Source organism: Duganella sp. 3397 (assembly GCF_031456625.1).
In the GTDB taxonomy this organism is placed as follows: Bacteria; Pseudomonadota; Gammaproteobacteria; order Burkholderiales; family Burkholderiaceae_D; genus Rugamonas; species Rugamonas phyllosphaerae.
The window spans coordinates 169,881-227,551 of sequence record NZ_JAVDVB010000003.1 but is presented as its reverse complement, the minus strand read 5'-3'; the positions used below and the strand labels follow the sequence as shown (position 1 = coordinate 227,551).

Genomic DNA, 57,671 nt, shown 5'->3' with positions numbered 1-57,671 from the left:
GCAACTGGCGCGCCTGGAATCCGAGGCAAAGGGACGGCTCGGCGTGGCCGCCATCAACACCGCCGATGGCCGCATCCTGTCCCATCGCGGCGACGAGCGCTTCCCGCTGTGCAGCAGCTTCAAGGCCATGCTGGCGGCGGCGATCCTGCAGCAAGAGCCGTCGCTGCTCGACAGGCGCATCCGCTACACGGCGGCCGACCTGGTGAGCCACTCCCCGGTCACGCAGCAAAACCTGGCCGACGGCATGACCGTGGCCGAACTGTGCGCGGCCACCATCCAGACCAGCGACAACGCCGCCGCCAACCTGCTGATGAAGCAGATCAGGGGGCCGGCCGGCGTCACCGCTTATGCGCGCAGCATCGGCGACAAGGTGTTTCGGCTCGACCGCTGGGAGACCGAGCTAAATAGCGCCATTCCCGGCGACCCGCGCGACACCACCACGCCGCTGGCGATGATGAAGTCGCTGCAAAGCGTTACGCTGGGCCCCGCGCTCACGGTGGACAAGCGCAAGCTGATGACGCAGTGGCTGGTTGGCACCACCACCGGCGACACCCGCATCCGCGCCGGGGTCCCGTACGACTGGCAGGTAGGCGACAAGACCGGCACCGGCGCTTACGGCACCACCATCGATATCGGCGTGGTGTGGCCGACCGGGAAGGCACCGGTGGTCATGGCGCTCTACTTTACCCAGCCGGGCCAGGGCGACAAGGCCAATTCCGAGATAATCGCTGCGGCCGCGCGGGTGGTGGTGGAGGCGTTCAAGCTGGCGTAGCTACGCCGCGCCGTCCATGTACACGAGTGTGCCCACCAGCCGTTCGGGCAAATCGAGCGTCACCGTTGTCCCCGACGACTGGCTGTGCGCCGGCCATTCGTCGAGCCCCACGCCGAGCCACTTCAGGTGCGCCTCGCGCGCGGTCCAGGCGCGTGCAAACACGGCCGCGCGTTCTGCCCGCGCCGTTGCCGCGATGCGCGCCGTCGCTTCCGGGCCCAGATAGTCGCGCGCTACCGCCTCCCAGCCCGCCACCTCTTCCGACAGCATCAGGTCCACGCCCACCGGGCCGCTGAAGCACACGGCCGCCAGCGACATGCCGCCGTCGTGCGCGAACGAGCAATGCAGGCGCTGGCCGTCGGGCAGCAGCACCACCGGCGCGGCGCCGGGCGAGGCCTCGATCTCGATTTCGCGCGGTGGCACGTCGAGTACGGCGCCCAGCGCCTCGGCCACGGCCTGGCGCAGCTGCTGGCGCGCTTCCTCGCGCTGTTCGCCGGTGGGCAGGCCGATCACGAACACGCCATCGGCGATGGTGGGCGCGGGGCCGGGCCAGACGTGGACAGCGAGTTTTTGCATACTATTCATGTTGTTCATGCCTTTGCTGGCGCGGCGGGACAGCCGGCCCAGTTGCCGTTGGCGGGAATGTGCTCGCCCTTCATCACCAGCGTGAGGGCGCCCAGGCGCGCATTGCGCCCGACTACTGCACTGTATAGTACCGCGCTGCGCGGTCCCAGGTACACCCGTTCGCCGATGGTCACCTGGTCGATCTTCATGACCCGGTCCTCGAACAAATGGGTCTGCGGGCAGGTGAGGGCATTGAGTTCGCTATGGTCGCCGATGCGCACGCAGTCGAATTCGGTGATGTCGGTGGTGTCCAGGTACACGCCCTTGCCGATTTTTGCCCCCATCAGGTTGAAGGCCAGCGGCAGCCACGGCGTGCCGCGCAGGTAGCGCATGAAGTTGGGCACGGCGATGCCCTCGTACAGGTTGGTCACGCCCTCCGAGAGCCACACGAACGGCGTCCACATCGGCTCCGACTGCTTGCGGTAGCGGCCGATCAGCAGCCACTTGAGCAGCACCACGAATACGTAGTTGCCCACCCCGTACACCAGTCCCGCCAGCGTCAGGTCCCAGATCACTTCGCCCCAGCGGCCCGCGCCGGCGGCCGGCATCACCTCCAGCACCACCGTGTAGCCCACCGCGATCACCAGCGCGTGCGGCGCGACGATGCGGAACGCCTCGATCAGGCCACGCCCAAGGCGCCGCATGGGCGACGGGTGGAACGTGAGCGACTCGGGATAGCCGCTGGTCTGCTCGCGCGCGGGCAGGTTCAGCGGCGGGGAGCCGAGCCAGGTGTCGCCGCTGTTCATGCGGGCGTTGCCCGGCGCGCGCGAGTGCACGCCGATCAGCACCTGCTCGGGCAGCACGGTGCCGTCCGGGATGTAGGCGCCGTTGCCAACAAAACTGCGGTTGGAAATCACGGTCGGCTGCATGGTCATCCAGCCGCCGTCGATCTCTTCGTCACCGAGCATCACGGCGTCGGCGATGAAGGTTTCGTCGCCGAGGGTAAGCATGTCGGGCACCACGCCCAGCGCGGTGGAGATCTCCGCATCCTTGCCCACCTTGGCGCCAAGCAGCCGGTACCAGTACGGTGCGAACACGGTGGCGTAAATGCCGTGCAGGACGTTCAGGCTCGATTCCTGGATCTGGCTCACCAGCCACTTGGCGCAGTAGGTGTTGCTGTGCACCGCCGACCGGCCGGGCTTCAGGCGCGGCAGCACGGTCCAGCGGATGCCGGCCGACAGCAGCGCGGTGAGCACGATCAGCACTGCGCTGGCAGGGAAGGCCAGCACGAAGTAGCGCAGCAGGCGGATGCCCATGCCTTCGCCCTGTAGCCACGGCATCCAGCCCGCCTCGTCGAACCAGTCGATCAGCACGAAACTGGGGAATACCGGCATGAAGAACAGCGTGACGATGAGCAGGATGCCGAACACGAAAAACACGCCTTCCGTTACGCTGCGCGCGGTGGAGACGACGGGGCGTGGCGGCAGGCGCGCCGGATCGAACGCGCCCACGTCGGCGGCCGGCGAACCGGCCCAAATGCGGCCGGCCGGCACGTGCGCGCCGTCACCGAGCGCCGACTGGCCTTCCAGGTGGCCTTGCGCTTCGATGCGGGTATTGCCTTCCATCACCGCGAAGGAGCTGACGCAGGCGTCACGTTCGAGCGTGATGCGCCCCAGTTTGAGCACGCCGCGCTCCACCCGCGCGTTCTCGAAATTGACCGCGTTGCCGATGCTGGCGTAGTCGCCCACGGTGAGCAGGTCGGGCGCGCGCAGCGTCATCGAGCCGATGATGACGTCCTTGCCGATCTTCGCACCCAGCGCGCGCAGCCACCAGTTGTTGAGCGACGACCCGGCCAGCAGGTAGACCGGGGCGGCTTCCACCAGCCGGTCGGCCAGCCACCAGCGGTAGTAGGCCAGGCTCCAGAGCGGGTACTCGCCCGCCTGCAGGCGCCCGGCAATCAGCCATTTGCCGGCAATCGCAATGGCAAACTCCAGCACCGTGGCGATCAGGAACACGCCCACCGAGGCGGCAATCGCGCGCGGCACCGAGTCGCCGGGATCGCCGGTGAAGAAGTGGTACGTGAAGAACGGCGCCAGCCACTGCGCCATGCGCAGGGCGACCAGTCCCGGCATGGCGGCCGCCTGCGCCAGTCCGCAGGTCCAGCGCTTGATGCTGGACGGCGGCGTCCATTCGGTTTCGGCCTTGGCGGCGCTGGCGTCGTTGGCGCCGTCGGCCAGCGCCTGGGCGATCTTGCCGACCTGGCGCTGCTGGTAGATGTCGCGCACCGTCATGTGGGCAAAGCGCGGATCGGCGCGCAGGGTTGACGCCAGCCGCGCGGCAAAGAACGAATGGCCACCCAGGTCGGAGAAGAAGTCGGCCTGGCGCACGATGGCCTGGCCGGGGAACAGCGTGGCCAGCGCCGCAAACAGCGCCGCTTCTGCCGGGGTTTCGGGCAGATCCGATTCGGCGGCGCTGCCGGCGGCCGGCGCCGACAACGGCAGCGCCTTCAAGGCCTTGCGGTCGATCTTGCCGGACGTGAGGCGCGGCATCGCCGCCTGCATCTCGTAACGGCCCGGCACCATGTACGGTGGCAGGGTGGCAGCGAGCGCGCTGCGTAACGTTTTCGGGTCGAGGGTCACGCCGGCTTCGGGCACCAGGTAGGCCACCAGCTGGTCGATGCCGTCATCCTTGCGCAGCAACACCGCCACCGTGCCCACGCCCGGCTGCTGCGCCAGCAGCGCTTCGATCTCGCCCAGTTCCACGCGAAAACCGCGAATCTTGACCTGGTCGTCGGCGCGGCCCAGGCACGTCACCTCGCCGTCCGGGCCGATGCGCGCCAGGTCGCCGGTGCGGTACAGGCGGCTGTCATGGGCGCCGCTGGTCCAGGGATTGGGCAGGAATTTTTCGGCCGTGAGGTCGGGGCGGCCCAGGTAGCCGGCGGCGAGGCCCGGTCCGGTGATACACAGTTCGCCGACTTCGCCGATGGGGAGCAGGCGCAGGTTATTGATCTCGACGTTGGCGTCCGGGTTGGGGTCAATCACGAACAGGCCGTAGTTCGGCAGCGGCGTGCCGATGGTGACCGGGTGGCCGGGGCGCAGGCGCGCCAGGCTGGCCGATACCGTCGCTTCGGTAGGGCCGTAGGTGTTGAACATCTGCCGGCCCGGCCGCGACCAGCGCTCGACCAGCGATTCCGGGCAGGCCTCGCCGCCGAGGTTAATCAGGCGCAGCGATGGCACTTCCTGGTTGAACAACGCCAGCAGGGTGGGTACCGCGTGCAGCACCGTCACCTGGTTGGCATCGAGCATGCGCGGCAGCGTTTCGGGGTCGCCGCTGATTTCCTTGGGGCCGATCCACAGCGTGGCGCCGGCCAGGTACGAAATCCAGATCTCCTCGAACGACATGTCGAAGGCGACCGAGAAGCCCTGGTATACCTTGTCGGCCGCAGTCACTTGCAATACCGCGTTCTCGCTGCGCAGGAAGTGGCAGATGCTGCGCTGGGTGATCAGGATGCCTTTCGGCTTGCCGGTGGAGCCGGAGGTGTAAATAACGTAGGCCGGCATGTCGGGCGAGACCGGGCCGCGCGCGGCGAGGATCTCGCCGGGCTGCGGCGCGGCCAGCAGCGCTTCGATGGTCCAGGCGGTGCGGCCAAGATGCGCCAGGCGCGTCGCCAGCGCCGCACTGGTGACCACGCCGGCGCCGTCGGCATCAATCAGGCACACTTGCAGGCGCTCGACCGGCGTGTCTTCGTCCACCGGCAGCCAGGCCGCGCCGGCCTTGGCGATGCCGGCCTGCGCCACCAGCAAATCGATCCCGCGCGGCAGCCACAGGCCGACGATCTGGCCGGGGCGCACACCGGCGGCTATCAGGCGCGCCGCCACCAGCGCGGCCCGCGCATCGAGTTCGCGGTAGCTGAGGGTGACATCGCCGTAGACCAGGGCCGGGTGGTCGGGCGCGCGGGCAGCGCTAGCTTCGAGCAAATCGGCCAGGATTTCCTCGCGCAGCAGCGCGGCGTCGGACGGCCCGAACAGGATGTCGGGATGCGTATTCGTAAGGCCCTGCGGTGCTGGCTCGGTCATGCTGAAAAAGTGAGGAGAAGAGGCAATCATTGTACGCGACAGGAACGCTTTTTTTGCTTACCTGTCCTAGCGGTAAGGAGAAATCTGCAACTTCCGCCGCCAGCCCTTACAATGGGCTCCAGAGCTTTCTTTTAAGGAGTCGTATGTCACCGAATCGTCCTTCGAATAGACCGTTTATCGCCCCCGTGCAATTCGACGACCCGGAAGCCGCCTTCGACCAGGTGCTGGCCATTTACGACGCCAACATCGCCCACCTGCGCGACGCCATGAAGCGCTTCGTGGCCGGCGAAGACGTGGGCGAGCATGTGCGCGCCTGCTACCCGTTCGTGCGGGTCCATACCGACACCGTGGCCCGCGCCGACTCGCGCCTGGCCTTCGGCTTCGTCGCCGGCCCCGGCACCTACGAAACCACGGTTACCCGGCCCGACCTGTTCAAGCGCTATTACATCCAGCAGTTCAAGCTGCTGCTGCAAAATCACGGTCACCGCCAGCAGGTGCGCATCGAGGTGGGCACCAGCGCCCAGCCAATCCCGATCCACTTCTCGTTTGCCGAGCACGAACATATCGAGGGCAGCCTCACCCCCGACCGCCGCATGCTGATGCGCGACGTCTTCGACCTGCCCAACCTGGCCGCCATGGACGACGGCATCGCCAACGGCACCCACGAACCGGCGATGGGCGAGGCCCAGCCGCTGGCGCTGTTTACCGCGCCGCGCGTGGACTATTCGCTGCAACGGCTGCGTCACTACACCGGCACCTCGTGCGAGCACTTCCAGAAGTTCGTCCTGTTTACCAATTACCAGTTCTATATCGACGAATTCATCAAGCTCGGTCACGAGTTGATGAACCAAGCGATGGGGGAGGGCGACAACGAGTACATCGCCTTTGTCGAACCGGGCAACCTGGTCACGCGCCGCGTGGGCCAGGCGGCCGAGCCGGGCGACGCCTACGGCACCCAGCCGCCACGGCTGCCGCAAATGCCGGGCTATCACCTGATCCGCGCCGACGGCTCGGGCATTTCGATGGTCAATATCGGCGTCGGCCCCGCCAACGCCAAGACCATCACCGACCATATCGCCGTGCTGCGCCCGCACTGCTGGCTGATGCTGGGCCACTGCGCGGGCCTGCGCAACACCCAGGAACTGGGCGACTACGTGCTGGCCCACGGCTACGTGCGCGAAGACCATGTGCTCGACGAAGACCTGCCGCTGTGGGTGCCGATTCCACCGCTGGCCGAGGTACAGGTGGCGATCGAAGCGGCGGTGGCCGAAGTGACGCAGCTGACCGGCCATGACCTGAAACGCGTGATGCGTACCGGCACCGTGGCCAGCACCGACAACCGCAATTGGGAGCTGCTGCCGCAGCGCACGCCGGAGCGTCGCTTCAGCCAGAGCCGCGCGATTGCGCTGGACATGGAAAGCGCGACGATTGCCGCCAACGGTTTTCGCTTCCGGGTCCCGTACGGCACGCTGTTGTGCGTGAGCGACAAACCGATGCACGGCGAAATCAAGCTGCCCGGCATGGCCAACCAGTTCTACCGCGACCGCGTCGATCAGCACCTGCGCATCGGCATGAAGGCGCTGGAGATGCTGCGCAATCTCGGCGTGGATAAGCTTCATAGTCGCAAGTTACGCAGTTTTACGGAAGTTGCGTTCCAGTAAAGGTTGCCTCACTGTGCTCAAAAGCCCGCCTTGTGCGGGTTTTTTTACGTTCCGAATGCCCTCCTGATGTCGGTTTCGGTATCAAAACTGCCAAAAAATTGATTGGTTTGTTTTCCTGCTCACAAATATGATCGTTTTTAACGGCCGAGACAGGCCTGGGTAGAGCCACATAACAATGAGCACTGGAGACACATGAACACCACGATTACCGGGACCACTTCGTCCCGCGCGCAGCATCGCCTCGTCCTCAAAGCGGGCGTCGCCGTTTTGGCAGCGGCCGGGCTGCTGTCTGCTTTCCCTGTCATGGCGCAAGAGGCATCGGCCCCAGCCCCAGCCCCAGCCCCAGCCCCCGCTGCGGCACAAGCACCTGTCGCCGATCCCAACGTTTCCGTCGTCACCGTGACCGGCATGCGCCGTGCCGCCGAATCGGCGCAAAAGATCAAGCAGGATGCCGACAACGTGATGGATTCCATCGTCGCGGACGATATCGGCAAATTCCCCGACACGAACGTGGCGCAAACCCTGGCCCGGGTGACCGGTGTGCAGGTCAGCCGCAATGCCGGTGAAGCGGACACTGTCCTGATCCGTGGCCTGCCCGGCATCGCCACGCTGCTCAACGGCCGCGAGATGTTTACGACCACCGGCCGCTATATCCAGTTGGCCGACATTCCGTCGACCATGCTCCAGCGCGTGGATGTGTACAAGTCGCAGAGCGCGGACCTGGTCGAAGGCGGCATCGCCGGCGTGATCGACGTGCGCACCAACCGTCCGTTCGACTTCAAGGAATTTACCGCCAGCGCCCAGGTGGGCGGCAAGAACAAGGACAAGGTCAACGCCACCGATCCCGAACTGTCGGGCATGGTCTCGAACCGCTGGAACACCGGCATCGGCGAAGTGGGCGCACTGTTCGGCGTGTCTTCGGTGAAGGACCGCTTTGCCGAAGAGCGGGTGTTCCAGACCTTCCCGATTTTCAAGGGCGGCGCTGCCGATCCGACCCTGACCGGTCCCGACTTGGTAGGCCTGCAAAATATCCACGGCCAGCGCAAGCGCCAGGCCGCCAATTACGCGTTCCAGTGGAAGCCGAACGCGGACCTGGAGGTGTATGCGGAAGGCCTGTATTCGACGCTCAAGCGGACCACCGATACCGATTTCTTCGTTGGCCTGCCCTGGAATACACCGGACGCGGTGCGCGTCACGCGCATCCCCGGCACCAATCAGACCGAGACCATCAACTCGACCAACACGTTCACCATCCTGTCCACCCAGGTGCTTGGTTCGAAGACGACGTCGTCGCAGCATGCGGTAGGCGCCAAGTGGCGCGTTACGCCGGGCCTGCGGGTTAGCTCGGAGCTGGCCGTCACAGACAGCAAATACGATTGGAGCAATCCGATCCTCGACACCAGCACCACCGCCGATAGCGCATACATCAAGACCAATGCCGGCAAAAGCCCGTTTGCACAGTACACCGGTTCCGGTTTGACCGATCCAAGCAAGATCACGCTGCTGCAGTTCTTCGACCGCTACGGCTACGACAGAGGCAAGTCCACCGACTGGCGCGCGGACGGTACCTGGACGCCGGAAGCCGACGGCTTGTTCAAGGACGTCAGTTTCGGCGTGCGCGCCAATGAACGCAAGGCCAATTCGATCAAGTCCGAGGAGGGCAGCGTGCCAGCGACCGCTGGCGTGACGATGGCCAGTGTTCCGGGCCTGGCATGCACCACGCCTGGCATGTCTGAGAACTACGGCACCGCCGGTTGGTCCACGCCCTGCGGCAGCTATTTGATCAACAACACCGCGTCGGTGCGCCAAATTGCTACCGGCTCGTCGGCGCCCAAGAACATCGATCCTGCATCGTTCTTCAGCAATACCGAGAAGAACTACGCGGCATACGTGAAAACCCGCGTAGGCTTCGACCTGGGCCAGTACCCGGTTGAAGGCGTGATTGGCGTACGCGTTTCCAAAACCGATGCGACCATCGATGCGAATAACACGACCTTCGACACCGACGGCAAGCCCGTCTACACGGCGACCACCAGCAAGTCTTCGGGCACCGAAGTGCTGCCAAGCGCAAACTTCAAGCTGGAGATCCGCAAGGACCTGCTGGCCCGCTTCGCTTACAACAAGACGCTGACCCGTCCGAATTTTTCGGACCTCAATCCGGCCACCGCCTACATCAGGCCTAACGGCACCACCAACGTTGCCAGCGCCACCGGCGGTAATCCGGGCCTGAAACCATTCACCGGGCAAAACTTCGACACCACCCTGGAATGGTACTTCGCCCGCACCGGCTCCTTGAGCGGCACGGTGTTCCGCCATAACTTCGACGGCTACATCGTCAACCGCGTGGTGTCGGAAACCTTCCAGGGCGTACCGTACAACGTCACCCGCCCGACCAACTCGGACAAGGGGCACCTGCAGGGCGTCGAAGTGGCGTACCAGCAGTTCTACGATGGTTTGCCCGGGTGGTTGAGCGGCTTCGGTTTGCAGGCCAACGTCACATATACCGAAGGTGGCGTGACTTCGGCCACCAATCCAGCCCAGTCGGACAAGCCGTTCCAGGGCATGTCGCGCCTGTCATATAACATCGTGGGCCTGTATGAAAAGGACGAGTGGTCGGCACGCCTGGCTTACAACTGGCGTTCGAAATACGTGCTCACCTATGGCGATACGCCCGATGCGGCCAACCTGGCAGGCAAGGACCTGACCGTAGCACCGGTATCCTCGCTCGACGGGTCGCTCAGCTACAAGGTGAACAAGCACGTCACCGTCAACCTGACCGGTACCAACCTGCTCAACTTCAAGTACCGCGATTACTGGGATAACGAGAACGACTTCCCGCGCGATACCCGCCGCTATGACCGCACGGTGGGGTTGTCGATGAACCTGAAGTACTAAGCAGTTTTGCAGAGGTAGCTAGCAGATGTCGAATCAAAAATTATCACTGTTGGAAAAAGTGGGCTTCGGCGCCGGCGACATGGCGCTGAACGTGGTGATCTCGTCGATGATGTTGATCATCACGTTCTTCTACACCGACATCTACGGCCTCAAGACCTCCGACCTGGCGCTGCTGTTCTTCGTCGTCAAGGTGGCGGGCGCCATCGGCGACCTGATTGTCGGCCAGCTCACCGACCGCTACACCAGTCTGCGCATGGGCCGCTACCGCCCCTGGCTGCTGGCGCTGGCCATCCCTTACGGCATCAGCGTGTTCTTCGTGTTTACCACGCCGGACTGGGAATACAGCGCCAAGCTGGTGTGGGCCTACTCCACCTACATCATCATGACCCTGATGACGTCGGGCGTGGGCGTGGCCTACATCTCGCTGCCCAGCAGCCTGACCGACGATCCGCAGGACCGCCTGTCGGCCAACGGCTACCGCCTGTTCTTCGCCAAGATCGGCGCCTTCATGGTGACGGTGGTGGTGCCGGTGCTCTCCGAGCGCTGGGGCCACGGCAACGCGGCCGTGGGCTACCAGGCCGCGATGGCGGTCATGGCGGTGATCGGCGTGGTGCTGTTCCTGTTCTGCGTATTTACCACCACCGAGCGCGTGCGCCACGTGGTGCAGCGCCAGTCGCTGTCGGACCAGATGAAGCTGCTGCTCAAGAACGACCAGTGGCTGATCCTGTGCGGCGTGTGCGTGGTGGGCACCATCGGCTACGTGGTGCGCGCCTCGGCTGCCATCTACTACGCCAAGTATTACCTGGGCGGGAACACCGCCACCGTCTCCACGTTTTTGTCGATCGGCGTGGTCGCGGCCATCCTGTCGATGATCGCGTCTACCTGGATCACCAAGTTTTATTGCAAGGTCAAGCTGTTCCGCTGGTCGCAGATCGCGGTTGGCGTGATCAGCGCGCTGATCTATTTTGTCGTCAAGCCGGGCGATGTGATGCTGGCGTTTGTGCTGTACTTCCTGCTGTCGTTCGTGGTGGACCTGCACGCGCCGGTGTTCTGGTCGGCGATTGCCGAGACCATTGACTACGGCCAGGTGAAAACAGGCAAGCGGGTTTCGGGCTTTGCCTACGGCGGTATTTCGGTGTGCCAGAAGGCCGGTATGGGCATCGCCGGCGTGCTGGTAGGCTGGCTGCTGACGTACTTCCAGTATGCACCCAACCACGAGCAGACCGCGTTCGCGCTGCACGGCATCGTGCTGATGGTCACCCTGATTCCGGGCTTTTTCCATACCGTGATGGGCTTGATGATGTTCCGCTACCGCGTAACCGACCAGTACTATGCACAGGTGAAGAAGCAAATGGCTGTACAACCCCCCGTGACCGTTTAAATTGGATACCGAAGCAATGCAAACCCCAGACATCCTGCAACCGCTGATCGAACAGCGCGCCGACCCGTTCATCATCCGCCACACCGACGGCTATTACTACTTTACCGCCTCGGTGCCGCAGTACGACCGCATCGAACTGCGCCGCGCCACAACCATCGCCGGCCTGGCGGACGCGGAAAAAGTCGACGTCTGGCACAAGCCGGATACGGGCGCGTACAGCGAACTGATTTGGGCACCGGAGATCCATTTCAACGACGGCGCCTGGTATGTGTACTTTGCTGCCGCACCGAGCCGCGAGATCAAGTACAAGCTGTTCCAGCACCGCATGTACGCGATCCGTAACACCAACCCCAATCCTTTGATCGGCGAGTGGGAGTTCATGGGCCAGATCGACACCGGCATCGATACCTTCTGCCTCGACGCCACCACCTTTACCCACAAGGGCCAGCTGTACTACCTGTGGGCGCAAAAGGACGTGGCCATCGAGGGCAACTCCAACCTGTACATCGCCCCGATGAAAACACCGTGGCAGCTGGGCGGCCCGCCCGTCATGCTGAGCAAGCCGGAGTTCGACTGGGAGATCCGTGGCTTCTGGGTCAACGAAGGCCCGTCCGTGCTGAAAAAGAACGGCAAGATCTTCATCAGCTACTCGGCCAGCGCCACCGACGAAAACTACGCGATGGGCATCCTGTGGGCGGACGAAAACGCCGACGTGCTCGATCCGGCAGCGTGGACCAAGAGCCCGCAGCCGGTGCTGCAGACGTGTTTCGAGAACAAGGTGTACGGCCCGGGCCACAACAGCTTCACCATCGGCGACGATGGCGAAACCGTCATGTTGGTTTATCATGCAAGAACTTACACCGAGATCATCGGCGACCCGTTGTGGAACCCGGACCGTCATACCTATGTGAAGCCACTGAAGTGGGACGCGCAGGGGATGCCGGTGTTCGGCAAACCTTCGATCGCTTGATGTTTTACATTGGGCCCCCGCCTGCGCGGGGGCGACGGAGCGCCTCGTCATTCCTGCGCAGGCGGGAATCCAATTGAGAGCACGCCACGGCCGGAAAGGATCACTCCTCCCGGCCGCATTCACATGGAGACACTCCTATGCAAACCTCAATCACCGAATCAAGCTTCGGCCACATGCCCGACGGCCGCGCCGTCACCGAATACACGCTCACCAACGCCAACGGCATGATCGTCAAGATCCTCAACCTGGGCGGCGTGATCACCGAAATCCACGTACCGGACCGCGACGGCAAGCTGGCCGATGTCAACTGCAGCTTTGACGACGTCGCGTCTTACCTGGGCGACTCGCAGTATTTCGGCGCCCTGATCGGCCGTTACGGCAACCGCATCGCCAACGCCAGCTTCACTCTCGATGGCCAGCAGTACCAGCTCGACGCGAACAACGGCGCCAACCACCTGCACGGCGGCCTTGAAGGTTTTCACCGGCGCTTGTGGACCGCCGAAACCTTCGTGACGCCCAAGTCGGCCGGCCTGATACTCTCGTACCTGAGCGCGGACGGCGAGCAGGGTTATCCCGGTAACCTGGAAACCACGGTGATTTACGAACTGCGCGCCGATCACGAACTGCGTATCGCCTTCCACGCGATTACCGACCAGGCCACGCCGGTCAATCTCACCAATCACGCCTACTTCAACCTGGCCGCCGGCGGCGACATCCTCGGCCACGAACTGACGATCCATGCCGACCACTACACGCCGATCGACGATGTGCAGATCCCGCTGGGCGACCTGCCGCCGGTCGCTGGCACGCCATTCGACTTCCGCAGCGCCCAGGCCATCGGCGCGCGGATCGATGCCGACGACGAGCAAATTCGCAACGGTTTCGGCTACGACCACAACTTCGTCCTCGCCAAAAAGGCAGAGGGCGCACTGGAACTGGCGGCGCGCGTGCGCGAGCCGGTCTCGGGCCGGGTGCTGGAAGTGTGGACCCAGGAACCCGGCATCCAGTTCTACAGCGGTAACTTCCTCGGCGACTCGGTCAAAGGAAAAGGACGCATCTACGGCCATCGTAGCGCCTTTTGCCTGGAACCTCAGCACTTCCCCGATTCGCCCAATCAGCCCGCTTTTCCCTCGACGATTTTGCGGCCGGGCGAGGAGTACACCACCGTTATGGCCTACAAGTTCACCACCGAATAAATCGCAGAAAGCGATATCCGTTTCGGTATCAAGATCGTTTAATAATTTATTGGAAAGTTATCTCAGTACATTTTAGACTGCTTTTATCGCTGTGCCGGCCTGGTATTTTCCAGCCGGCACACAAGAATAACTGAGGAGATTTGCATGTCCGAGAACGACAACAAGAAGGTTAAGCTGCGCTCTGCCGAATGGTTCGGCTCCAATGACAAGAACGGCTTCATGTACCGCAGCTGGATGAAAAACCAGGGCATTCCAGATCACGAATTCCAGGGCAAACCGATCATCGGCATCTGCAACACCTGGTCCGAACTGACCCCCTGCAACGCCCATTTCCGCAAGCTGGCCGAACACGTCAAGCGAGGCATCCTCGAAGCCGGCGGCTTTCCGGTCGAATTCCCGGTCTTCTCGAACGGCGAATCGAACCTGCGTCCAACCGCCATGCTGACCCGTAACCTGGCGTCGATGGATGTCGAAGAGTCGATCCGTGGCAATCCGATGGATGCTGTCGTGCTGCTGGTTGGCTGCGACAAGACCACCCCGGCGCTGCTGATGGGCGCCGCTTCGGTCGATCTGCCGACCATCGTGGTCACCGGCGGCCCGATGCTCAACGGTAAACTGAACGGCAAGAACATCGGTTCCGGCACTGCCGTCTGGCAGCTGCACGAGCAGGTCAAGGGCGGCGAAATCTCGATGCACGAATTCCTGGCCGCCGAAGCAGGGCACTCGCGCTCGGCCGGTACCTGCAACACCATGGGCACCGCCTCGACCATGGCCTGCATGGCCGAGTCGCTGGGCACCTCGCTGCCGCACAACGCCGCCATTCCGGCGGTGGATGCGCGCCGTTACGTGCTGGCCCACATGTCGGGCATCCGCATCGTGGAAATGGTCCGCGAGGACCTCAAGCTGTCGAAGATCCTGACCAAGGAAAACTTCGAAAACGCCATCCGCGTCAACGCCGCCATCGGTGGTTCGACCAACGCCGTGATCCACCTGAAAGCCATCGCTGGCCGCATCGGCGTGGACCTGGAACTGGAAGACTGGACCCGCGTGGGCCGTGGCATGCCGACCATCGTCGACCTGCTGCCATCGGGCCGCTTCCTGATGGAAGAGTTCTATTACGCCGGCGGCCTGCCAGCAGTGATCCGCCGCATGGGCGACGGCAACCTGCTGCCCAACCCGAATGCGCTCACCGTCAACGGCAAGACCATCTGGGAAAACTGCCAGGATGCGCCGATCTACGACGACGAAGTGGTGCGCCCGCTGGACAAGCCACTGTTGAAAGACGGCGGCATCTGCATCCTGCGCGGCAACCTGGCGCCACGCGGCGCGGTATTGAAGCCATCGGCCGCCACCCCGGCGCTGATGCAGCATCGCGGCCAGGCCGTGGTGTTCGAGGACTTCGAACACTACAAGTCGCGCATCATGGATCCGAACCTGGAAGTCGATGCCAACTCGGTGCTGGTGATGAAAAACTGCGGCCCGAAAGGCTACCCCGGCATGGCCGAAGTAGGCAATATGGGCCTGCCGCCGAAGTTGCTGGCAGCGGGTGTGAAAGACATGGTGCGCATCTCGGACGCGCGCATGAGCGGCACCGCCTACGGTACCGTGGTGCTGCACGTGGCGCCGGAAGCGATGGCTGGCGGCCCGCTGGGCATCGTCCAGGATGGCGACTGGATCACGCTGGACTGCGCCGGCGGCGAACTCAATCTCGAGATCACCGACGAAGAAATGGCTGCGCGCCAGGCGGTCCGTGTGACCGGCAGCGCGCCGGGACCGAAGACCGGCTACCAGCAGCTGTACATCGAACACGTGCTGCAGGCCGACGAAGGCTGCGACTTCGACTTCCTGGTCGGGAACCGTGGTTCGGCTGTGCCGCGTCATTCGCATTAATTGGTATCAATTAAGGTCCGTCGCGCTTGGCGGGCCGAAAGTCGTTAGCCGCCCAGTCGCCAGCCTTTGAGTCGTCATCCCCGCGTGCGCGAGGACGACGGAGCAGCGGTCAACGATTGCCGTGACCGCGGCGGCACGGCAGATAAAATTTCAGGAGACTTCCATGCTACTCATCCAATTCACCAACGAACAAGGTGCGCGCCAGGTCGGCGTGCTGGAACAGGACACCGTCCGCATCATCGACGGCTACAACACCACCTACGCGCTGGCGCAGGACGCCATCCGTAAATCGCTCGGCTTGGCCGCGCTGGCCGACAAGTCGATCGGCACCAACACTGCGTCGTTCGCGGCGATTGCCGCCGACGGCCGCCTGCTGGCGCCACTCGATCACACCGATGATGCCCACACCTACGTTACCGGCACCGGCCTGACCCACCTGGGCAGCGCCGACACCCGCGACGCCATGCACAAGAAAATCGGCGGCGACGTCGAAACCCTGAGCGACTCGATGAAAATGTTCCGCATGGGCGTGGAAGGCGGCAAACCTGCCGCCGGCGAGGCTGGCGTGCAGCCGGAGTGGTTCTACAAGGGCGACGGCTCCATCGTGGCTGCCAGCGGCAAGGACCTGGCCATGCCGGACTTCGCGCTCGACGGCGGCGAAGAGCCGGAAGTGGCGGGCCTGTACGTGATCGGCGACGACGGCCAGCCATACCGCGTCGGTTTCGCCATTGGCAACGAGTTCTCGGACCACGTGACCGAGCGCCGGAACTACCTGTACCTGGCCCACTCCAAGCTGCGCGTGTGCGGCCTGGGCCCGGCGCTGCTGGTCGGCGCAGCGCCGGCGCACATCGAAGGCACGTCGCGCATTATCGATGTCGATGGCAAGGTACGCTGGGAAAAGGCGTTCTTCAGTGGCGAGCAGAATATGTCGCACACCATCGCCAATCTCGAGCACCACCACTTCAAGTACCCGCTGTTCAACCGCGCGGGCGACGTGCACATCCACTTCTTCGGCACCGCTACCCTGAGCGTGGCCGACAACATCGTGGTCAAGGAAGGCGAGACCTTCGAGATCGAGGCGCCGCAATTTGGCCCGGCACTGCGCAACAAGCTGGCCGTGTACAAAACCACCGTGGCGAAAGTGAAAGCACTATGATCGAGACCAGCATCCTCACCGGCGCAGCACTGATCGCAGGCCAGGCCGTCAAAGGCACCGGCGCCGCCCTGCGCGCGTGGGACCCGGCAGCGGGCCAGTTGCTCGAGACCGAGTTTTTCGCAGTCGACAATGACCAGATCGACGCGGCGTGCCGCGCGGCGGAAGCCGCGTTCGACATCTTCCGTTCGATTAGCGACGAGCAGCGCGCCGTGTTCCTGGAAACCGTGGGCGAGCAAATCGTCGCCCTCGGCGACACGCTGGTCGAACGCGTGATGGCCGAAACCGGCCTGCCGCGCGGTCGCGTGGAAGGTGAGCGCGGCCGCACCGTCGGTCAACTGAAACTGTTTGCCAACCTGCTGCGCGAAGGCTCGTGGAACGATGTGCGCATCGACGCCGCGCTGCCCGACCGCGCGCCACCGCGTCCCGACCTGCGCCTGCGCATGATCGGCCTGGGGCCGGTCGCGGTTTTCGCGGCCAGTAATTTCCCGCTGGCGTTCTCGGTGGCCGGTGGCGACACCGCTTCCGCCTTTGCCGCCGGCTGCCCGGTCGTATTGCGCGGCCACTTTGCCCATCCCGGCACGTCCGAGCTGGTGGGCCGCGCGGTGGCCAGGGCGGTGGAGATGTGCGGTTTGCCGGGCGGCGTGTTCTCGCTGCTGACCGGCGCCGGCAACGCCATCGGCCAGGAACTGGTACGCCATCCGTCGATCAAGGCTGTGGGCTTTACCGGTTCGCGCGCTGGCGGCATGGCGCTGATGGCAGTCGCTGCCGCACGTCCCGTACCGATACCCGTGTATGCGGAAATGAGCTCGATCAACCCGGTATTCCTGCTGCCAGCCGCACTGGCCAACCGAGGCGAAGAGATTGCCGCCGGTTTCGCCGGTTCGCTCACGCTGGGCGTGGGCCAGATGTGCACCAATCCCGGCCTGGTGCTGGCCCTGGCCGGTCCCGAGCTCGATCGCTTCACCAGCGCCGCTGCGCAAGCACTGGCTGGCGGCGCGGCCGTGACCATGCTGTCGCCCGGTATCGCCGGTAACTTCCAGCGCGGCGTGGCGCAGCTCAAGGATCAGCCGAACGTTGCCACCGTGGCGCTGGCGCCGCAGGAAGAAGGCAAGGGCGCGCCGGCGCTGTTCGTCACCACCGGAGCGGCGTTCCTGGCGCAGCATGCACTGGGCGAAGAGATCTTCGGACCGGCCTCGCTGGTCGTGGCGTGCCGCGACGTGGCCGAGCTGTTGCAAGTGACGGAAAACCTGGAAGGCCAGCTGACCGCCACCCTGCAACTGGACGACGCCGACATCGACGCCGCCCGCGCGTTGCTGCCGGTGCTGGAACGCAAAGTGGGCCGCATCCTGGCCAACGGTTTCCCGACCGGCGTGGAAGTGGCCAGCGCCATGGTCCATGGCGGCCCGTTCCCGTCCACGTCGGACGGCCGTAGCACGTCGGTCGGTACCGGCGCCATCGTGCGCTTCCTGCGCCCGGTGTCGTACCAGAACCTGCCGCAGACGCTGTTGCCGGCAGTGCTGCGCGATAGCGGTACGGAAGGCTGGCGTCGCCGCGACGGTGAGCTGACCCGCAAATGATGTAGATGCAAACTGCGAGCCCCGCCTAGACGGGGCCGCAGGCGCAGGCGCAAGCCTAAACTTCAGGAGACTGCATGACCCAGTTGGCCAAGTTCCCCAGCTTGCGCGGCAAGCGTGTATTCATTACCGGCGGCGGCACCGGCATCGGCGAGGCGATGGTGATCTCGTTCGCCGAGCAGGGCGCAAGAGTCGCCTTTGTCGACATCGCCCGCGACCCCAGCCTGGCCCTGTGCCGGCGCGTGAAGGAAGCCGGCTACCCCGAGCCGTTGTTCCGCGCGTGCGACATCACCGATATCGCGGCCCTGAAGGCCACCATGGCCGAACTGGCGGGCGCCATCGGCGACTTCGACATCCTCGTCAACAACGCCGCCAACGACCAGCGCCACGAAACCCAAGATGTCACCGTCGAGTACTGGGACCAGCGCATTGCGATCAACCAGCGCCCGATGTTCTTCACCTGCCAGGCCGTTTTCAACGGCATGAGGGAGAAGGGCGCCGGCGCCATCATCAATGTCGGCTCGATCTCGTGGCAGGTCAAGAATGCCGGCTATCCCGTGTATGCCACCGCCAAGGCGGCCACCCATGGCCTGACGCGTGGCCTGGCCCGCGAGTTCGGCGCCCACGGCATCCGCGCCAATACCGTCACGCCGGGCTGGGTGATGACCGAGCGCCAGGTCGAGCTGTGGCTCGATGACGCCGGCGAGCAGGATATCAAGCGCAACCAATGCCTGCCCACCAAGCTGATGCCGCAAAATATCGCGTCGATGGTGCTGTTCCTGGCCGCCGACGACGGCGCCATGTGCACGGCGCAGGAATTCATTGTCGATGGAGGATGGGTTTAACATGGTGAAGAATTTCATTTCCGCGCTCGCGGTTGGCGTGATGGCCGCGCCAGGTGCCATGGCACTCAGCCCCACCAGTGATACGAAGCTGACGGTATTGGCAAGCCCCGATCGACACGTCACGGTCAGCGTCATCGCCAGGACCGGCAAGCCGTTGATGTACACCGTCGCGCGCGATGGCAAGCCGGTACTGCTGCCGTCGGCACTGGGCCTGCAGTTGCAGGGCGCCGACCTGTCCGGCGCACTGACGATCACGAACGCGTCGCAGGACAAAGCGATCACCGACGACTACCGCATGGCGGTCGGCAAAAAGCGCGACATCAGCTACCGCGCCAACGAAAGAACCTGGACCGTGCAGAATGCACAGAACCAGAAGATGGACATCGTGTTCCGCGTCTCCAACGACGGCGTGGCCTTCCGCTACGTTGTCGCCGAACCATCGCTGCCGCGCAAGACGCTGGTGCAGGAGCGCACCACGTTCGCGTTCCCGGCGGGCGCGAAGGCCTGGCTGCAACCGATGTCGGTGGCGCAAACCGGCTGGGAGCGCACCAATCCTTCTTACGAAGAGCATTACCGGATGGACATCGCGGTGGGCACGACGTCGCCGTCGCCGGCCGGCTGGGTATTCCCGGCGCTGTACCAGAGCGGCGAGACCTGGGTCGCGCTGTCCGAAGCGGGTATGGACGGCAGCTACCAGGCTTCGCGCCTGGCGGCCAACTCCAGGGATGGGGTGTACCGCATCGGCAATCCGATGCCGGCCGAAGCCTATGGCGGCAAGGGCTTGCTGGCCGACGTGGCAGGCACGCTGACCACGCCATGGCGCCTGATTGCGCTCGGATCGCTGGCCACCGTCACCAACTCCACGCTGGGCACCGACCTGGCGGCGCCCGCCATCAAGTTCGACGCGCGGCTGGTCAAGCCGGGCCACGCGTCGTGGAGCTGGGCGCTGCTCAAGGACGATGGCACGGTGTATGACGTGCAGAAGAAATTCATCGACTACGCGGCCGACATGCACTGGGATTACACCCTGATCGACGCCGACTGGGACCAGAAAATTGGCTACGAAAAGGTGAAGCAGCTGGCCGATTACGCCGCCACCAAAAACGTCGGCCTGCTGCTCTGGTATAACTCGTCCGGCCCGTGGAACGGCACCAAGTATTCACCGAAGGGCAAGCTGCTCACCCACGAGCAGCGAGTGGCTGAATTCAAGCGCATCCGCGCCATGGGCATCAAGGGCGTGAAGATCGACTTCTTCAACGGCGACTCGCAGGCGATGATGGCGTATTACGTCGATATCCTCAACGATGCGGCGGCGGCGGGCCTGCTGGTGAACTTCCACGGTTCCACGCTGCCGCGCGGCTGGCACCGCACCTGGCCCAACCTGATGACGATGGAATCGGTCAAGGGCTTCGAGTTCACCAGCTTCGAGCAAAAGGATGAAGATGCGATGCCCACCCACGTGGCCATGCTGCCGTTTACCCGCAACCTGTTCGATCCGATGGACTTTACGCCGATGGTATTCGGCGACATTCCCAACATCAAGCGCACCAGCAGCAACGGCTTCGAGCTGGCCACGTCGGTGCTGATGGTCTCCGGCATCCAGCACTTCGCCGAGCGTCCCGAGGGCATGGCGACCGCGCCGGCCTACGTAAAAGACTTCTTGCGTGAACTGCCGCGCAGCTGGGACGACAGCCGCTACGTCGATGGCTACCCTGGCAAGTACGCGGTGATCGCGCGCCGCGCCGGCGACACCTGGTATATCGCCGGCATCAACGCCACCGGGGAAGACAAAACGCTCACGCTCGACCTGTCGTTCGCCGGCAGCGGCGCGGCGCGCATCATCAGCGATGGGGAAGCCGTCACCGGCAACCCCGCCAGTTTCAGCCAGCGCAGCATTGACGCCGGCGAGAAAGCAGTAGTCACCATCAAGCCGCATGGCGGCTTCGTAATAACAAAAAAACAGTAACCAGGAGACCCGTATGAACCCTATCAAACACGCCGTAGCCACCCTGTGCCTGATCGCCGCCGGCGGTTACGCTTATGCCGCGCCAGTGAGCGTCACCATCGACACCACCAGGCCCGGCCCGGTGATCAACAAGAACGTCTACGGCCAGTTTGCCGAACACCTGGGCACCGGCATTTACGAAGGCATGTATGTCGGCCCCAAATCGAAGATCCCCAACACCCGTGGCTGGCGTAACGACGTGATCGGCGCGCTGAAGGAAATGCACGTGCCGCTGGTGCGCTGGCCGGGCGGCTGCTTCGCCGACGAATACCACTGGCGTGACGGCATCGGCGCGCGCGAAAAGCGCCCGGTCAAGGTCAACACCAACTGGGGCGGCGTGGAGGAATCGAATGCTGTCGGCACCCACGAGTTCTTCGACCTGGCCGAGCAGCTGGGCGCCGACACCTACGTGAACGGCAACCTGGGCACCGGCAGCGCACAGGAAATGTCGGAATGGGTGGAGTACATGACCTCCGACAGCAAATCGACGCTGGCCGAACTGCGCCGCAAAAATGGCCGCGACAAGCCATTCAAGGTGGACTTCTTCGCCATCGGTAACGAGGCCTGGGGCTGCGGCGGCAACATGACGCCGCGCTACTACACGGACCTGTACAAGCAGACCGAAACCTTCCTGCGCGCGCCCAAGCACCTGCGCCCGCAAATCATCGCCAGCGGCGGCAACGATTACGACACCACGTGGACCGACATGATCAGCCGCGAGGCCAAGAAGCAGACCTACGGCATCAGCTTCCACTACTACACCATCCCGACCGGCAAGTGGGAAGTGAAGGGCGCGGCCACCGGCTTCAAGGAAGCCGAATGGTTCTCGACCCTGTCGAACACCCTCAAGATCGACAGCATGATCAAGAAAAATGTCGAAGTCCTGGACCGCAACGACCCCGAGAAAAAAATCGGCTTCCTGGTCGATGAATGGGGCACCTGGTACGACGTGGAGAAGGGCACCAACGCCGGTTTCCTGTACCAGCAAAACACGCTGCGCGACGCGGTGGTGGCGGCGCTTAACTTCAACATCTTCCACGAGCACGCCGACCGCGTGCGCATGACCAATATCGCGCAGATGGTCAACGTGCTGCAGGCGATGATCCTGACCGACAAGGACAAGATGCTGCTGACACCAACCTACCACGCCTACCATATGTACGTGCCGTTCCAGGATGCGACGTCGCTGCCGATCACGCTCAAGGACAATCCGCAGTACTCGTACAACGGCAGCAGCATTCCTGAGATCAGTGCGTCCGCCGCGCGCGCCAAGGACGGCAAGCTGTACCTGGCACTGGTGAACACCAATCCGAACCAGGAAGCCGAAGTGGCGGTCGATGTTCCGGGTGTCGCGATCAAGTCGGTCAAGGGACGCGTGCTGACCGCACCGGCCCTCGACACCCACAACACCTTCCAGGCGCCGGACACCATCAAGCCTGTACCGTTCAGCGCGAGTGCCGGCGCCGATGGCAAGCTGACGATCAAGATCCCGTCGAAAGCGGTGATCGTGGTGGCGGTGGAGTAAGCGCCATGGCGGACACCGGCTGCGCGCGCCGTAAGGCCAGCGCGGCTGGTGTCCGTGCGCGTCCCCGCCTGCGCGGGGAGGTCGAAATTTTACGTCTAGGGTTACAATGAAGTCTCTCATCTCCTCGATCATTCTCGCTGCCGCCACCATGGCAGCCCTTCCAGCGACCGCCAAAGAAGTCAGCGTCCACGACCCCGTGATGGCCAAGGAAGGAGATACCTTTTACGTTTTCTCCACCGGCCCTGGTATCACCTTCTACAGCTCCAAGGACATGAAACACTGGAAGCCGGAAGGTCGCGTGTTTGCCGGCCAGCCCACGTGGGCCAGGCGCGCCGCGCCGACGTTCGACGACCATATCTGGGCGCCGGACATCCAGCATCACAACGGTAAATACTATTTATATTATTCGGTCTCCGGCTTCGGGAAAAATACTTCCGGCATGGGCGTTACCGTCAACAAGACGCTCGATCCGCGCTCGCCCGACTACCGCTGGGAAGACCAGGGCATGGTGCTGCAATCGGTGCCGGTGCGCGACGACTGGAACGCCATCGATCCGAACGTGATCGAAGATGAAAACGGCGACGCCTGGATGTCGTTCGGTTCGTTCTGGAGCGGCCTGAAACTGGTCAAGCTCAATAAAGAATGGACCGGCCTGGCCGAACCGCAGGAGTGGCACGCGATTGCCGCCCGCCCGCGCAGCGACAAGGTGGCCGGCGAGTCGGCCGGTCCCGCCGAAATCGAAGCGCCGTTCATCTTCAAAAAGAACGGTTATTACTATTTGTTCGCCTCCTTTGGCCTGTGCTGCAAGAAGGCCGACAGCACCTATCACGTCGTCGTAGGGCGCTCGAAGTCGGTCAAGGGGCCGTACCTGGACCAGCAAGGCGTGGACATGGTCAAGGGCGGCGGCTCGCTCTTGATCGCCGGCGACAAGGACTGGAAAGGACTGGGCCACAACAGCGCCTACACCATGGACGGCAAGGACTACCTGGTGCTGCACGCGTACGAGAGGGCGGACAACTACCTGCAAAAGCTGAAAATCATGGAAATGAAATGGGACAAGAGCGGCTGGCCGACCGTGGACCAGGCGGACCTGAACAAGTATCGCAGCGTGCTGCTGCCTGCCAAATGAAACCCCGACTTCGCCGGCTGGCTGCCGTCACCCTGATCGCTGTCACCAGCGCCGTCGCCGGTATCGTCAATGCGGCGCCATTAAAGCTGTTCCCATTGCAGGACGTACGCCTGGGCACCAGCCCGTTCCTGGAAGCGCAGCAGACCGACCTCCATTACATGATGGAGATGGACCCGGACCGCCTGCTGGCGCCATTTTTGCGCGAGGCTGGCCTGCCGCTCAAAAAGCCGACTTACGGCAACTGGGAGTCCAGCGGTCTCGATGGCCACATGGGCGGCCATTACCTGTCGGCGCTGGCGTTGATGTTTGCGTCCACCGGTGACGCTGAAGTCAAGCTGCGGCTCGATTACTTCGTGGCGCAGCTCAAGCGCTGCCAGGAAAAGAACGGCAATGGCTACCTCGGCGGCATCCCCGAGGGCAGCGCCGTGTGGCAGGCCATCGCGCGCGGTGAAATGAAGGCCGATAACTTCTCGGTCAACGGCAAATGGGTACCGTGGTACAACCTGCACAAGGTGTACGCGGGCCTGCGCGACGCATACAAATACGCCGGCAACGAGGACGCACGCACGATGCTGATCGCCATGTCCGACTGGGCGCTGGCACTGAGCGCGCACCTGACCGATGAACAGATGCAGAACATGCTGCGCGCGGAGCACGGCGGCATGAACGAGGTGCTGGCCGACGTGGCCGAGATGACGGGCCAGAAAAAGTACCTGGACCTGGCGGTGCGCTTTTCGCACCAGGCCGTCCTGCGCCCGCTCGAAGAAAAGCAGGACAAGCTCACCGGCCTGCACGCCAACACGCAAATTCCGAAAGTGATCGGCTTCAAACGCATCGGCGACATGACCGGCCGGCGCGACTGGCAGCAGGCCGCGCAGTTCTTCTGGCAGACCGTGCATGACCATCGCACGGTGGCAATCGGCGGCAACAGCGTCAAGGAGCACTTCCACGCCTCCAACGATTTTACGTCGATGATCGACGAGGTGGAGGGGCCCGAGACCTGCAATACCTACAATATGCTCAAGCTCACCGAGCTGCTGTTCCTCGGCGATGCCAGGGGTTCGTACACCGACTACTACGAGCGTGCGCTGTACAACCACATCCTGTCGTCGCAGCGGCCCAATACGGGCGGATTCGTCTACTTCACGCCGATGCGCCCCAATCACTACCGCGTGTATTCGCAGGTGGACCAGGGCATGTGGTGCTGCGTAGGGTCCGGTATCGAGAGCCACGCCAAGTACGGTGAATTCATCTACGCCCACGGCAAGGATGCGCTGTACGTCAACCTGTTCATCCCGTCCACGCTCAAGTGGAAAGAGAAGAACCTCACCATCACGCAAACCAGCCAGTTCCCGGACCAGGACCGCAGCACGATTACGGTCACTGGCAACGGCAAGTTCGCCATGAAGATCCGCTACCCGTCGTGGGTGGCGCGCGGCGCCATGCAGGTGACGATCAACGGGCGCGCGGTAGCCGCCAAGCCTGGCGCCGACAGCTACGTCAGCGTCGAGCGCCAATGGCAGAGCGGCGACAAGGTGGAAGTCAAGCTGCCGATGACGACCTGGCTGGAACAGATGCCGGACAAATCGAACTACTATGCCGTGCTGCACGGTCCCATCGTGCTGGCCGCGAAAACCGCGCCGATCGCGGGTGAGAAGCTCAGCTTCCTGGCCGACGACTCGCGCATGGGCCATATCGCCTCGGGCCCCGTGTGCCCGCTGGAGTCGGCGCCCACGCTGGTGAGCGACACGAAGGACTTCATGGACCGCTTCAAGCCGGTGCCGGGTCACCCGCTGACGTTCACGGCGCCGGGACTAGTCCAGGGCAAGGACGCGGGCAGCGTGGTCTTCATGCCGTTCTTCCGCCTGCATGATGCGCGCTACGTGATGTACTGGCCGTATTCCACGCCGGCCAACCTTCAGGCCATGCAGGCCAGGGCTGCCGAAGGTGAAAAGGAACGGCTGGCGTTGAACGCGCTGACCATCGACCAGGTGGCGCCGGGCGAGCAGCAACCCGAGTCCGACCACTTCTTCAAGTCTGACGGCGGCGACGCCGGCATCAACCAGGGCAGGCACTGGCGCCATGCGACCGGCTGGTTCAGCTACGACCTCACCGACAAAAAAGCGGAGGCGCGCACGCTGCGCCTGACCTACGCCAAGGGCGACGCCGGGCGCAAGTTCGACATCCTGGTCAATGGCGAACTGCTGGCACAAGTGGTGCTGGGCGACCAGGCCGATCAACCGTTTTACACGGTCGACTATCCGTTGCCGCCGACGCTGGTGGCTGCGGCCAGGGGCAAGCTGGTGGTGAAGTTCGTGGCCAGGGCCGGATCGGTCGCGGGCGGCCTGTACGGCCTGCGGCTGCTGCGGTCATACCCGAAATGATATGGAACATGCGCAAAATATGATTGGATAGATATTTCCTCAGCCCTTAGTATTTGTTCGATAAATACGAACTATAAGTACGTGCCATTCGGAGACTGAGGAGTTGAATATGAAGCTGAAAAACATCACTACCATCATCGTTGCTGGCCTGGCCCTTGCTGGCGCCACCGTGGCGCATGCCGCCAATCCGTTGTTCCCCAAGATCTTCACCGCCGATCCTGCCGCCTTCGTGGAAGACGGCGTGGCCTACCTGTACGTGGGCCGCGACGAAGCCACGCCCAAGGACAAGGACTACGTGATGAAGGAATGGCGCCTGTACTCGAGCTGCGACATGAAGAACTGGACCGACCGCGGCGTGCCGCTCAAGCCGTCCGCCTTCAAGTGGGCGATCGGTAAAGTCGATGCCTGGGCCTCGGACATCGTCAAGCGCGATGGCAAGTACTACTTCTATTCCACCGTCGATCACGCCACCATTCCCGGCCGCGCCATCGGCGTGGCGGTCGCCGACAAGCCGGAAGGCCCGTTCGTGGACGCGCGCGGTTCGGCGCTGGTATCGAACGACATGACCAGGGAGTCGCCGATCGCCTGGGATGATATCGACCCCGGTGTGTTTGTCGATGACGACGGCCAGGCCTATCTGTACTGGGGCAACACGGTACTGAAATACGCCAGGCTGAAAAAGAACATGACCGAGTTCGATGGTCCGATCGTCACCGTGGGCATGGACCGCTTTACCGAGGCGCCATACCTGCACAAGCGCAACGGCATCTACTACCTGTCGTACTCGCGCGAGTTTCCGGAAGAAACCGCGTACATGACCGGCCCGAGCCCCACCGGCCCGTGGACCTATCGCGGCGTGATCATGTCAAAAAACAAAGTGGTCAAGACCATCCACCACGCGTTCATCGAATTCAACGGCAAGTCGTACATCGTGTACCACAACGACAAGCTGCCTGGCGGCGGCGAGTACCGGCGCTCGGTGGCGGTGGAAGAGTTCACGTACAACGCCGACGGCACCATCCCGTACATCAAGCAGACCGCGGACGGGCCACAGGCCAACCCCAGTCCTGCTTGCAGCAAGTGAACGAGTGATATCGAAACAAGCGGTGTTGACTAAAAATCTATACCGTTTGTGATATCATTTTTCCTATGGAAACTAACCCGAACTGGTTTTTACGCGCACGCCTCAAGACGCGCCAGCTGCTGCTGCTGATCGCACTCGACGAACAACGCAACATCCACCGCGCCTCCGAAGAGCTGCACATGACGCAGCCGGCCGCGTCCAAGCAGTTGAAGGACCTGGAAGAAATGCTGGGCGTGCAGCTGTTCGACCGTCTACCGCGCGGCATGGAGCCGACCATCTACGGCGAAACCATGATACGCCACGCCCGCATGGCCCTGACCAGCCTGTCGATGGCGCACGAGGACATCGTCGCCATCAAGGCCGGCCTGGCCGGCCAGGTCGATATCGGCACCATCATGACGCCGGGGATTGCGCTGCTGCCGCAGGCGATCACGCGCACCAAGCAGGCCGCGCCGCGCCTGCGCATCGGCGTCGAAATGGAACAGTCCAACGTGCTGCTCGAGCAGTTGCAGCGCGGCCGCCTCGATTTCATGATCGGCCGGATTCCCGAACGCCAGAGCGCCCAGGGCCTGAGTTACGAAGAGCTGGGCGACGAGCCGGCGTGCGCGGTGGTGCGTCCGGGCCATCCGCTGCTCTCTGCCCGCAACCTGCAGCTGCGCGACATTTCATCGCAGCCGTGGATCCTGCCGCCGCAGGGCAGCATCCTGCGCGCGCGCTGCGAACTGATGTTCCGCCGCGCCGGGCTGGAAGTGCCGTTCAACGTGATCGACACCACGGCGGTCCTGATGATCAAGCCGCTCCTGCAGCAGACCGACGCGCTGAACGTGATGCCGGTGGCGGTGGCGCAGTACTACGAGTCCCAGGGCGTGCTGAAGATTTTGCCGATTGAACTGCCGTGCCGGATGGACGCCTACGGCATCATCATGGTCGATGGCCACCTGATGTCGCCAGGGGCGCAGCTGCTGCTGCGCTATGTGCGCGAAGTGGCGCGCGAGATTTACTGACCGATGGCCGCAGCCAGCGGCCCGGCCGAAACTGGCAAAGGCATCGAACAGCAACTTGGCCTCTGACGTGATTGCCCGTCCGGCGCGGCTCTGGCACACTGGCCGGATTACCAATCACGGTCGCGGGGATGTATGGGCAACGAGGTGCGGCAAAAGCGGTGGTGGAAGTGGCCGGCGAGGATGGTGCTGGGCGTGGCGGTCCTGGCGCTGCTGGCGGTGGCCGGCGGCTGGTTGTATTTGCGCGCCAGTCTGCCAGCGCTGGACGGCACGCAGGAGGCGCCCGGCCTGCAAGGTGCGGCCAGTGTGGCGCGCGATGTCCACGGTGTGCCGGTGATCAGCGGCGCCAGCCGGCTCGACGTGGCGTATGCCACCGGTTTCGTGCACGCCCAGGAGCGCTACTTCCAGATGGACCTGCTGCGCCGGGTGGCGGCCGGCGAGTTGTCGGAGCTGTTCGGCCCGCGCGCGCTGCCCACCGACCAGGCCCACCGGCTGCACCGGCTGCGCGCCCGCGCCGACCTGGCGCTGGCCGCGCTGCCGGCCGACGACCGGCAACTGCTGGACCGTTATACCGACGGCGTCAATGCCGGCCTGAATGCGTTGACAGCGCGACCGTTCGAGTATGTGCTGACGGGCGCCGCACCGCGTGCGTGGCGCGCGGCCGATTCGCTGCTGGTGATCTGGGCCATGTATTTCGACCTGCAGGGCAACCAGCTGCCGCGCGAACTGGCGCGCGGCTGGCTGCGCGAGCACACCGACCAAGCCCAGCGGGCGTTCCTGGCGCCGGCATACACCGAATGGGATGCGCCGCTCGATGCGCCAGCCGTTATCGGCGAGCAGGCGCCGATACCGGCCAGTGCGCCGCCATGGTGGGGCCGGCCGCGCGCGCCGGGCCAGGAGGCGGCGCGCCGCGTCGCCCTGGCCTCGTCCTCGACCGCGCCCTGGGCCGAACCGTCGGCCAAACCGTCAGCCGCGTGGTTGGAAGAACCGTCCGAAGCTGACATCGCTGCCGCCGCTGAACCCTCCGCCGCCTGGCTCAACACTGTCGGCAGCAACAACTGGGCGGTGGCCGGCAGCCGCAGCGACAGCGGTGCCGCCATCGTCGCCAACGATATGCACCTCGGCCTGCAACTGCCGGTGATCTGGTACCGCGCCGCCTTGCAGTTCCCGGACGGGAAGGGTGGACAGCGCCGCGTGGTGGGCGTGACGCTGCCCGGCGCGCCGGTCGTCGTGGTCGGCAGCAACGGCCAGGTGGCATGGGGTTTTACCAACAGCTATGGCGATTACCTGGACCTGGTGGCCGTTGCGGCAGATCCGGCGCACCCGCACCAGGTGCGCACACCGGCCGGCTGGGAAACGCCGGTAGTCCACCGCGAAACCATCGTCGTCAAGGGCGAACCCGATGCCACGCTGGTGGTGCGCGAGACGTCGCTCGGACCGCTGCGCGACGCCGCCGGCACGACCTACGCGGTGCGTTGGGCCGCACACCAGCCGGGCGCCGTCAACGTGCGCGCGCACCTGCTCGAAGACGTCGCCACGGTGGCGCAGGCGCTGGCACTGGCGCCCACGCTGGGCATCCCCGCGCAGAACATGGTGGCCGGCGACAGCGCGGGTCATATCGGCTGGACCATTGCCGGCCGCATTCCGCGCCGCGCCATGAACGCGCCGGACGCCAGCTATCCGCTGCGCGGCGACGCTCCGGCTGGTGACGTAACCTGGCAGGGCTGGCTGGCGGCGGGTGAGTATCCGCAAGTGGTCGATCCGGCCGGCGGCCAGCTGTTTACCGCCAACAGCCGCCAGCTGAACGGCGCCGGCGCCGCGCTGCTGGGCGATGGCGGTTTCGATCTCGGCGCGCGGTCGCGCCAGGTGCGCGCTGGCTTGAGCGCCCTCGGGGCGCGCACCGACGTCGCCAAGGTGTACGCGGTGGCGCTCGACGACCGCGCGCTGTTCCTGGCGCCGTGGCGCGACCGCGCCATCGCCGCGCTCGATGCGCAGGCGGTGGCCGGCCAGCCGGCGCGCGCGCAGGCACTGGCATTGCTGCGCTCCACCTGGACCGGCCATGCCAGCGTCGATTCGGTGGCGTACCGTCTCACCCGGGGCTACCTGTATGCGCTGTACGACATCCTGTACGGCGGCGCCGACCAGCAACTGGCCACGCTCGATCCCAAGGCCGGCATGGCGGCGGCCAGTTCGCGCTGGCCGGTCGCGGTGGCGCGCCTGCTCGATGCGCAGCCGCCGGCCTGGCTGCCGCCGCAGTACGCCAGCTGGCAGGCGCTGCAACTGGCGGCGCTCGACCGCGTGATCGCCGACCTGACCCGGGACGGCCGCAGCCTGGCCGACGCCACCTGGGGCCAGCGCAACACCGCCGCCAGCGCGCATCCGATGGCCGCTGCGATTCCGCTGCTGGGGCGCTACCTGAAAGTGCCGCCCGACATGCTGGCCGGCGACCAGCACATGCCGCGCGTAGCCGGCCCAACCTTTGGCGCCTCCGAACGGTTGACGGTGATGCCGGGGCGTGAGCAGGAAGGCGTGTTCAATATGCCGGGCGGCCAGAGCGGCCATCCGCTGTCGCCGTACTTTCTCGACGGTCGCAGCGACTGGGTGGCGGGGCGGCCCACGCCCTTGCTGCCGGGGCCGCCTGTGCACACCTTGAATTTCCGCAGACCTTGATCCATATCTAATAGCGGTCACGCGGCCGGAACCGCACGGGTGCCCGGAACTCCAATTGCTATAACCAGGAGTTCTGCCATGCTAAAAATTGCCCTCATCAGTTGCCACGCCTCGCCGCTGGCCGTTGCCGCCAGCTTCGATTGCGACAGCCCCGGCCTGTACGTCGCCCAGCTCGGAACCGAACTGGGCGCGCTCGGCTGCCAGGTCGATATCTTCACCCGCCGCGACCGTATCGAGCAGCCCCAGGTCCAGTACTGGCGGCCCAACGTGCGCGTCATCCACGTGCCGGCGGGCCCCATGCAACCCCAGCTCGAGCAGTTCGGGCGCTTCCTGGTGGGTTTTGCGCGGCGCCAGCGTGGCGGCTACGACATCGCCCATGCCTGCGACCTGGTGTCCGCCAGCGCGGCGCAGCAGTTGCGGCGTACGCTCGGTGTGCCTTATGTCGTCAGCCTGCAAGGAGCGCCGTCGCCGGCACCGACGCAGGCCGGCGGCGCAGCGGTCACCCTGCACCAGCAACTGCTGGTCGATGCCGACCGCGTGCTGGTGCCGTGCCGGCAGCAGCGCGACGCGTTGCAAGTCCAGCCCGGCACAGGTTCCGCCCGCATCGACATCGTGCCCTGCGGTTTCGATCCCGCAATGCTGTGGCCGGTCCGGCTGCGCGCGCGTGGGCTGCTGGGACTGCCCAAGGGGGCGTTGCTGGCGTTGCACGTGGGCCGGCTGGCGGCCGGCCACGGCGTCGACACCGCCATCGAGAGTATTGCGCAACTGGCCGGGCGGCACGGCGTGTCGGCACGGTTGCTGGTGGTGGGCACGGCCGCGCCCGGCGACCCCGGCCCTTTGCACGAGCTGCAGCACTTGCGCGACATGGCGCAGCGGCTCGATGTCGCGCTGATGGTCGCCGGGCCGCAGCCGGTGGCGGCGCTGCGCCACTGGTACAGCGCGACCGACGTGTGCATCGCCAGCCCGCACCAGCACGGCGGCGGTATGGCGGTGCTGGGCGCCATGGCCTGTGCCACGCCGGTGATTGGCGCGGCGGTGGCGGGGACGGGGGAGGACAGCGCCGGCATGGTGGTCGATGGCGAAAGCGGCTACCTGGTGGCGCCGCGTGATCCGGTGGCGCTGGCCAACCGGCTGGCCGCCTTGCACGCCAACCCGGTGCTGGCGCGCAGCCTCGGCGTGCAGGGCTGGCGCCGCGCGCAGCGCCATTACACCTGGCGCAGCGTGGCGCGGTGCCTGACGGCAGTCTATGCACAGGTGTTGGCCGGCGTGGCCGCCGAGTTGACCGTCGAACTGGCTGCCGAACTGGCCGTGGAGGTGGTCAACGAGGCGCCAGCGTTGCCTGGCGTATCCTGCCCAGCCCGAACAGCGGCCGCAGCAACGCCACCCGGCGCACCAGCTCGAATACGGCAAAGCTGATGGTCACGGTCAGGGTCACCAGCACCGCGCCTTCCACCAAAGGGGCCAGCTGCACCGGCTTGAGCCAGTGGGCCATGGTCACGATCAGGGTCTGGTGCAGGATATATACGGGGAACACCGCTTCGGTCAGGTAGCGTCGCGCCCCGCTGTCGCCGGTCACGTGGCGGTGGGCGTAGCCGCACACGGTCAGCACCGCCACCCACTGGTTCAGGCAGTAGATCGCTCCCATCAGCGGGCGCCACGGCGCCACGGCGGGGCTGTGCATCAGTTCGTGCGGCATGCTGTAGCACACCACCAGGATGGCCCAGCTGCCCAGCCACAGGCCCAGGCTGGTCCAGCGCAGTCGGTCCGCTTCCTGCCACACGCGCTGCTGGCCCGCCAGCAGGGCACCCAGCGCGAACAGGTAAAAGTATTGCGCATGGTTGTACCAGTCGCCGACCAGGGCGTGGGTGCTGGGGTAATGTTCGGCCAGCGTGAAGCGCGCCACCACCAGCGCTATCACCGGCAACAGCACCAGCTTCCAGCCGGCCAGCAGGCGTCCCACCAGGTTCGACAGCGCTGCCAGGCGGCTGCCGGCCAGCCAGGCCAGTGCGGCAAACACCATCGTGTACACCCACAGGTAGGCCACGAACCACAGGTGGTTCCAGGTCGGCATGGCCAGGCAGTCGTTGGCCCGGCAAAAGCCGGGGTAGCTGGTCATGTACAGCTTCAGGAAATCGCCGTAGCCGCCCTGGTAGGCCATTTTTTCCACCACCTCGAAGTACGACTGCGGCGGCACGATCACCAGCATGCCGAAGGCGAGTGGTACCAGCAGGCGCCAGCTGCGCCGGGCCATCAAGGTTGGCGCTTTCAGCTTGCCCAGCATGAAGCTGGTTGCCACGCCCGAGATCATGAACAGCAAGCCCAGCCGCCATGGCGCCGACACGATCATCAGCGGTTCGATGGCGTGGCCGGCGGCCGGGCTTTTGACGTGCCAGTCCCAGCTCACGTAATACATGCCGGTGTGGTAGAGGATCAGCACCAGGAAGGCGATGATGCGTATCCAGTCGAGAAAATACAGGCGTTGGTGATGGTGCATGGCGGCTCCGGAATCATGTGCGAGGTTCGATGGAGCCAGCTTATGCCGCCGCCCGGTCAGGGGCCAGCGTCGTGGGGCGAACCGGGATGCCGATGGGGCGAGTCGGCATTATTGACATTGCCGGCTTGCAGGCGCGCCACCACCTCGTGGCGGAACTGGCGCGAACACGGCACGCGGGCGCCGCCGCGCAGCAGCAGTTCGCCGTCGCCCTTGCCCTTGCCCAGCGCTTCGAGGCCGGTCACCCAGTCCAGTTGCACCGCGGCGCGGCGGTGGCAGCGCACGAAGCGCGGTCCGAGCTTGTCGAGCAGGCCGGCCAGTGTCTGGCGCATCAGCGGCTGGCCGTCTGCGGTGTGCAGCACCACGTAATTGTCGGCCGTCTCGATCCACTGGATATCTTGCACCCGCACCACGCGCATGCCGCCGCGTTCCGGTACCAGCAGTTGCGCGGGGACGGGCAGGGTGGGGACAGGCAGCGCTGCCGCTGCGGCAGCTGCGGCGCCGGCCAGCGCGGATGGCGGCAACCCCATCGTTGCCGCCGGCGCCACCATCTGCGCAGCCTGTGGCAAGCGTGCGCGAACACGGTCGAGTGCGCGCCGCAGCCGCTGCAAATCGTAAGGCTTGAGCAGGTAGTCGATGGCGTTGGCATCGAAAGCGCGGATCGCATAGTCGTCGTAGGCCGTGACGAACACCACCAGCGGGGCCGGCGCAGGCAGCGAGGCCGCCACTTCCAGTCCGCTCACTTCCGGCATCTGGATGTCGAGCAGCAGCAGATCGGGTGCAAAGACCGGCAGTTGTTCTAGGGCGTCCACGCCGTCACGCGCCTCGCCGATCGCGGTAATGTCCGGTTCCTGCTCCAGCAGGCGCCTCAGCTTGTCGCGCGCCGGGCGCTCGTCGTCGACGATCAGGACACGCATGGCAGCCGCATTTCCGCCCTTACACCGGCAGGCGCCAGCTGGACCAGGTTGAACGTCGCGCCGGCGCCATAACCGGCGGCCAGGCGTTCGCGCAGGTTGCGCACGCCGATGCCGCCAACGCCAGCGCCGTCGTCACACGCAGTCGCCAGCTGACCGGCATTATCCTCCACCCGCAACACCAGCAGCCCGTCCTCGCGGTGCGCCGCGATGCCAATCGCGGTCGGTTGCCGGCGCCGCTCCACCGTGTGCTTGAAGATGTTTTCCAGCAGCGGCTGCAGGCTCATCACCGGTACCGGGCAGTCCAGCAGCGATTCGTCCACGTGCCAGGCAATGCTCACGCGGTCGGCGAAGCGCTCGGCCATCAACGCCGCATAGCCGCGCAGCAGGCGCAGTTCGGTGGACAGCGGCACCTGGTGCTGTTCGCCCACGTCGAGGGTGGCGCGCAGCACGTCGGCCAGCTGGACCAGCATGGCGTCGGCGCGGTGCACGTCGGTGTGCATCAGCGACGAAATGGTGTTGAGGGCGTTGAACAGGAAATGCGGTTGCAATTGCTGGGTAAGCCGCAGCAGCTGCACTTCGCGCAGCGAGGCGTTCACCCGTTCCAGCCGCAGCTTTTCGGCGAGCATGGCGTGGTACGACAGGATGCCGAAGGTAATGGTGGCAAAGATGAAGAAGAACACCGTCATCTTGACATTCTCGTACAGCAGCACCTCGGGCCAGGCGCCGTGGGTGTACACATCGCCCGCCATGCAGTACAGCAGGTGACGCATGCCAAAGGCGAGTGGCGTGAACGCCACCCAGTACACGGGCAGCCACACCAGTTGGCGCGCGAACCAGCGCACCGGTGATCCTACCAGCGCATCGTAGCGGCGGGTGTAACGACGTTGCAGGGTGAGCAGCAGGGTCACGACGAGGAACGACGTTGTCTCCCAAACGATGGGCTGCCACAACTGGCTGCCGCCACTGCGCAGGTATTCCTGGATGGCGGTGGCCGTCATCAGGCTCCAGAACAGCAGCCAGGCGATGGCGAGGTTGATGCGGGTGCGGGAATCGGACATGGCAAGCGGCCTATTTGTAGCGTTCCTCGAGCAGATCGATCTCGCGCACCAGCTTGCGCGAAATCGAATCGGAGATCTTGTCGTGCCGCGCCAGGTCGAACACCACGCGCCGTTCGGCCTTGAGCCCGGCCAGGCGCAGCTCGCGCTCGGCCGAGTCGGTGCGGCGCCAGGTGCTCTCCTTCTCGGGCGCGACCTCGCGCAGGCGGTGCTCGTAGAACGCAATCACGCGCCCCGCCGCTTCCGGATACACGTTCGGATCGACGCAGTCATTGGCCTCCATCAGCTTGACCTGCGCGTCCTTCACCGCTTCCAGCGCGGCGGTGGCGGCCGCGCGGCGGCCCAGGTCTTCCTCCTGCTGCTCTTCCGGCTCGGCCGGGAAAGTCATGCCCTTGAGCAGGCCAGGCAGTCCGATGCTGGCGATCAGCAGCGACAGCAGGATCACCGAGCAGGCCAGGAAAATCGTCAGCGCCCGGGCGGGGAAGGGCTCGCCGTTGGGCAGCAGCAGCGGCAGCGTGAGCACACCGGCGAGGGTGATGGTTCCGCGCGCTCCAGCCAGCGTGGTGGCCAGCACCAGGCGCCAGCTGATCTGCGGACCATCTTGCTTGCGCAGGCGCTGCTTGAAAATGGTGAGCCGCAGCGACGCCCACACCCAGGCAAAGCGCAGTACCAGCAGGCCGCCGGTAATGGCCACCGCGTACACCGCCAGCCACCACGGGTTGAGGTGACCGCTTTCCTCGATGGTGGCGCGGGCGCCCTTGAAGATGTCGGGCAGTTGCTCGCCCAGCAGCACGAACATGATGCCGTTCAGCGAGAACTGCACCGTGTCCCATACGGCCGAGCGCTGGATGCGGGTGTTGGCCATGGCCTGGCCACTCAGTTCGACGTAGCTCATGGTCACGCCTGCCGCCACCGCCGCCAGGATGCCAGAGGCATTGAGGCGCTCGGCCACCAGGTAGGCGCCGAACGGCAGCAGCAGGTTGACCAGGATCGGCGAGCCGACCGGTTCGCCGAAACGGCGGGTGAGGAGCCGCTGGACCCAAGTCACCGCCATGGTCACCGCCACGCCGGCGCCCAGGCCGGCCACGACCAGCCACACGAAGGTCAGGCTGGCCGTGCCGATCGAAAACGCGCCCGTCATCGCTGCCGCTACCGCGAAGCGGAAGCACACCAGGCCGCTGGCGTCGTTGAGCAGTGATTCGCCCTCCAGGATGTGCATCAGGCGCTTGGGGATCGGCGTGTTGGACGCGATCGAGCTGACCGCGATCGGATCGGTGGGCGAGACGATGGCCGCCAGCGCAAACGCGACTGCCAGCGGCATGGCCGGTATCATCCAGTGGATCATGAAGCCGGCGCCGATCACGGTGAAAAATACCAGCCCGAACGCCAGCTCGAGGATGGTGCCCTTGTCGCGCAGCAGCCCGCTCTTGGGGATGCGCCAGCCATCGAGGAACAGCAGCGGCGGCAGGAAGATCAGGAAAAACAGGTCGGGCTCCAGCTCCACGCCGTGCGACGACTTGCCCGCGATCAGGGCGCCCAGTGCGATCTGCACCAGCGGCAGCGGAATCGCGCTTGGCAGCAGCCGCATCAGGTAAGCGCTGGCCACCACGGCCAACAGCATCACCAGCACAATTTCAATCGAATCCATTCCAGTCCTTCATTACCATTGCTAAATAGTACCGAGTTTAACCCAAGGGCCGCACGGTAAGAACTTGGCAAAGGGATAGCGCCAGGGACTGGTGTTACAGTAAAAGTTCTGTCATAATCTTGCCTCTCCAAGCGGGAGTAGCTCAGTTGGTAGAGCGCAACCTTGCCAAGGTTGAGGTCGAGAGTTCGAGACTCTTCTCCCGCTCCAGCATTCAGGTGTCCAGATCTTCGGTCTGGGCATCGCTCAAAAGGACCTTCGGGTCCTTTTTTCATTTGTTTATTGTTTATTGTTTATTTGGTGACAGCTGGCGCGGAGGCGGTGGTCTTGCCGACGTTCAAATCTTGTGGCCGCGACCAGTGTTCCACTGAAAGGCTTGTTTGGGTGCAGGCCTTGTCGAGTGGCGATCGCCCACCGAAAACTATCAAAAACACACCCACCCCAAATCCCTGCTCGAATTAACAATGTTGCTCCAAGAACCGTTGTTTATCGTGCTCTAGGACAAGATTACGCGACCGAAAGTACTCCGTAACAGTGTTGCGAACGTTATACTTCCCAGGCACTGGCAGCAGGAGTCCGCGGTGGACTCGCTGCTCTGTGCCCCCGACGGAGACGATCTATGAAATCAGTTCAGCAGGAAGTGGATGAACGCAGTAATTTGACCAATTCCAACAAATTCGAACTGTTGCTGTTCCGCCTCGGCGCCGACGCCAATGGTGAACACTCGGAATTGTTCGGTATTAACGTCTTCAAAATCCGCGAAATCGTGGCGATGCCTGAAGTGACAGCTGTGGCCGGATCCCCGCCACATATGCTGGGCGTGGTCAACTTGCGCGGTCAAATTATCACGGTGCTCGATTTGCCGGGCATCGTCGGTGTGACCCCAAAAACTGGTCTCAATATCATGTTGGTTACCGAGTTCGCGCGCACCACGCAAGCGTTCGCTGTGGAATCGGTGGAAGAAATCGTACGCCTCGACTGGAACCAAGTGCTGACCGCCGAAGGTACGGCTGGCGGCAAGGTCACCAGTATTGCGCGCGTGGATGGCGATGTGCAGAACACCCGCCTGGCGCAAGTGCTCGATGTGGAAACTATCTTGCGCGAACTGGTACCGCCCGATGGCAAGGACGTCGACATGGAAACCATCGGCCCGAAAGTGCTGCTGAAGCAGGGCGCCGTGATACTGGCCGCCGATGACTCGGTGGTGGCGCGCAACCTGATCGAAAAAGGCCTGGAAGCGATGGGCGTGCACTTCATCATGACCAAGTCGGGCAAGGAGGCTTGGGAGCGTTTGAACTCGATCGCCGATGGCGCCAAGGCCGAAGGCTTGCCGGTGAGCGACCGCGTGGCGATGGTGCTGACCGACCTGGAAATGCCGGAGATGGACGGTTTTACCCTGACGCGCAAGATCAAGCAGGATGCGCGTTTTGCCAAGATCCCGGTGGTGATCCATTCTTCGTTGACTGGCAAGACCAACGAAGATCACGTCAAGGGTGTGGGGGCGGACGCCTACGTGGCCAAGTTCTCGGCCGAAGACCTGGCGTCCACCATCCGTACCGTGATCGCCAAGGCTGCTGCTTGAGGAATTAAAACACGGTAGTATCGGGGGCCACGATGGCGACATCGTGGCCCTTTTTCCTTCACCCGAAAGGATCTATCGTGACTGCCAAGAACATCCTGTTTCTGACCGGCGACTTTGCCGAGGATTACGAGACCATGGTGCCGTTCCAGGCACTGCAAATGGTCGGCCATATCGTCCACGCGGTCTGCCCGGACAAACGCGCCGGAGACACCATCAAGACCGCCATCCACGATTTCGAAGGCGACCAGACCTACACCGAAAAGCCGGGTCACCTGTTTGCCCTGAACGCCAATTTCGACGAAGTCGATACCGCCAATTACCATGCACTGGCCATTGCCGGCGGCCGCGCGCCCGAGTACTTGCGCCTGAACCCGCGCGTCATCGCCATCGTCCAGGAGTTTGCCGCTGCCGGCAAACCCATTGCGGCGGTGTGCCACGGCGCCCAGTTGCTGGCGGCAGCCGAGGTCATACGCGGCAAGACCATTGCCTGCTACCCGGCCTGTGCGCCCGAGGTGAAGCTGGCCGGCGCCACCTATGCCGACATTGCCGTGGACCAGGCTGTCACCGACGGCAATTTCATCACGGCGCCAGCATGGCCGGCCCATCCGGCCTGGCTGGCCCAGTTCTTGAAAGCACTGGGCACGGAAATCAAGCTGTAAGGTTTTTGGCGTGGAAGCGGATATGGTCTTCGATGAAGGTCGAGATGAAGTAATAGCCGTGGTCGTACAGCGCATGCCGCCGCAGTTCCAAGGGCTGCGCGGCGCTGCGGCAGGCGGCTTCGAACACGTCCGGATATAACTGCTCGTCGAGAAACTTGTCGCCCAGGCCCTGGTCAATCAGTATGCCGGCCGGGAAGGGCGTCTGCAGGCGCGCCATCAGCACCGAGGCGTCGTATTGCTCCCAGGTCTCCTGGTTGTCGCCGAGGTAGCCGGTGAAGGCCTTCTTGCCCCATGGTGACTTGATCGGCGCGGCAATCGGCGCGAAGGCCGATACCGACTTGAATGCCTGCGGATTTTTCAACGCCAGGGTCAGTGCGCCATGGCCGCCCATCGAATGGCCAAAGATGCCTACCCGTGCGCCGTCCACCGGGAGCTCGGCAATGACCAGCTCGCGCAGTTCGTGGATGTAGCTTTGCATGCGGTAGTGCTTGCTCCAGTCCGGCTTGGTGGCGTCGAGGTAAAAACCGGCGCCCACGCCGAAGTCCCAGCTGTCCGCTTCGCCTTCAACATTGGCGCCGCGCGGGCTGGTGTCGGGCGCCACCAGGATCAGGCCGGCTTCGGCGGCAAAGCGCTGGGCACCGGCCTTGATCATGAAGGTTTCTTCGTTGCAGGTCAGGCCGGCCAGGTAGAACAGGCCGGGCAGTCGGGCATTGTCCGGGTTGGCGGGGATGAAGACGGAGAAGCGCATCGGCAAGCCGATCGCTTGCGAGTTGTGGCGGTAAAAGCGTTGAACGCCGCCGAAACAGGCGTGTTCACTCAGTAATTCGAGCATGTGGAGTTTCCTTATGTTTCTTATGGAACAGTAGGTGTCAAAGTATTCGGCCATAATACTACCCGTAAGGTTAAGTCTTTCGCAAAATAGGAGAATCAAATGCCGGATTTCCAGGTCATTCTGGCCGACCTCGGTTGGCCACTTGCCATCGCTCTTGCCTGGCTGTTGGGCGAATTCATACACCGCTGGACCCAGCTGCCGCGCATCAGCGTGTACGGTATTGTCGGCTTCCTGTTGTCTCAGGCGTTTCCCGAGTCGCTCACCAGCGGCGCCTCAAGCACCGTCACCACCCTGGCCAACTTCGCGTTCGGCCTGATCCTGTTCGAATTTGGTTACCGCATCAACCTGCGCTGGTTGCGCATCAATCCCTGGATTCTCGTCACCGGCCTGGTCGAGTCGGCCGCCACGTTCGGCGTGGTGTACCTGATCGCCACGCTGACCGGGATGCCGTCGCTCACGTCGCTGCTGCTGGCCTCGCTGGCCATGTCCACTTCGCCGGCCGGCGTACTGCGCGTGATTAACGAGCAGAACAGTTCAGGGCAGGTAACCGAGCGCGTGCTGCACCTGGTCGCCATCAACTGCGTGCTGGCCGTGTTTGTCTTCAAGGTGGTGGTGGGCTTCTGGGTGTTCGAAACTTCGGGCAGCCTGACGCAAGCGGTGTCGCACTCGCTGATCGAGTTGCTGGTCTCGGCTGCCATGGGCGCTATCCTCGGCTTCCTGGTGCCGGCCGTGCTGCGCCGCCTGGGCGCGCTGGCGCAGGATGGCACGATTGCGTTCGCGCTGGGCGTGGTGTTGCTGGTGGCCGGTTCGTCGGCGTTCGAAGTGTCGCCGGTGCTGGCCACCTTGACGTTCGGCCTGGCCGCGCGCCATAGCCGGGTGGCGTTCAGCCGTACCGAGCGCAACTTCGGCGGTATCGGCGAACTGCTGACCGTGCTGCTGTTCGTGTTTGCGGTGTCCACCCTGGAGTGGGACCGCGTGGTGGCGGGCGCGGGCCTCGGCATGGTGTTGCTGCTGGCGCGCTTCCTGGTCAAGACTGCCAGCGTGACCGTGTTTGCCAAGGTGGGCGGCATTTCGTGGCGCAAGGGTATGCTGACCGGCGTGGCGCTGGCGCCGATGTCGGTGTTCGTCACCTTGCTGCTGGAGCAAACCCGCTACATGGGCATCGTGCTGGTCGACGAGCTGGCCGCATTGGCCGCCATGACCCTGGTGCTGGAAGTGCTGGGACCGATCTTCACCCAGCGGGCGCTGATCTGGGCTGCCGAAACCACCAAGAAGGAGATTTGAGATGTCGCTGGAAAAATTCAACAACTCCGAGCCGCTGACCCTGGGCGTGGAACTCGAGCTGCAACTGGTGAGCCTGTCCGACTACGACCTGACCGCTTCGAGCCCCGACCTGCTGCACCTGCTGGGTCGCAAGCCGTTCCCCGGCAATGTCACGCCCGAGATCACCGAGAGCATGATCGAAATTAACAGCGACGTGCACACGCGCCACAACGAGCTGGTCGCCCAGTTACAGGTGATCCGCGACACGCTGGTGCAGGCCGGCGAGCAGCTCAATATCGGCATTTGCGGCGGCGGCACGCACCCGTTCCAGAAATGGTCGGAGCGGCGCATCTTTTCCAAGCCACGCTTCAAGGAAGTGTCCGAGCTGTACGGCTACCTGGCCAAGCAGTTCACCATTTTCGGCCAGCACGTGCACGTCGGCTGCGCCAACGGCGACGACGCGCTGTTCCTGCTGCATTCGCTGAGCCGCTACGTGCCGCACTTCATTGCGCTGTCGTCATCGTCGCCGTTTGTACAGGGGAACGATACGCTGTTCAATTCGGCGCGGTTGAACTCGGTGTTCGCGTTCCCGATGAGCGGCCGGGCGCCGTTCACGCTCAGCTGGGACAGCTTCGAGCACGAATATTTCGCCAAGATGGAACACACCGGCGTGATCAAGAGCATGAAGGACTTTTACTGGGACATCCGCCCCAAGCCCGAGTTCGGCACCATCGAGCTGCGCGTGTGCGACACGCCATTGACGGTGGAACGCGCGGCCGCGCTGGCCGCCTACCTGCAAGCGCTGTGCGCGTACCTGCTGGAGCGGCGCGAAGAGGCGCCGGCCGAGGATGACTACCTGGTGTACAACTACAACCGCTTCCAGGCCTGCCGCTTCGGCCTGGACGGCACCCTGGTGCACCCGAAAACCTATGAGAGCCTGTCGCTGCGCGAAGATATCCTGACCACGCTGCGCAAGATGGAACCGTACGGTGTCACGCTGGGCGGCACCGAAGGGCTGCAGCACCTGGTGCGCGCCACCCACGAAGGCAGCGACGCCCACTACCTGCGCCAGCAATTCGACCGCAGCGGCAGCGCCGAAGGCATGGTCGATGCCGCCATCCAGCGCTTCCGCGGCCGCTAGCGCTAACACGAACTTATTTGATGGCGGGGATTATTTGGTCGAGGGCGGCCACTTCGAAGGTCGGCGCCGCTGCCGAGGTGTTGGCCAGGCCGTCGCGGTTGAACCAGCAGCTGTCGATGTTGTAGCGGTTGGCGCCGAGGATGTCGGCGTCGAGGCGGTCGCCGATGATGATGGCCTGGTCCTTGCTGAACGGGCGCGCCATCCGGGCTGCGTACTCGAAGAAGCGCACGTCCGGCTTGGCGTGGCCCGAGCCTTCCGAGGTGGCGACGAAGGAAATGTAGTCCTGCAAGCCGGAGCTGGCGATGCGCAGCTTTTGTACCTGCTCGGCGCCGTTGGTGATGATGCCCACTTCGCCGATCGCGGCCAGTGTTTCGCACACCTGCCTGGCGCCGTCGATCAGCACCACCGTGTTGGCCAGCGAAGCGAGATAGATGTCGCTGGCGGCCTGTGGATCGAGGTCCATCTGGCGCGCCAGGAAGGTCATGCGGAAGCGCTCGACCTTGAGAAACGCGGTGGTCACTTCGCCGAGTTCCAGGCTGCGCCACAGCGCCACGTTGATGGCCTGGTATTCGCTGAACAGGCCGTCGGGAAGGGCGTCGAGGCCGAGCACCTGCATGGTGTGCTGGAACGACAAGTGTTCGGAGGCGCGGAAATCGAGCAGGGTATCGTCGAGGTCAAACAGAAATAGCCGGTGCTTCATGTCTGGTCTGGGCAAGGGTTGCAATTGGAGATGTTAGCACGACTGCCCGCTTCAATCGCAATTCAGCTATTGCAACCCGGTCCCGGTGCCAGGATGCTACCGATCATTGCATCAGGTGGACGCGAACTCTGCCACCCATGCTGCAACGGCAGCTTCCGGATAACCGCGGTGGAAACGTTTGCGCCATGGGTAAGCACTATTCCCCGACCCGTCCTTGAGTTTGATATCGGTGGTGTTGCAAATGAACTTGGCCGGACTGCCTGCAACGACGGTATCAGGCTCGACGGTTCTGTTGACCGAACTATGAGCTCCGACCAGTGCGCCGGACTTGACAGTCACACCAGGAAGAATGATCGACATAGTGGCGATCGCGGCAAAATCTTCGATGGTCACGCCCATCATGACCTCACTTGGCGGATGCGGGTCGTTGGTCAGTACCACGTACGGGAAGATCCAGACATAGTTGCCGATAGTGGAATGCTGGCCGATGTGGACATTGCTGTGGAATTTCACGTAATCGCCAATGGTGCAGTGGCCTTGGATATCCCCCAGCGTGCCGATCTGAAAGCCTACGCCAGCCTTGGTTTTCTCGCGGACCGTCACTCGGTGTCCAGTGCTCAATTTCTCGCCGAATTCGGAGCCTTCATAGAACACGCTATGCGAACGGATCAGCGATGACTTACCGATCACTAGCGTAGCACCACGTGCCAGCGCGGACGGTACCCCGATTTCGCAATGCGAGCCGATCTCGGTGTCATCGCCGATGATTACATTGCCATGAATAATGGTGTAGGGACCGACTGACACCCCTTTACCAAGTTGTGCGCCACTGTCGATGATTGCTGTCGAATGTATCATTGCTGGAGAACCTTTCTGGGATGGACTTGCTACAAACCTGTCTCCCTGTGGATGGGATGATCACTGCCATACAGGCAACTTCTTCATCTTACAGGGCGCGCTGCAAGCTGACAACAAACAGTCTTCTGGCGCTGAGTGCCAGGTTGCCTTGTTGGCTGCCATGCGGGCCGTATTGGACGCGACCTCTATCGCCGGCGTGCGGTAGACTGTCGGTCTATCCTTGTTCAGGCTTTTCCAGTGAGAAATGTTGATCCAATAGCACCTGATTTTACGTCCAATACCGATATCGCCGCCTTGTTCAACGCCGTACCCACACCGTGCCTGGCGGTCACGCCGGACCTGGTGATCGTGGCGGTTAACGACGCCTACCTGCGCGTCGCCGGCGCCCGCCGTGAACTGCTGCTGGGGCGCAAGCTGTTCGATGTCTTCCCCGACAATCCCGCGCTCGACCAGCCCGACGGCATGGCCAATATCGGCGCCGCGATCGCGCGCGTGATCAAGACCCGCGCGCCCGATACCATGCCGATCCAGCGCTACGACGTGCGGGCCGAAGACGGCATCGGTTTCGTTGAGCGCTACTGGAAACCGGTGCACGTGCCGGTCCTGGGCGCCGATGGCGAAGTCAAATACGTGATTCAGCATGCCGAGGAACTCACCCAGCGCGTGCGCGAGGCCGACCAGGCCGCCGACATGCGCTCGGAACTGGTGGCGCAGGCCCAGACCATTCGCGACCAGCATTCAATGGCCGAACTGTTCCAGCAGGCCCCCGTGTTCATGGCCATGCTCGACGGCCCCGCGCACCGCTTCACGTTCGTCAATGCCGGCTACCTGCAACTGATCGGCCAGCGCAATGTGCTGGGCCTGACCGTGGCGCAGGGCTTGCCCGAAGCGGTGGACCAGGGCTTCATCACGCTGCTCGACCAGGTGTACCGCAGCGGCAAACCGTATGCCGCCAACGGCACCCGCTACCTGATGCCGGCGACGGCGGACCGCGCCGCCACCGAGCGCCATATCGATTTCGTCTACCAGCCGGTGCGCGATGGCGACGGCGCCGTGACCGGCATCCTGGTGCAGGGCATCGACGTTACCGACCGCGTCCAGCGCGAAGTGCGGCGCCACGCGCTGGTGCGCCTGGGCGACGCCGCGCGCGGTGTGCGCCAGCCCGACGACATGCTGATGCAGGCCTGCGTGATCCTCGGCGAAACGTTGGGCGCAAGCCGGGTGGGCTACGGCAGCGTAAATCTGCATGCCGAGACCTTTACAGTGGCGCGCGACTGGTCGGCGCCGGGCGAGCAGGCGCCACCGGCCACGCTCAAGTTCAGCGACTATGGCAACTTCCTCGAAGAGCTCAAGCGGGGCAATATGGTAGCCATCGACAACGTCGATGTCGATCCGCGCACGCGTGATCAGGCGGTGGCACTCAAGGCCCGCCACGCCGGCGCCTTTGTCGATGTGCCGGTGATCGAACACGGCGTGCTGGTGGCAATGATCTTCGTGACCAGCCACCAGGCACGCCGCTGGTCCGAAGAAGACCTGGCCCTGATCCGCGAGGTGGCGGAGCGCACCCGTTCCACCAGCGAGCGGCTGCGCAGCGAAATCGCCCTGCGCGCCAGCGAGGCGCGTTTTCGCACCATCACCAACGCCATGCCGCAGATGGTGTGGTCCACGCTGCCCGACGGCAAACACGACTACTTCAACCAGCGCTGGTACGACTTTACCGGCGTGCCGGCAGGCTCCACTCACGGCGAAGCCTGGAACGGCCTGCTGCACGCCGACGACCAGGCCCGTTCGTGGGCGTTGTGGCAGCAATGCCTGGCCACCGGCGACACCTACGAAATCCAGTACCGGCTGCGGCATGTCTCCGGGCGCTACCACTGGGTGCTGGCGCGCGCGCTGCCGATCCGCGACGAGGCTGATCACATCATCCGCTGGATGGGCACCTGTACCGACATCCACGAGCAGAAGCTGGCGGAGACCGAGTGGCGCCAGGCCAGTCAGCGCAAGGACGAATTCCTGGCCATGCTGGCGCACGAGCTACGCAACCCGCTTGCACCGATCAGCACTGCCGCCCAGCTGCTCAAACTGCGCGGCAGCCATGAAAAGCCGATCCAGCACGCCAGCGACATCATCATCCGGCAAGTGAAACACATGACCGACCTGGTGGACGATTTGCTCGACGTCTCGCGCGTCACGCGTGGGCTGGTGCAGCTCGAGCAGCACGACCTGGAGCTGATGGCCATCGTCAACGGCGCCATCGAACAATCGCGGCCCTTGCTCGAAGCACGCCATCACGCGCTGGTGCTGCGCCTGCCGCCCGGCCAGTTGCACGTGCGCGGCGACAGGACCCGGCTGGTGCAGGCGCTGGCCAACCTGCTCAACAACGCCGCCAAGTACACACCGCAGGGTGGCGAAGTGGTGCTGGCGCTGGAAGCCCGCAACGACGGCGGCGAGGTCGCGCTCTCCGTCGCCGATAACGGCATCGGCATGGCGGCCGAACTGCTGCCGCGCGTGTTCGACCTGTTTGCCCAGGCCGAGCGCACGCCCGACCGCGCCCAGGGCGGCCTGGGGCTGGGACTGGCACTGGTGAAAAGCATCGCGGTGCTGCATGGCGGCAGCGCCACGGCCGCCAGCGACGGCGCAGGGAAGGGCAGCACCTTCACCATCGCTCTGCCGCTGCTGCCGCCAGCGGCCAGCGCACCGGAAGCGCCGGCCGCCGCACCGCTGCCGACCGTGGCGGCCGGGGGACGCAGCCTGCGCCTGATGGTAGTGGACGACAACCAGGATGCGGGTCGCACGCTCGGCGCGCTGCTCGAGGCGCAGGGCCACCAGGTGCTGATTTTCGAGGATGCCGAAACCGCGCTGCGCGCCAGTGCAGTCGCGCCGGTCGATGCCTTCATCCTCGACATCGGCCTGCCCGACATGGATGGCTACGAACTGGCGCGCCGCCTGCGCGCGCAAGCTGCCACCGCTGGCAAGCTGCTGATCGCGCTCACCGGCTACGGCCAGGCGCATGACCGGGTGCTGTCGAAGGCGGCCGGCTTCGACCACCATTTCGTCAAGCCGGTGGATCATGCGGCGTTGGGACGAGTGCTGGCCGAGGGGCGCGCGGGCACGCAGGATGGCGCCTGACAACGCGCTTTATCACTACCCTCGTCATCCGCGCCCGGTGGTTGAAACTGTCGAGATCAGTGTCGCGCCGCAAGTGGTTTTGTGTCCCTCGAACGCGACCGGCACGCCATCGATCCGCACTTTCGGATCGCCCTCGGCGATCTTGCATTGATCATGCCCCTTGATTGGGCAGATGCATTGGTCGCCCTGTCGCGCCACCGCGATGCCCTGCACTTTGCTGTTGGGCGCGGCGGAGATGACTTTGCCGCCGTGGCTGGTTGGGTCGTTGAGACGGATGACGCCTTTCATGGCAGGTTCTCCCTTTGCTCGATTATTTTGAATACCCCTGCGGATAGGCAGGCGCGTCGTCACGCAATCCCCACCAGGGCAAGTAGGCGTCGCTCATGCTGCGGGCGCGGAACCAGGGTTTGCCGGGATCGATAGGACGAACCACTGCGGGCGGCGAGACCACCACGGCCGTTGGCTGCTCGGGATCGGTGGTGCCCGCCACAATAACGTGTTGGCCGAAGTGGTTGGCATAGCCGATGGCGAGCGCGACGTTGGTCAATGCGGAACCGGCGCCCATTTCTCCCAGCAGGGCAGGCGTATTGAACGATTGCTCGAGCAGGTCGAGGTCGGGCACTTCGGTCGTCAGCGTTTGTGCCAGCGGGCCGAGTCGACGCGAGGAGTCGGTGTGGGCATTGTTGGCGTCGTGGATCACGTAGCCGACCTGGTTCGGTTTGATGGTGGCATTGTCGGCCGCTTTGTGTAGCGTTGCCGTCCATGCCCTAACAATGCGCGGCGTATCGCCACCGTCGCCCACCTCCGAGACCTGCGTGGTTTCCGGGCGCGATAGCCAGGCCAGTGCTTTGCGGCCGGTCTTGTAGGTCGGTCCGGCCAATACCAGCACCACAAGGTTCTCGTTGATTTGATGGTCGAGCGGCCGGCTTGGTGCATCCCAGCTCATGGCCCATGCAGTTCTGTCGGGATGGGCTTCGAGGTAATCGATGGCGGCTTTGAGGGAGGTGAAACCGGCGTTGGGGCCGCCTGTAGTGACCTTTACCTCGGGAGGCTCGGGGCGGGTCCATAAGGTTGGGCGATTTGGATTGCCCATCGCGAATGTGTTTTGAAGAATTTTTTGCGTCTCTTTTCTGGCTGCTTCGGCATCGAAATCGCCGGAAGGCAGCGCATATTCGACCCGTATGCCCGCGAGCTCATGCCAGAGTTTTTTACGATTTATACCGTTGACGTTGTAGAAATAGTCGGGGTCGCCATAATAATTGTCGTGTAATAGTCCAATAAGTTCGTATTGATATCGGAGATGATAGCTCAGCTTGGATGTTTCGCCGTGGCTTCCATCCGCAATCAATGAGACATACTTCACTGTGGAATAACTAGACGGTTTCTTGCGTAGCATGTCATCGTCTGCATTTGGCTTGGCTAAACCCATCGTCCACAAGGTCTGCCATTCAGTCGGGTAATCCTTTCGGTGAAGTGGATTTAGCCATATGATTCCTACGACTTGTACACCATGTGTTTTTGTTGGCGTCATATTGAGATTTTCTTTCATTGCCAAATTCTGGGTGAGGGGAGATGAATTTTTGCACCCAGTTAGTAAAGCGACAGATGTTAGAAATGCGTTGCCTAAAATTTTGTTAAACATTTTCTCTCCTTTGTGTTCATGGGGTTCTAGTTGCGTTTATCGATAATTTTATTAGGAATGAGTAAATTATTCTCCGTCCTTTTTATCCATTCGCTCACTGTTAATCGATCTATGCTTCCAGATTTAAAATGCTGCAAATAGACATTGTTTTCTATGCCTTTTAAATCATCTAAATATCGCCAATCTGCAAATTTTAAAAATCCGCTCAGGATTTGTTCCGGTATCTGGCAAACCCCCACCGCAACGTCATAAGCCAACGCCCGCTCCGAATGCATCGGATTGGTAAAAATCGTCGAATGATCAGTCGCTGCCGCATCGACGGTCTCGGCCAGGCTCACCTTGATGCGCTCTGTTCGCCACGCCTTGTACTTCGCGCTCGCCTTGGACGGGTCATCTTCCTCGATCACCTTGGCATCGGCCGCATATAGCTTTTCCCGCTTGGCCCGCAAACGCAGCATGGCGTGCTGTTCGTAGCGCAGCGACGCTTCGTCGCGGTTGTTCCCCATTGCCGCATCGGTGGTGTTGTCCGGCGCTTTGTGGACACTCGCATAAGCGTCGCCAGCTTCACGAGTCCGGTTGCCGTCGCGCGCAGCACCGGGTGGGTCGTACCCCTGGTCGAAGGCATCGCTCACCTGGCCGAAGCGCATGCCTTGCGGCAGGAAGGGCGCGTAGAGTGCAGGCGCATCGGCGCGCACTTGCCAGTCGGCGTCCGGCAAGGCATTGACCCGTTGCCTGGACAGGGCGGTGATCGCCATCCCCAACGGCGCCAGGACGACCGTGAAAAAGCGGCCAAAAAATGATTCGCTCGCTTCCAGCCCCTTCTTGATCGAGTACCGGGCGATCTTCGAGTGCGGCAGCCAGTAGTCGTCGCTGTCGGCCTTCGGGTGGCGCCAGTGGTTGTGCCAGTAGTGGTAAGTTTCCTGCTTGCCCACCTCGAAGCCCTGGGCGAACACGCGCTGCACCAGCACGCCCTGCGCCCTGGTTGCCTTGATCTCGTTGAATGTGTCGCGGTCCGTGAGCCCCAGCCAGCCGATGCCCCGTACCGTCACCGCTGAAATCACCTGGTCATGGGGATTGGCATACAGCGTGACGCGGCCATAGGTGGAGTCTTCGACACCGTATTTTTCGCGGTCGGCCTGCGCAGCGAAACCATTCGCGCGGTTGGCCATGCGGCGGTCGATGCGCTCGGCGGTTTGCATGGCATCGAGACTTTTGCGTGTGCGCACGATGTCGAAGAAGGCGGCCAGCGTGGCGATGCGTGCTGCGTGGGTCTGGCGCCCGGTATTGCCGTCCGGGTCCACCAGGTTGCTTTGGGTCCAGTCCTCGGAGAGGTTGGACTTGACCAGGCTGTAAGGTGGATTGGCCAGCACGTAATTGTCGGCCACGCACGGCCCGCTTTTGCCGTCGCCATCCGTCACCTCGGCCATGCGCTCGCCGAGAAACGCGGCCGCCATGCCGATCATATTGCCCTGGCTGTGGCACACGATGGTGATCGGCACATCGGCCTGCGCCTTGCGGATCGCTTCGACCAGCTTGGCGAGCCGATAGGCTGCCAACACGAAGTAGCCGCGCGCCGGGCACGCGTACACGTCGCGCTCGTTGACCGGGTTGAGGTGCTGCACCTGCATCCACAGGAACAGTTGTTCGGACAGACCTTCGTTCCATAAATCTGGCAGCGCGGTGCAGCCGTTGGCGAACGGGCCGCCGCCCCAATAGTTTTGCTCATTGAGGTAGATCTTGTCGCCGAACAGCTGCAACTCTTCGCCACCAGCCTTGTAACCCCAACGGAAGCGGATCACCGGCGAGCAGGCGTTGCCCATGTCGAAGAAGTTGTTGGAATTGAGTTCGGGATTGATGTAGCCGTCGTCCGTCAATTCCTGCGCATACGTGATCGCTTTCAGCTGCCCCGACGCCGGTCCCGGGTACTTCATCTGCTCACTCCGGCGCGCCAGCCGGGTATTGAGACCTTCGCACAGGCCTTGCTCGCAGGCGTCGTACCATTCGCCGTCGGAGTTGACGCCGTGGACCAGGATGATGATGCCCGGCAGCGGCAAGGCGTGCGGGATGTCGTAGTGGGAGGTGTCGAAATCGGTATGGGCGCAGCCGGTGGCGAAAATCGTGCTGTTGGTGCAGGTTTTCAGAGCCATGTCAGTACCTTGCGCGCTCAATCGCGCGGAATGAAAAAGGTGGCGGTCAGCTGTTGCAGCTGGTCGCCGGTGATGGTCGGGCCTTTGCCGTCGGCGTCGGTGACGCCGGAAACCACTTTGCCATCTTCGGTTGCCACCGACACCTGCACGCCTTCGCATGGCGCGCCGTCGAGTGGACTTACCAGGCGCGGCGTGCGTCCCAGTTCGCCTTGGCCGAAGGTGGGTAGGTCGCCACGCTCGCTGGCCGGGCCGTTCCAGTGGTGGCCATTGGTCTTGACGGTAAGCGTGCCGGGGCCGCCCAGTTCCACGCTGCCGCCCGAGAGCTTGAGGTAGGCGCCGCCCTGGGTCATCAGGGTGATTTCGTCTTGCGCCACGCCGACGATGCGGGTGGCGGAGGTCAGCCGCAGGTCGCGTGCGGCGTCCAGCTGCATCAGGTCGTGCTGGCTTTGCATCCGGTACTTGCCGTGGTGGGCGATCTGGGTGATGCCTTGCTGGTGTGCGAACAGCGAGATGCCCTGGCCGGCGTTGATGGTGCAGCACTTGCCGGCACTGAACTGCAGCTGTTGTTGCGCCACCTGGTCGATATTGCCCACGGCGTAGTGCAGCAGGGTTTTGCGGGTACCGACAGCGATACCGTCGGGCGCGGTAATGGCGATGGTCGCGGCTTCGGCCGGCTTGGCCGCGCTGGCGCTCGATAGCTGTTGCTGCAGTTCGGCCACGCCGGCGGCATCGGTCGCCAGCGCCTGGTGCTGCGCGGCGTAACTGCCCAGGGACTTGAACAGCTCGAGGCAGTCCTGCATCAGGGCCAGGTGTTCTTGCTGGTCCAGCTGCTCGCCGGCGCCATCGAGCCGCTGCCATGCCGAGATCAAGAGCGAACGGGCGGTGCGCAGACTGCCGCTGCCGTCGGTGCGCAATTCGAAGCCGTCGCCGCGCTTGCTCGCGCTGCCGGCCTGGCGCGGTGCGGTCAGGTAGCCGAGGTTCAAGGCGCTGGCTGCATGGTCGCTGGCCAGTTGCGCGCTGATCTCGCCGGTGGTGTCGTCGAAGCGCAACTGGCTTTTGCGTTTGCCCCGAACCTCCTTGCTGCGCATGCCGGACAGGTAGCGGTTACCGGGCAGACCGCCACCTTTACCTAGCTCCGGCGGCACGCCGACGCCGTTGAACAGCTGGCCCACGATCACCGGTCGGTCCGGGTCGCCGCCTAGGAAGTCGATCAGTACTTCGCTGCCCACGCGCGGCAGGGTCAAGCTGCCCGCTTGCTGCCGCGCCGGTCCCGCGCCGGCCCACGAGGTAGCCACGCGTATCCAGGCGCTGTGGATGTCGTCAGCGGCCGAGTCTCGATGGTCCTGCATGCGCGCCGCCGGAAAGCGCACCTTGACCCGGCCCAGCGCATCGCAATGGACTTCCTCGCCGGCCGGGCCCACCACGATGGCGCTTTGCGGCCGCACATTGGGCACGTCGGTGCGTGGATCGTAGGCGGGCACCAGGTGCACATCTTTGCGCACACAGGTAAACCGGTTGCGATAGCGGTCGCCGTGCGCGTGGGCGGCAGCACGCCAGCCGCTCTGCGCGTACAGTCCATCGAGGCGGGCATCGAGCGCTTGCGGAAAATTGTTGCGGGCTTCCACCTCCAGCGCGGTCACCACGAAGGCGCGTTCGGCCTGCGGGTGCTGGTCGATCTCGGGATGGTCGGCCAGGATAAACCATTCGCCGGCGCGCAGATCGCGTACGCCGCTCTCGCCGTGGAAGCACTTGGTCTCAACATCGAGCCGCGCCATGCGCAGCGCGCCCAGCTGGCGCAGGTCGTCGTTGTCGTTGCCGGCGTGCGGTGTCTCGACCAGATAGTCGGCGAGGGTGGCGGCAAAGCAGTTGCCATGGCGGCCCTGGTCAGCCAGCGCCGCGCTGTTCGTCTGCATGAACGCCACGCTGTGCGGACGCTTGTAGTCCCAGCTGAAGCGCATAACGGCGCCTGCGCGCAACTGGCGTGCGGCGGTCCAGACGGTGACGGCGTCGCGCTGCTCGGTGGCGTGGTTGCGGTGGAAGCGGATGGTGCCTGCGCTGCTGGCCGGCAGACGCGCGGCGTCGTCGAACAGCACCAGCTGGTGAACCGGGTGTTCGTCATCGGTGACGCCGGGCCGAACGTACCAGGAGATGCCGCGGCGCTTGAGCAGGCGGCGCACGAACTGCGCGTCCGATTCGTTGTGCTGCATGGTGAATTCGCGCTCGGGACCAGGGCGCTGCGCCAGCGCGGCGTCGATCTCGACCTGGAACGTGGCGGTCATCACCGGGTTGGTCTGGCGCCACTCGGCCAGCAGCGTGGCGACGATCTGCAGCTCGTTCTGCTGGCGGAAGATGCGGGTGTTGGTGCGCTGATCCATCAGCGCCAGGCCATCGCGCAGCACCAGCTGGTAGGTAGCCAGGCCGCCGTCGCTCATGCCGGCATACGCTGCGGCGACGATGCCGCAGACTGTATGCAGGTCGCCGCGATCGGTGACCAGTTGCAGCTCGGCCGGCACGGCGATGAATTGTTTGAGGGAGAGCAGGGCATCGGTGGCCACGCACAGCACCCGGTACTCGATACCGCCGCACACAGTTTCCGTGCCCGAGATGCGATGCGGCAGCAGCAGGTCGTCGCGGATGCCCTCGTCGAAGGCGAGCCGCAGCCGCAGCGGACGGTGGCTGCTCGTGAGCAGCGCTAACGCTGGGTCGGTGGACATGGCGGCTCCTTTGCGGTCGGTCCCCCAGTATTGCTATTCCTGTTGGCAAGTTATTGCGAATGCGCAATTTTATGGAGCGACGCAGGCCGTGCCGGGATGAACGATGTCGTAGCAGAGATCGTCGCTGTCGCCGCTGCGACCGTGCAGGAACAGACCTTGGCCCAGCCCCGCGCTGGCGGGCAGCTGGCAGGGAGCAATGTCGGCAGCCTGCAGGACCAGCCGCACCCGGTAACGGACATTGACGACGCCGAACATGGCCAGGATGTCGGCCAGTTCTTTGGCGTCCATTGTCCCCGGCAGGAATTGCCGGTAGCGGTCGCGCCGCAAGGGACCTAGCCTGATCTCGGCGGCCAGGTCGGCGCGGTGGCAGCGTTCACCGAGCATGGCGCCCTGGCCCAGCGTGCAGTTTTCGACACCGAGGTGCACCCGGTCTTCGCGCAGGTACCAGCCGCCAAGGAGCGGCTGAAACGTCACGGGTACATCGAAATAGACGGCGATTACGGCGATGATGGCCTGCGCCGTGACCGGGCGTTGCCGTAACAGCGCCGCATGGCGGGCCAGCGCCTGTGGCGGCAGCGCAGTGGTGGTGGCCGTGGTTCCAGCCAGCGCCAGTTGCAGCGCCAGGAACTGGTCGTGTCCGGGGGCTTGACTGTCGATGCGGTGCGTTGCCCAGGCCTGGTAGAACTGCATGGTGGCGCGCGTGCCCAGCAAGTCGAGGAAGGCGCCCGGGCCGGCGTCGTGGTGCTGGCGTTCGGCGTCGACGATGGCTTGCGTGTAGTGGGCCGGCAGGGCGCTGCTATTGCCCAGCAGGCCCAATGATGCCGGGACCAGGTGGATTGCTTGCGCCGGATCGTCGGCGAGCAGCTGCAGCAACTGCGCGTCGGTGTGCACTTCGCGGTTGTCGCGGGTGCGGGCCCACAGCGCCGCCAGTTCGCTGGGCGCAAAGCTGCTGGCCGTGCGGCTGTGGAAGTGCAGGCGCGCTGGCGGGTCGGCCACGCCCGCCTGTTCGAGCCAGCGCAGCAGCAGGCGTACGGCCTGCAACAGCTCGAACCGCGTGGGCTCGGCCAGCAGTTGTTCGATCAGGCCAGGGCCAGCTGACCGCTTCGGGGTGGGCATCGCAGCAGCTCCTTTCCCTGCTTCGACAGGACGATCAGGCGGGTGAAGCTGTTGAATTGCACGCTCATGGCCAGCACCTGGTCGATCACCTGGGCGAACAGCGACAGGCCGGCGCCAGCGAACGCGTTGTCGTCCACGGTCAGCACGATGTCGATGCCATATATCAGGCTGCCGCCGCTGGCGTCCTCGCGCCACAGGCTGGCGCTGCGGTGTTGCAGGTCGGTGATGCCGTCGATCTGGCGCTGCGTGATGGCGGTGGCGGCCAGGTCGTGCAGCGCCAGCATCTCCTTGAAGACCGGCAGACCGTCGCGGGTCAGGCCGTGGTGGTTGAGCGTCAGCAGCGACACCAGGCGCCATTGGGTAGCCGGGTTGATGGCAAAGCGGCGCGGGCGGCTTGGTCGGCGCAGCAGCAGTATCGGCACGTCGCTGGCCGGTCCCTCGTGGTGCAGGTCGCCGCCTGGTTTGCCGAACGCCAGCCGGCACGCTGTTTCGCCATTGGTGCAGGTAAGGTCGATGGATACCGAGGCGCTGGTGGCATGCAAGGGCTGCATGGTGCTGTCGATGAAGGCGATCGTGATGTCGTGGCCGGGTGCGGAAATGGCCAGCGCTTCGTCGCGGCGAATGCTCCAGTAACGGTCGCCGGCTTCGCCATGGCGCATGCTGTACAGCGGCTGGAAGTCGAGCACGCGGCTGCCGGCGCCGTCGTGGCGCAGCATGCTGACCTGGTCCACGCTGAAGACCTGGCAGGTGTGGGCGCGCGGATGTTCGACCATCAGCGCATATTCCGCACGGGTGTGGTCGAGTTCAATCGGGCGGGCCGGGTGGCGGAACAGGTTGACCACTGGCGCGCAGCCGGTCAGCAAATGCTTAGCCGTGAGCTGCTTCAGTTGCGCCATGTGCTGGTCGCGGTTGGCGTAGTCCAGCACCAGGTGCACGGTGAAGCAGTGGCAGCCTGGCGGCAGTGCGGCCACGATGGCGCCCAGGTCGAGATCGACGAAGTTGAATTTTTCGGGGAAGCAGAAGTACTCGGTCAGCAGGCGGTAGGCCGAGGGGTGGCTGCTAGCGGAAAGCAGCGCCTGTTCCGGCTGGAAGCCTACCGCGCGCAGCGGTGGCTGCGCCAGCAGCGACCACTGGCCGTCGTCGCTCTCCAGCAGCGCGCAGACAGTGTGCAGGTACAGCGCGTCACGCAGCACGGCGGCCAGGCCGGCGTCGGCGTTGAGGTAGAGGCGCAGTGTGTTGGCGGTGTCGGCGGCGGTCGCAGTGAGCGCGATGCTGATGGCCGGCCCCGCATTGGCAGGCAGGAGCAGTGTGCGCGGTACATCAAGCACGGCTTGCAGGCGAACGCTGGTGATCGTCGCAGCTTGCAGCACCAGGTCGTCGGTGGTGGTGAATTTGCACAGCACGCCCTGGTGTTCGGCGGCGCTCATGACGGTGCCGCGCGGGATCACGGCGGTGTGGTCAAGCGGATCTTCCGTGGCGGCGTGGATGATCGAGCACGATGGAAAGGGGCGCAGGTAGTGCGGAAAGTTATTCTGCAAAACCGCTTCGATGAACTGCACGTGCGAGTCATCAAGGCGCTTGGCGGTGCGCGCGTTGAGCAGGGCGCAAGCCTGTACCAGGCGTTCCACGTGCGGGTCTTGGCAGCCTTCGCCAGTCATGCCGAGGCGGCCCGCCACAGCAGGGTAGCGCACGCAAAAATCAGCGGCCAGCGCGTGGAAGAGCGCCAGCTCCGCTTCGTAATATTTCAGCAGGTCTTTCATTGTCGTCCCGGTCACCATGGCCGCGTTGGCGAACGGCCATTATTGAGGGGCGCGACAATTTAATGCTGATTTGCAACAACGAGAAGTCAATCTCACCCGCGGTGCTTCCAACTTCGCGGAACTGTTGTGAAAGAACGCGGTCTCGCAAGCATGGAAGTCGTTTATGACCCGGAAAAGGCGAATGCCAGGGAGGTTAAATATTATGTCGAAGCAAAAAATTAAAGATGCAGACTCGAGCGTCGTTTCGACAGGCGATGCCAAATTCAGGCGGGCTCAGCCAGAGCGAAGCATTGTTCCTGCACTGATCATTCCCTCAGCCGCCGAGGATCGCTTGATCACCGCCGCCGCGCTCAGTGATCCCGACGCGCTGCCAATGACCAACGCGCAACTGCGTCAGTTGCGGCCAGCGCGTCCGCTACCAAAGTAGCGACATCTAAGACCAACCGATCAGAATCGCGTCTCGCGCGCCACCCGTAAAAACTGGTCGAGGATGCCCGTGCAGTCGAGCAGTTCCACGCCGCCGGCGCGGTGGAATTCCGGGTGCCATTGCAGACCCATCACGAATGGCGCCTTGCGGTAGCGGATCGCTTCCACCATGTTGTCGGGCACCGACAGCGCTTCCACCATCATGTCGCGCCCCAGGGTTTTGACCGCCTGGTGGTGGATCGAGTTGACCGTGCCGCTGGCCTGGCCCTTGAACATCCGTGACAGCGACGATCCGGCGGGGAAGGTGATGTCGTGGCGGTTGCGATCGTAGTCGTCGTTGACGTGTGCCAGCGAATCGGGTACGTCGGACGCGATGTCCTGGTACAGCGTACCGCCAAAGGCCACGTTGATCAGCTGGCAGCCACGGCAGATACCCAGCACCGGTTTACCCGCTTCCACGAATTCGTGCAGCAGTTCCAGTTCGTACATGTCGCGCGCGCGATCGCCGCTCCATTCCGGGCGGGTGGGGGTTTCGGCATAGCTTTGCGGCGAGACGTCGGCGCCGCCTTGCAGCACCAGGCCGTCGAGATGGCGCGCGTAGTCGCGCAGGCGGATGTTGGACGGGTGCAGCAGGCCGTCGGTGTTCACGGTGGGGATCATGAAGACCAGTACGTCGCGCGACATCACCCACTGGGCGATCGACTCTTCGAGGTATTGCAGGTTCTTGCTGCGCAGGCCGGTAGAGCCGGCTTCGGGATGGAAGATGCGTGCCGAGATGCCGATGTGCAGCGGGCGCTGCACGATGTGGCGCGTGACCGA

The 57,671-nt window shown here is 64.0% G+C and carries 40 protein-coding genes and 1 tRNA gene (2 of these 41 cut by a window edge); 25 read left to right on the top strand and 16 right to left on the bottom strand.

Features of this window, described 5'->3' with window-relative positions; translation table 11 throughout:
- A protein-coding gene (gene bla / locus J2X54_RS09700; protein WP_310180097.1) for a class A beta-lactamase crosses the window boundary here: on the top strand, positions 1-772 show its 3' portion. Its footprint begins 116 nt before the window's first position; the window shows 772 of its 888 coding nt (coding positions 117-888); the start codon falls outside the window, past its left edge; the stop codon is at positions 770-772.
- On the opposite strand, the gene J2X54_RS09695 is transcribed toward bla, so the two are convergent.
- Both J2X54_RS09695 and J2X54_RS09690 read right to left on the bottom strand, forming a co-directional pair.
- A complete protein-coding gene (locus J2X54_RS09695) occupies positions 773-1,345 on the bottom strand; it encodes a 4'-phosphopantetheinyl transferase superfamily protein (protein WP_310180094.1) in 573 nt (190 codons plus the stop codon).
- A gap of 14 nt (positions 1,346-1,359) precedes the next feature.
- The gene (locus tag J2X54_RS09690; protein ID WP_310180091.1) at positions 1,360-5,409 is read right to left on the bottom strand and encodes a Pls/PosA family non-ribosomal peptide synthetase; all 4,050 of its coding nucleotides are present in this window, start codon (positions 5,407-5,409) and stop codon (positions 1,360-1,362) included.
- Between the two features lie 143 nt (positions 5,410-5,552).
- Between J2X54_RS09690 and J2X54_RS09685 the strand changes: the two genes are divergently transcribed.
- The 17 genes from J2X54_RS09685 (at position 5,553) to J2X54_RS09605 (ending at position 32,191) form a co-directional block, all read left to right on the top strand.
- Positions 5,553-7,070, top strand: coding sequence for an AMP nucleosidase (locus J2X54_RS09685; protein ID WP_310180089.1), 1,518 nt, complete (start codon positions 5,553-5,555; stop codon positions 7,068-7,070).
- Positions 7,071-7,262: 192 nt separating this feature from the next.
- Positions 7,263-9,965 (top strand): TonB-dependent receptor, encoded by a 2,703-nt coding sequence (locus J2X54_RS09680; protein ID WP_310180086.1) that lies wholly within the window; start codon positions 7,263-7,265, stop codon positions 9,963-9,965.
- Between the two features lie 25 nt (positions 9,966-9,990).
- Entirely contained in the window at positions 9,991-11,346 is a 1,356-nt protein-coding gene (locus tag J2X54_RS09675; protein ID WP_310180082.1) for an MFS transporter, read from the top strand.
- Positions 11,347-11,362: 16 nt separating this feature from the next.
- Positions 11,363-12,316, top strand: coding sequence for a glycoside hydrolase family 43 protein (locus J2X54_RS09670; protein ID WP_310180079.1), 954 nt, complete (start codon positions 11,363-11,365; stop codon positions 12,314-12,316).
- A gap of 137 nt (positions 12,317-12,453) precedes the next feature.
- Positions 12,454-13,512 (top strand): aldose epimerase family protein, encoded by a 1,059-nt coding sequence (locus J2X54_RS09665; RefSeq protein ID WP_310180078.1) that lies wholly within the window; start codon positions 12,454-12,456, stop codon positions 13,510-13,512.
- Between the two features lie 144 nt (positions 13,513-13,656).
- The gene (locus tag J2X54_RS09660) at positions 13,657-15,402 is read left to right on the top strand and encodes an IlvD/Edd family dehydratase (RefSeq protein ID WP_070247374.1); all 1,746 of its coding nucleotides are present in this window, start codon (positions 13,657-13,659) and stop codon (positions 15,400-15,402) included.
- A 163-nt stretch (positions 15,403-15,565) separates the two neighbouring features.
- Positions 15,566-16,558, top strand: a complete 993-nt coding sequence (gene araD1, locus J2X54_RS09655; RefSeq protein ID WP_310180074.1) for an AraD1 family protein — start codon at positions 15,566-15,568, stop codon at positions 16,556-16,558.
- Positions 16,555-18,135: an aldehyde dehydrogenase (NADP(+)) gene (locus J2X54_RS09650; protein WP_310180072.1), complete on the top strand. Its 1,581-nt coding sequence runs from the start codon at positions 16,555-16,557 to the stop codon at positions 18,133-18,135. The genes araD1 and J2X54_RS09650 overlap by 4 nt, the downstream gene beginning before the upstream one ends.
- Before the next feature lie 74 nt (positions 18,136-18,209).
- Entirely contained in the window at positions 18,210-18,977 is a 768-nt protein-coding gene (locus J2X54_RS09645; protein WP_310180070.1) for an SDR family oxidoreductase, read from the top strand.
- Position 18,978: 1 nt separating this feature from the next.
- Positions 18,979-20,943, top strand: coding sequence for a glycoside hydrolase family 97 catalytic domain-containing protein (locus J2X54_RS09640; RefSeq protein ID WP_310180068.1), 1,965 nt, complete (start codon positions 18,979-18,981; stop codon positions 20,941-20,943).
- A gap of 13 nt (positions 20,944-20,956) precedes the next feature.
- Entirely contained in the window at positions 20,957-22,507 is a 1,551-nt protein-coding gene (locus J2X54_RS09635) for an alpha-N-arabinofuranosidase (RefSeq protein WP_070247369.1), read from the top strand.
- A 106-nt stretch (positions 22,508-22,613) separates the two neighbouring features.
- Complete coding sequence (locus J2X54_RS09630; protein WP_310180065.1) at positions 22,614-23,636, top strand: arabinan endo-1,5-alpha-L-arabinosidase; 1,023 nt, start codon at positions 22,614-22,616, stop codon at positions 23,634-23,636.
- A complete protein-coding gene (locus tag J2X54_RS09625) occupies positions 23,633-26,020 on the top strand; it encodes a glycoside hydrolase family 127 protein (RefSeq protein ID WP_310180063.1) in 2,388 nt (795 codons plus the stop codon). The genes J2X54_RS09630 and J2X54_RS09625 overlap by 4 nt, the downstream gene beginning before the upstream one ends.
- 109 nt (positions 26,021-26,129) lie before the next feature.
- Positions 26,130-27,104 (top strand): glycoside hydrolase family 43 protein, encoded by a 975-nt coding sequence (locus J2X54_RS09620; RefSeq protein ID WP_310180062.1) that lies wholly within the window; start codon positions 26,130-26,132, stop codon positions 27,102-27,104.
- Between the two features lie 65 nt (positions 27,105-27,169).
- Positions 27,170-28,108, top strand: coding sequence for a LysR family transcriptional regulator (locus J2X54_RS09615; RefSeq protein ID WP_070247365.1), 939 nt, complete (start codon positions 27,170-27,172; stop codon positions 28,106-28,108).
- Positions 28,109-28,240: 132 nt separating this feature from the next.
- Positions 28,241-30,775 carry a penicillin acylase family protein gene (locus J2X54_RS09610; protein WP_310180060.1) on the top strand — a complete coding sequence of 845 codons (2,535 nt, stop codon included), beginning with the start codon at positions 28,241-28,243 and terminating at the stop codon, positions 30,773-30,775.
- Between the two features lie 78 nt (positions 30,776-30,853).
- Positions 30,854-32,191 (top strand): glycosyltransferase, encoded by a 1,338-nt coding sequence (locus J2X54_RS09605; protein ID WP_310180059.1) that lies wholly within the window; start codon positions 30,854-30,856, stop codon positions 32,189-32,191.
- Here the strand turns inward: J2X54_RS09605 and J2X54_RS09600 are convergent.
- From J2X54_RS09600 to J2X54_RS09585, 4 genes are read right to left on the bottom strand one after another with little or no spacing between them, the layout of a single operon-like run.
- Positions 32,094-33,269: an acyltransferase family protein gene (locus J2X54_RS09600; RefSeq protein ID WP_310180058.1), complete on the bottom strand. Its 1,176-nt coding sequence runs from the start codon at positions 33,267-33,269 to the stop codon at positions 32,094-32,096. The genes J2X54_RS09605 and J2X54_RS09600 overlap by 98 nt on opposite strands.
- A gap of 56 nt (positions 33,270-33,325) precedes the next feature.
- Complete coding sequence (locus J2X54_RS09595; RefSeq protein WP_310180056.1) at positions 33,326-34,183, bottom strand: LytTR family DNA-binding domain-containing protein; 858 nt, start codon at positions 34,181-34,183, stop codon at positions 33,326-33,328.
- Positions 34,171-35,241 carry a histidine kinase gene (locus tag J2X54_RS09590; RefSeq protein ID WP_310180055.1) on the bottom strand — a complete coding sequence of 357 codons (1,071 nt, stop codon included), beginning with the start codon at positions 35,239-35,241 and terminating at the stop codon, positions 34,171-34,173. Before J2X54_RS09590 ends, J2X54_RS09595 begins: the two co-directional genes overlap by 13 nt.
- 10 nt (positions 35,242-35,251) lie before the next feature.
- Positions 35,252-36,886, bottom strand: coding sequence for a Na+/H+ antiporter (locus tag J2X54_RS09585; protein ID WP_310180053.1), 1,635 nt, complete (start codon positions 36,884-36,886; stop codon positions 35,252-35,254).
- A 131-nt stretch (positions 36,887-37,017) separates the two neighbouring features.
- On the opposite strand from J2X54_RS09585, the gene J2X54_RS09580 reads away from it, so the two are divergent.
- The 3 genes from J2X54_RS09580 (at position 37,018) to J2X54_RS09570 (ending at position 39,124) form a co-directional block, all read left to right on the top strand.
- Positions 37,018-37,093: transfer RNA gene (locus J2X54_RS09580), tRNA-Gly, on the top strand.
- Positions 37,094-37,502: 409 nt separating this feature from the next.
- Positions 37,503-38,465, top strand: a complete 963-nt coding sequence (locus tag J2X54_RS09575) for a chemotaxis protein (RefSeq protein WP_070249802.1) — start codon at positions 37,503-37,505, stop codon at positions 38,463-38,465.
- 77 nt (positions 38,466-38,542) lie between these two features.
- Positions 38,543-39,124: a DJ-1/PfpI family protein gene (locus J2X54_RS09570; RefSeq protein ID WP_310180051.1), complete on the top strand. Its 582-nt coding sequence runs from the start codon at positions 38,543-38,545 to the stop codon at positions 39,122-39,124.
- On the opposite strand, the gene fghA is transcribed toward J2X54_RS09570, so the two are convergent.
- Positions 39,114-39,956 (bottom strand): S-formylglutathione hydrolase, encoded by an 843-nt coding sequence (gene fghA / locus J2X54_RS09565; RefSeq protein ID WP_310180050.1) that lies wholly within the window; start codon positions 39,954-39,956, stop codon positions 39,114-39,116. The genes J2X54_RS09570 and fghA overlap by 11 nt on opposite strands.
- A 99-nt stretch (positions 39,957-40,055) precedes the next feature.
- Here fghA and J2X54_RS09560 point away from each other — a divergent pair, with 99 nt between their 5' ends.
- Positions 40,056-41,240 (top strand): cation:proton antiporter, encoded by a 1,185-nt coding sequence (locus J2X54_RS09560; protein ID WP_070249805.1) that lies wholly within the window; start codon positions 40,056-40,058, stop codon positions 41,238-41,240.
- 1 nt (position 41,241) lies between these two features.
- Positions 41,242-42,360, top strand: a complete 1,119-nt coding sequence (locus J2X54_RS09555) for a YbdK family carboxylate-amine ligase (RefSeq protein WP_310180049.1) — start codon at positions 41,242-41,244, stop codon at positions 42,358-42,360.
- Positions 42,361-42,373: 13 nt separating this feature from the next.
- Here the strand turns inward: J2X54_RS09555 and J2X54_RS09550 are convergent, their stop codons facing one another.
- Complete coding sequence (locus J2X54_RS09550; protein ID WP_310180048.1) at positions 42,374-43,060, bottom strand: YjjG family noncanonical pyrimidine nucleotidase; 687 nt, start codon at positions 43,058-43,060, stop codon at positions 42,374-42,376.
- Positions 43,061-43,171: 111 nt separating this feature from the next.
- Positions 43,172-43,918: an N-acetyltransferase gene (locus J2X54_RS09545; protein ID WP_310180047.1), complete on the bottom strand. Its 747-nt coding sequence runs from the start codon at positions 43,916-43,918 to the stop codon at positions 43,172-43,174.
- 237 nt (positions 43,919-44,155) lie between these two features.
- Here J2X54_RS09545 and J2X54_RS09540 point away from each other — a divergent pair, with 237 nt between their 5' ends.
- Positions 44,156-47,047: a PAS domain-containing protein gene (locus J2X54_RS09540; protein ID WP_310180046.1), complete on the top strand. Its 2,892-nt coding sequence runs from the start codon at positions 44,156-44,158 to the stop codon at positions 47,045-47,047.
- A 24-nt stretch (positions 47,048-47,071) separates the two neighbouring features.
- Here J2X54_RS09540 and J2X54_RS09535 read toward each other — a convergent pair whose 3' ends face one another.
- The 6 genes from J2X54_RS09535 to tssF form a co-directional block, all read right to left on the bottom strand.
- Positions 47,072-47,335: a PAAR domain-containing protein gene (locus J2X54_RS09535; RefSeq protein WP_310180045.1), complete on the bottom strand. Its 264-nt coding sequence runs from the start codon at positions 47,333-47,335 to the stop codon at positions 47,072-47,074.
- Positions 47,336-47,357: 22 nt separating this feature from the next.
- Positions 47,358-48,689 carry a hypothetical protein gene (locus tag J2X54_RS09530; protein ID WP_310180044.1) on the bottom strand — a complete coding sequence of 444 codons (1,332 nt, stop codon included), beginning with the start codon at positions 48,687-48,689 and terminating at the stop codon, positions 47,358-47,360.
- A 26-nt stretch (positions 48,690-48,715) separates the two neighbouring features.
- Positions 48,716-50,836 carry a hypothetical protein gene (locus tag J2X54_RS09525; RefSeq protein WP_310180043.1) on the bottom strand — a complete coding sequence of 707 codons (2,121 nt, stop codon included), beginning with the start codon at positions 50,834-50,836 and terminating at the stop codon, positions 48,716-48,718.
- 17 nt (positions 50,837-50,853) lie between these two features.
- Positions 50,854-53,550 carry a type VI secretion system Vgr family protein gene (locus J2X54_RS09520; protein ID WP_310180042.1) on the bottom strand — a complete coding sequence of 899 codons (2,697 nt, stop codon included), beginning with the start codon at positions 53,548-53,550 and terminating at the stop codon, positions 50,854-50,856.
- Positions 53,551-53,619: 69 nt separating this feature from the next.
- Positions 53,620-54,666 (bottom strand): type VI secretion system baseplate subunit TssG, encoded by a 1,047-nt coding sequence (gene tssG / locus J2X54_RS09515; protein ID WP_310180041.1) that lies wholly within the window; start codon positions 54,664-54,666, stop codon positions 53,620-53,622.
- Positions 54,630-56,426, bottom strand: coding sequence for a type VI secretion system baseplate subunit TssF (gene tssF, locus J2X54_RS09510; RefSeq protein ID WP_310180039.1), 1,797 nt, complete (start codon positions 56,424-56,426; stop codon positions 54,630-54,632). The genes tssG and tssF overlap by 37 nt, the downstream gene beginning before the upstream one ends.
- Positions 56,427-56,628: 202 nt before the next feature.
- Between tssF and J2X54_RS09505 the strand changes: the two genes are divergently transcribed.
- Positions 56,629-56,853: a hypothetical protein gene (locus J2X54_RS09505; protein ID WP_310180037.1), complete on the top strand. Its 225-nt coding sequence runs from the start codon at positions 56,629-56,631 to the stop codon at positions 56,851-56,853.
- A gap of 20 nt (positions 56,854-56,873) precedes the next feature.
- Here J2X54_RS09505 and J2X54_RS09500 read toward each other — a convergent pair whose 3' ends face one another.
- Positions 56,874-57,671, bottom strand: the 3' portion of a protein-coding gene (locus J2X54_RS09500) for a gamma-glutamyl-gamma-aminobutyrate hydrolase family protein (RefSeq protein ID WP_070246845.1). It continues 183 nt past the right edge of the window; 798 of the gene's 981 nt are visible here — the last part of the coding sequence; its start codon lies beyond the right edge, outside the window; its stop codon occupies positions 56,874-56,876.

What these genes read in the sequence shown, in the direction of transcription:
- J2X54_RS09560 (WP_070249805.1), top strand. Translation starts at nt 40,056, where the DNA reads ATGCCGGATTTCCAGGTCATTCTGGCCGACCTCGGTTGGCCACTTGCC.
- J2X54_RS09645 (WP_310180070.1), top strand. Translation starts at nt 18,210, where the DNA reads ATGACCCAGTTGGCCAAGTTCCCCAGCTTGCGCGGCAAGCGTGTATTC.
- J2X54_RS09665 (WP_310180078.1), top strand. Translation starts at nt 12,454, where the DNA reads ATGCAAACCTCAATCACCGAATCAAGCTTCGGCCACATGCCCGACGGC.
- J2X54_RS09605 (WP_310180059.1), top strand. Translation starts at nt 30,854, where the DNA reads ATGCTAAAAATTGCCCTCATCAGTTGCCACGCCTCGCCGCTGGCCGTT.
- J2X54_RS09520 (WP_310180042.1), bottom strand. Translation starts at nt 53,550, where the DNA reads ATGTCCACCGACCCAGCGTTAGCGCTGCTCACGAGCAGCCACCGTCCG.
- J2X54_RS09630 (WP_310180065.1), top strand. Translation starts at nt 22,614, where the DNA reads ATGAAGTCTCTCATCTCCTCGATCATTCTCGCTGCCGCCACCATGGCA.
- J2X54_RS09690 (WP_310180091.1), bottom strand. Translation starts at nt 5,409, where the DNA reads ATGACCGAGCCAGCACCGCAGGGCCTTACGAATACGCATCCCGACATC.
- J2X54_RS09550 (WP_310180048.1), bottom strand. Translation starts at nt 43,060, where the DNA reads ATGAAGCACCGGCTATTTCTGTTTGACCTCGACGATACCCTGCTCGAT.
- J2X54_RS09660 (WP_070247374.1), top strand. Translation starts at nt 13,657, where the DNA reads ATGTCCGAGAACGACAACAAGAAGGTTAAGCTGCGCTCTGCCGAATGG.
- J2X54_RS09625 (WP_310180063.1), top strand. Translation starts at nt 23,633, where the DNA reads ATGAAACCCCGACTTCGCCGGCTGGCTGCCGTCACCCTGATCGCTGTC.
- J2X54_RS09590 (WP_310180055.1), bottom strand. Translation starts at nt 35,241, where the DNA reads ATGTCCGATTCCCGCACCCGCATCAACCTCGCCATCGCCTGGCTGCTG.
- fghA (WP_310180050.1), bottom strand. Translation starts at nt 39,956, where the DNA reads ATGCTCGAATTACTGAGTGAACACGCCTGTTTCGGCGGCGTTCAACGC.
- tssG (WP_310180041.1), bottom strand. Translation starts at nt 54,666, where the DNA reads ATGCCCACCCCGAAGCGGTCAGCTGGCCCTGGCCTGATCGAACAACTG.
- J2X54_RS09545 (WP_310180047.1), bottom strand. Translation starts at nt 43,918, where the DNA reads ATGATACATTCGACAGCAATCATCGACAGTGGCGCACAACTTGGTAAA.
- araD1 (WP_310180074.1), top strand. Translation starts at nt 15,566, where the DNA reads ATGCTACTCATCCAATTCACCAACGAACAAGGTGCGCGCCAGGTCGGC.
- tssF (WP_310180039.1), bottom strand. Translation starts at nt 56,426, where the DNA reads ATGAAAGACCTGCTGAAATATTACGAAGCGGAGCTGGCGCTCTTCCAC.
- J2X54_RS09670 (WP_310180079.1), top strand. Translation starts at nt 11,363, where the DNA reads ATGCAAACCCCAGACATCCTGCAACCGCTGATCGAACAGCGCGCCGAC.
- J2X54_RS09585 (WP_310180053.1), bottom strand. Translation starts at nt 36,886, where the DNA reads ATGGATTCGATTGAAATTGTGCTGGTGATGCTGTTGGCCGTGGTGGCC.
- J2X54_RS09640 (WP_310180068.1), top strand. Translation starts at nt 18,979, where the DNA reads ATGGTGAAGAATTTCATTTCCGCGCTCGCGGTTGGCGTGATGGCCGCG.
- J2X54_RS09525 (WP_310180043.1), bottom strand. Translation starts at nt 50,836, where the DNA reads ATGGCTCTGAAAACCTGCACCAACAGCACGATTTTCGCCACCGGCTGC.
- J2X54_RS09600 (WP_310180058.1), bottom strand. Translation starts at nt 33,269, where the DNA reads ATGCACCATCACCAACGCCTGTATTTTCTCGACTGGATACGCATCATC.
- J2X54_RS09535 (WP_310180045.1), bottom strand. Translation starts at nt 47,335, where the DNA reads ATGAAAGGCGTCATCCGTCTCAACGACCCAACCAGCCACGGCGGCAAA.
- J2X54_RS09650 (WP_310180072.1), top strand. Translation starts at nt 16,555, where the DNA reads ATGATCGAGACCAGCATCCTCACCGGCGCAGCACTGATCGCAGGCCAG.
- J2X54_RS09685 (WP_310180089.1), top strand. Translation starts at nt 5,553, where the DNA reads ATGTCACCGAATCGTCCTTCGAATAGACCGTTTATCGCCCCCGTGCAA.
- J2X54_RS09575 (WP_070249802.1), top strand. Translation starts at nt 37,503, where the DNA reads ATGAAATCAGTTCAGCAGGAAGTGGATGAACGCAGTAATTTGACCAAT.
- J2X54_RS09595 (WP_310180056.1), bottom strand. Translation starts at nt 34,183, where the DNA reads ATGCGTGTCCTGATCGTCGACGACGAGCGCCCGGCGCGCGACAAGCTG.
- J2X54_RS09610 (WP_310180060.1), top strand. Translation starts at nt 28,241, where the DNA reads ATGGGCAACGAGGTGCGGCAAAAGCGGTGGTGGAAGTGGCCGGCGAGG.
- J2X54_RS09675 (WP_310180082.1), top strand. Translation starts at nt 9,991, where the DNA reads ATGTCGAATCAAAAATTATCACTGTTGGAAAAAGTGGGCTTCGGCGCC.
- J2X54_RS09505 (WP_310180037.1), top strand. Translation starts at nt 56,629, where the DNA reads ATGTCGAAGCAAAAAATTAAAGATGCAGACTCGAGCGTCGTTTCGACA.
- J2X54_RS09695 (WP_310180094.1), bottom strand. Translation starts at nt 1,345, where the DNA reads ATGCAAAAACTCGCTGTCCACGTCTGGCCCGGCCCCGCGCCCACCATC.
- J2X54_RS09635 (WP_070247369.1), top strand. Translation starts at nt 20,957, where the DNA reads ATGAACCCTATCAAACACGCCGTAGCCACCCTGTGCCTGATCGCCGCC.
- J2X54_RS09615 (WP_070247365.1), top strand. Translation starts at nt 27,170, where the DNA reads ATGGAAACTAACCCGAACTGGTTTTTACGCGCACGCCTCAAGACGCGC.
- J2X54_RS09680 (WP_310180086.1), top strand. Translation starts at nt 7,263, where the DNA reads ATGAACACCACGATTACCGGGACCACTTCGTCCCGCGCGCAGCATCGC.
- J2X54_RS09555 (WP_310180049.1), top strand. Translation starts at nt 41,242, where the DNA reads ATGTCGCTGGAAAAATTCAACAACTCCGAGCCGCTGACCCTGGGCGTG.
- J2X54_RS09620 (WP_310180062.1), top strand. Translation starts at nt 26,130, where the DNA reads ATGAAGCTGAAAAACATCACTACCATCATCGTTGCTGGCCTGGCCCTT.
- J2X54_RS09530 (WP_310180044.1), bottom strand. Translation starts at nt 48,689, where the DNA reads ATGTTTAACAAAATTTTAGGCAACGCATTTCTAACATCTGTCGCTTTA.